The following is a 56,569-nucleotide window of genomic DNA, read 5'->3' as shown; positions in this document are numbered from 1 at the left end:
TCGACCTCCGGCCCGCTGTAGGCGGCCACCCGGCCGCCGGGTCCCTCCGGATACGTCCCGTACTGCTCCAGGATGTCCGTCGACGGGTCGCGCGTGGTGGTGAACCTCGCGTCGATCTTGGCCTTGAGATCCGTCAGGAGCTGCTGGAACTGTGCGAAGGTGTCGTGGACGTCGATGACGGGCGAGGCGTCGAGCATCTCCTCGACGTGCTGGACGGTTTCCTCCACGCGTTCACTCTCCAAGTCGTGCCACCGCAATGGAAACAGTGTTTCGCCATGGGTAACAGATGTCAACGGGTCAGGGCGTCGACGAGCTGCCAGGGCCGGCCGTCGAGCAGGTCGGTGCCGCGCGACACGAGCTTGTTGCGGCTCTGCGCGGGCGCCAGCTCCGCGGTGGCGGCGGGCGTGCCGGCCGCGACGCCGGTGACGATCGGGTGGCTGATCCGGCCCGTGAACGGACCCTCCCACGCGGTCCACAGCGTGAAGTCGGGGCTCAACGCGTAGAAGGCGGACGGCATGCCCGCCGGCGCGGCGGCGACGATGTTGATCCGGTTCTCCGCGGCACGCTCCGGCAACCCGAGCGCCAGCTCCCAGTCCTCGGCCGGGGTGAACGGCACGGCGACCACGTCGGCACCGGCGATGGCGGCCAGCCGGAACACCTCGGGGTAGATGGCGTCGTCGCCGACCACCACCGCCAGGCGCCCCCACGGCAGGTCGAACGTGGCCAGGCCGTCGCCGTGCCGGCGCACGTCGGCGGCGAGCCGCGCGACCGGGTGCAGCTGCTCCTGCCGGCCGGCGATCCCGGCGCCGGACACCACCACGCCGGCGTGCGCGCCGTCCTGCAGGACGCTGGTCACCGCGACCGCCTCCGTGCCGGCCAGCAGCTCACGCATGGCGGGCACCACCCAGGGCTCCGCGAGCTCGGGCAGGACGAGCAGGGTCGCGCCGGCGGCCAGGACGTCGCGGGTGTGGCGCTGCAGCGCGTCGGGCGTCGTCGCCCGTACCACCGCCGCCCGCATCGACTCGGCGGCCTGCGGCCTGGCGGGGGGCTGCGGCGGCCGGCCGATCGCCGCGTAGAGCGGGCCGCGGCGGGCGGTGAAGCGGTCGGTGCCGTCGGGCCGGCGCTTGTCGAGCGCGGCGGCCGGGTCGATGTCGGCGACCACCACCGCCTCGCCGGTGCGCGGGCCCTTCGCCACGACGGTGCCGTCCGGCGCCACCACTTGGCTCTCCCCGGCGCCGTGCAGCCACTGCGGCGGCACCTTGAGCCCGGCGCTGATCGCCTCGAGCTTGTCGGCAGGCAGCAGCGGGCCGACCTTGTTGGCCGCCACCACCCAGACCCGGTTCTCCGCGGCCCGCACCGGGATGTGCAGGCTCGCCTCGTCGGTGGCGAACGAGTTGAGGCTGTTGAGCAGCACCTGCGCCCCGCGCAGCGCGAGACCGCGGGCCACCTCCGGCGCGACGCCCTCCATGCAGGCGTACATGCCGACGGTGCCGAACGCGGTGCGCACGACCGGGCCGTTCTCGGTGCCCCGGTGCAGGTGGTCGTTCTCGCTGCCCATCAGGGTCTGCTTGTCGCTCTGCCCGAGCAGCGCGCCGGACGGGCCGAAGAGCAGGTTGGTGCCGGTGGTCCGGCCGTCGTCGCGGGCGAGCGTGACGTTGATCTTGACGTGCACGCCGTGGCGCGCCGCGCGGTCCGCGACCGCGGTCAGGAACGCGTCGCCGAGTCGGCAGGCCATGCGCCGGGCGTGGTCGCGGTCGTCGTACCACGACAGGTGGTTGCAGAACTCCGGCAGGACCACCAGATCCGCGCCCTCGGCGGCGGCCTGGTCGATCATCCGCAGGCAGCTCGCGAGGTTCGCGGGCACGTCCTGACCGACGGCGAACTGGACAGCGGCAACCCTCACGAGGGCCTCCTGGTTCCTCTAGCGGAACAGTGTTTCCCGAACATACACTCGCCGCGCGTTCCCTGAAAGAGAGGCCAATGATGGTGCTCACCCATGTCGTCGTCATGAAATTCACGGATCCGGCCGACGCGCCGAAGGCCAAGGAGCTCCTGGAGGGCCTGGTGGGAGTGGTGCCGCAGATCCGCTCGCTGCTGGTCGGCCTGGACACGGTGCATAGCGACGTGTCCGGCGACCTGTGCCTCGTCACCACCCACGACGACGCGGACGGCCTGCTGGGCTACCAGTCGCACGAGGCGCACCTGGAAGTCGCCGGCTGGCTGCGCCCGCGCCTGGCGTCGCGGGCCGTGGTCGACTACCTCAGCGCCGGACACCCGCCCCGGCCGCAGGCATGAACCTGCGCCGGCTGGGCAATACGGCCGGCGATGCCGGCCGAGCTGTCCCCGACCCCGCCTGAGCGCCACCGATGAAGGGCCGGGCGCTCGCCGTCGCGCTCGTTGCGGCGTTCATGACGCTGCTGGACGTCAGCATCGTCAACGTCGCCATCCCGTCCATGCAGGCGGACCTGCACATGGGGGCCAGCGGGCTGCAGTGGGTGCTGTCCGGGTACGCGCTGACGTTCGGGCTGCTGCTGGTGCCCGCCGGCCGGTTCGGCGACGCCCGCGGGATCAGGCCCGTGTTCGTGGCCGGCCTGCTCGGCTTCACCGCCGCCAGCGCCGCGGCCGGGGCGGCGCAGAGCGAGGCGTGGCTGGTCATCGCGCGCCTCGTGCAGGGCGCGTTCGCCGGCGTGGTGAACCCCCAGGTGATCGGCCTCATCCAGCGGCTCTACCCGCCGCCGGAGCGGGCCCGGCCGTTCGGCCTGCTCGGCGCCGTCATCGGCATCGCCACCGCCGCCGGGCCGCTGCTGGGCGGGGTCATCATCCAGTTCGCCGGGCAGGACGACGGCTGGCGCTGGGTGTTCTACATCAACCTGCCGGTCGGTCTCGCCGCCGCCGTGCTCGGGTGGCGGCTCATCCCGCGGCGCCCCGCCGACCGCCGCCGCCGGGAGAGCCTCGACCCGGTCGGCGTGCTGCTGCTCGGCCTCGCCGTGGTGCAGATCCTGCTCCCGCTCATCGAGCAGGGGCACTGGTACCTGCTGGGCAGCGGCGTCCTGACGCTCGCCGGCTTCGTCTGGTGGGAGCTGCGCTACCCGGGGGTGCCGCTGGCGGACCTGCAGCTGTTCCGCCGGCGCTCCTACGCGCTCGGCACCGCGGTCGTGCTGGTGTACTTCGCCGGGTTCACCGCGAACTTCTTCATCCTCACCCTGTACCTGCAGCGCGGCCAGCACTTCACGGCCCTGCAGGCGGGCCTGGCCATCACCCCGTTCGCGCTCGGCTCGGCCCTGGCCGCGTTCGCGGGCGGCCGGGTCGTGGACCGGTTCGGCCGTCCCCTCGTCGCGGCCGGGCTGGTCACCGTCCTGGCCGGTCTGACCGGGGTCTTCGTCCTGCTGCACACCGCCGTCTCGCCGTGGGCCCTGACCGCGCCGCTGCTCGTCGCGGGCCTCGGCAGCGGCCTGGTCATCACCCCGAACCAGACCCTCACCCTCGCCGACGTCCCCGTCGACCGCTCCGGCAGCGCCGCCGGCGTCGTGCAGACCGCCCAGCGGGTCGGCGCGGCCTTCGGCATCGCCGCGATCGGCGCGGTGTTCTTCGCCCGCCTCGACGCCACCGACGGTGACTGGGCGGCCGCGTTCGAGATGGCGCTGATGGTCGCCATCGCCTTCCTCGCGCTCGCGCTGGCAGCCGCCCTCACCGACGTCTTCATCGCCCGCCGCCGCTCGTCGTCGCCCCCGGCATGAGTGGCTGTCGCGGCACCGTGCCGCGGCTACGTGGGATACGCGGTGGGGGACAGGCCGGCGCCGCCGGCGCGGAACGGGGCCGGGGCGTGCACGACGCAGGTCTGGACGTACTCGGCGAGGCCCTCCTGCGCGTACTCGCGGCCCCAGCCGGAGCGCTTCACGCCGCCGAAGGGGGCGCGCAGCGACATGCCGGTGCGGTTGTGGGTGTTGACGAAGGCGAAGCCCGCCTCCAGGCGGCGGGCGAACGCGAACGCCCGCTCCTCGTCGGCGCTCCACACCGACGCGCCGAGGCCGAGGTCGTCGTCGTTGGCCATGGCCAGCGCCTGGTCCTCGGAGTCGTAGCAGGCGACCGGCACGACCGGGGCGAACTGCTCCTCGCGCAGCAGCGCGGCGTCGTGCGGGGGGTCGACGACGAGCACCGGCGGCAGGAAGTAGCCCGCGGTCTCGTCGTAGCCGGCCGCCCGGCGGCCCAGCTCGATGCGCTCGGCGTCGCCCTGGCCGGCGGCGAGGGTCAGGTCGCGGGCCCGCCGCCGGGCGGCGTCGCTGACCATCGGGCCCATCGTGACCCCGGCGGCGAGGGGGTCGCCGACGACCAGGACGCGGGCGGCGGCGGCCACGTACGCCTCGACGAACTCGCCGGCGCGGGCGCGGGGCACGTACAGCCGCTTCGCCGCCATGCACACCTGGCCGGCGCTGGCGAAGCTCGCCATGACCAGGCGGTCCATGCTCGCGCCGTCCAGCGGCGCGTCGGGCAGGAACACGGCCGGGTCGTTGCCGCCGAGCTCCATCACCGTGGGGATGAGCCGGTCGGCGGCGGCCGCGGCGATCGCCCGGCCGGCGTCCTCACCGCCGGTGAACGCGACCTTCCGCACCAGGCGGTGCGTGACGAGCGCCGTGACCAGGTCGGCGTGGCCGTGCAGGACCTGCACGGCGGCGCGGGGCAGGTGCGCCTGGAACAGCCGCACGACCCGGTCCACGGTGAGCGGCCCGAGCGGCGACGGCTTGACGACGACCGTGTTGCCGGCGGCGAGCGCCGACGCCAGCTTCAGCATGGCGAGGACGACCGGCGCGTTCCACGGCGTGACCGCGACGACGACCCCGTACGGCTTGCGGATGCGCAGCAGCCGCCCCTGCGCGTCGTCGAGCTCCCGGTCGGCGTACGCGGCGGGCGCCTGCTCGATCACCCACCGCAGGTGCTGCACGGCGAAGCCGATCTCGCCCCGGCAGTCGGGCAGGGGCTTGCCGATCTCCCGCGCGAGCAGCACGGCGAGGCCCTCCAGGTCGCCGGCGATCGCGTCGGCGGCGGCGCGCAGCGCGGCGAGCCGCAGGGCGATGGGGATGCCGGACCATTCGCGGAACGCGGCGTGCGCGGCGCGGACGGCGCCGTCGACCCGGTTGGGGATGTCGCGGTCGACCGCCGCGACCCGCCCGACGACCTCGCTGACGCGCGCCGGGTTCTCCCGCACGATGCTCATGCGGACACCTCGCGCAGCGAGGCGATCATCGAGGAACGCAGCAGGTAGGCGCGGGCCGCGACCGGGTCGGCGGCGAGGGCCCGCAGCTCGCCGGCGTAGGCGGAGGCGCCGCCGGAGCGCAGCTTCTCCCAGTTGCCGTGGGTGGTCTTCTGCACGTAGTCGCGGGCGACGCGGCGCCGGGCCGCGGCGGTGGCCGTGACGGCGTCGTCGTCGCCGGCCGCGACGGCCCGGGCGAGCAGGACCGCGTCGTGGATGCCGGAGTTCATGCCCATACCGCCGAGCGGGTTGTTGATGTGCGCGGCGTCCCCGGCGAGCAGGACCCGGCCGACCCGGAAGGACTCGGCGACCCGCTGGTGCACCCGGTACAGGGTGGTGTGCGCGACCCGCCACGGCCGCCCGGGGTCGGCGACGCCGAGCAGCCGCTGCGGCAGCCGGGCCAGCTCCACCTCGTCGGGGGTGTCCGGCGGGGTCGGCAGCAGCACCCGCCAGTGGTCGGGGGTGCGCAGCACGACGAGCCACTCGACCGGGTCGAAGAGGTAGTTGACCTCGGCGATGCCGGGCAGCAGCGCGGCCAGGTCCTCGTCGGTGGAGCCGACCAGGAAGCGGTCCGGGTACGTCATGCCCTCGAACGCGTCGCCGAACAGCGACCGGCGCACGGCGGAGTTGGCGCCGTCGGCCCCGATCAACCAGTCGCCGCGGAACGTGTCGCGGGCCAGCACGGTGACCCCGCCGGCGTCCTGCTCGACCGCGCCGACGCGCTGCCCGAAGCGGACGGTGCCCGGCGGCAGCAGCGGCAGCAGGATGCGGGTGAGCTTGCTCTGCTCGCACTGCACCCGGAAGGGGTACGGGGTGTCGCCGGCCAGCAGCGACAGGTCGAGCTCGGCGATGACGCCGCCGCCGCGTTCCCGGTACTGGAAGCGGGGCGAGACGAGGCCCTGGGCGAGCAGCGCGTCCAGCACGCCGAGCTCGGCGAGCATCTCCAGCGACGGCGGGTGGAACGTCGAGGCCCGCGACTGCGTGGCGAGCTCGTCGCCGGCCTCCAGCACGGTGACGTCGGCGCCGAGGCGGTGCAGGGTGAGCGCGGCGGTGAGCCCGACCGGCCCCGCGCCGGCGACGATCACCTTCATGCGGGCACCTCCGAGTAACGGGCGTCCAGGGCGAGCGCCTCGGGCTGGCCGACGAGATCGGTGAACGCGTCCCACGGCAGCCTGCTCACCGTGGCGGCGCTGCCGTCGACGGCGATCGCCGCGTACGCGGCCCGCGCGGCGCAGAGCGCGGCGAGCAGCGGCGCGACCGGATGCAGCACGAACCGCACCCCGAGCCCGGCCAGGCGGGCGTCATCGAGGAAGGCGTCGGATCCCGATGCCTCGGACCGGTTCACGACGAGGGGGACGCCCGGCAGGGCCGCGTGCACGGCCGCCAGGTCGTCGGCGCCGGTGACCCCCTCGACGAAGACCGCGTCGGCGCCCGCGTCCACGTAGGCCCGGGAACGGGCGATCGCGTCGTCGAGACCGGTGACGGTGAACGCGTCGGTCCGCGCGACGAGGACCAGACCGGTGCCGGCCTCGGCGATCGCCCGTACCTTCGCCGCCGCCGGACCGGCGTCGAGCAGTTCCTTGCCGGCCAGGTGCCCGCAGCGTTTCGGGCTGACCTGGTCCTCCAGGTGCAGCCCGGCCACCCCCGCGGCCGCGTACCGGCGGGCCGTCCACACCGCGTGCAGCGGGTTGCCGTAGCCGGTGTCCGCGTCGGCCAGCAGCGGCACCCCGCCCAGCGCGGGCATCAGGGCCGCGGCCCGGTCCGCGATGTGGGTGCCGTGGACGTAGCCGAGGTCCGGCAACCCCAGGGCGAGCGCCGACACGGCCGCCCCCGACAGGTGCACGGCCGGGAACCCGGCCCGCACTGCGAGGGCGGCGGTGAGCGGGTCGTACACGCCCGGCAGGTGGGTGACGCCGGGCCCGGCCAGCAGCCGTCTCACAGGGCGAAGCCGTTCTCGACGCCGGTGACCCGGGAGTTGGTGAAGAAGCGCAGGGTCTCGGCGGTGCCCTCCTCGACGAGGCCGGAGACGCCCCACGCGGGGCGGGGCGTGAACAGGTGCAGGCTCATCACCGAGGAGCCGTTGACCTTCACCTCGCCGGCGCGGATGCGCCGGGCGACGGCGAGCGCGGCCGCCTCGTCGGTGCCGAACACGTACCCTTCCAGGCCGTACGCGGTGTCGTTGGCCAGGGCCACGGCCTCCTCGACGGTGCCGTAGCCGTGCACGGTGGCCACGGGCCCGAAGATCTCGTGCCGGGCCGGCTCCTCGGCGGCGCCGGTGACCAGGGCCGGCGCGAAGAAGTTGCCGTCGGCGGGCACGTCGGTGTAGGTGTGCGCCTTGCCACCGAGGTCGAGCAGGCGCGCCGCGACGAGCGCGCGGTGCCCGCTGTGGATGAGCGGGCCGAGCTCGGTGGCCGGGTCGGCGGGGTCGCCGACGCGCAGCTTGGCGAGGCGCTCGCCGATCGCGGCGAGCAGCCCCGGGAGCAGGTCGTGCGGGGCGATGAGCCGGCCGAGCGCCCGGCACCACTGGCCGTTGAGGGTGGTGAGCAGGTCGACGGCGGCGCGGGCGGCGGCGTCGACGTCGGCGTCGGGCAGCACCACGAGGGGGTTGTTGCCGCCCAGCTCGAGCTGGACGGGTTTCAGCCCGGACGCGCACTGCCCGGCGACGGCCCGCCCGCCGGGGACGCCGCCGGTGAACGACACGGCCCGCAACCGCGGGTCGCCGACGAGCGCGGCGCCGACCTCCGGCCCGCCGTGCAGCAGCTGTAGCACGCCCGGCGGCAGCAGCCCGGCGATCGTCTCGGCCAGCAGCTGGGTGCCGGCGGGCGCGTACTCGCTGGGCTTGACGATGGTGGGGCAACCTGCGGCGAGGGCGTTGGCGGCCTTGTGCGCGGCCATCGGCGCCGGGGCGTTCCACGGCACCAGGCACAGCGCCGGCCCCCACGGCAGCAGCTCGACGGTCACCGGGCGGCCGTCGTCGCGGGTGAGGGTGCGGGTGAGCCACCCCTCGCGCAGCTGCGCGGCGGCGAGGCGGAACGATCCGGTGACGATGAACCCGAGGGGGGTCGCCTGCCGGATCGGTACGCCGGTGCTCGCGCTCTCCACGGCGACGATCCGGCCGACGGCCGCCTCGAGGGCGTCGGCGCAGGCGTCGAGGAGGTCGGCGCGCTCGGCGGGCGGCACGGAGGCCCAGGACGCGGCGGCGCGGTCGGCGGCGGCGAGCGCGGCCTCGACCTCGGCGCGGGTGCTGCCGAGCTGCGGGCCGAGGACCGAGCCGGTCGCCGGGTCCTCCAGGGTGCCGCTGAGCGCCCGGGTGGCCGGTGCCCAGGCACCGTTGACGAGGGACCTGGCCGGCGGCATGTCAGCGCTCCTTCGCGACGTTGGCGAACAGCGCGTTCTCGGCGCCGGTGGTGATGAGGTTGGCGGCCTCGAGCCGGCCGCGTTCGGCGGGGAACGTCATGACCAACGACATCGCGAGGTCCCGGACGGCACGGGCGATGACGCCGGTGTTGGCGGTGCCGGACGTGCCGGTGCACTTGAGCGCGCCGACGGCGACGTCGAAGCAGGCCTCGGTGATGGAGCCCTTCGCCAGCCGCCACTGGCGGAACACCTCGTCCTTGCCGCGCAGCGGCGGCTCGGAGGTCTCCAGCTCCAGCTGGCGGCGGATCCACAGGTACGCGGTCTCCAGGCGTTCGGTCATGTCGCCGAAGAGCACCTGGTGCATGGGGCTGCTGGCGATGGGCCGGCCGGTGTCGGCGAACGTCTTGCCGGTGGTCGCGGCGAGCGCGGCGTCGTACGCCGACTGCGCGGCGCCCAGGTAGACCGCGGAGATGGCGAGCTGGTTGCCGACGAACGAGCCGCGGCTGACCTGCAGCATCCGCACGAACGCGCCGGGCACGGTGAGCGCCTCGTCGCCGGCGATGAACACGTCCTTGAGGGTGATGCCCTGGTTGGCGGTGGCCCGCATGCCGAGCGCGTCCCAGGTGGGGCGCTCGCCGACGCCGGCGGCGTCGCGGGGCACGAAGAACGTGGCGAGCCCGGCGGCGGTGTCGGTGCCGTCGAGGCGGGCGGTGGTGAGGTAGTAGTCGGCGACGCCGGTGGCGCAGCCGAAGGACTTCTCGCCGTTGAGCAGCCACCCGCCGTCGACCTTGGTGGCGGTGGTGCTGATGGAGATGTTGGCGCCGGCGGTCTTCACCGACTCGCTGGCGAAGTTGGCGAGCCAGACGCCGCCGGCCATGCGGGTGAGGACCTTCTCGGCGAACGCCTGCACCGCCGGGATCTCCTCCGGCTCGAACAGCCCGGCCTTGATCGCCTCCAGCGGCAGCAGCCCGCGGGAGGCGCTGGTGTTGTGGAAGAAGTAGGCCAGGGCCGTCGAGCCGCAGGCGGTGCCCATGGCGAAGGTGGCGGCGGCGAGGTCGCGCAGGGTGCCGCCGAGCCCGCCGTACTGCTCCGGCACGACCAGGCCGAGCAGCCCCGCGTCGCGCAGGCGGGCCACGTGCTCGACCGGGAAGCGGCCCTCGGTGTCGGCGGTGGCCGCGGCGTCGCGCAGCGCGGGCAGGACGGATTCGACCCGTTCGGCCCGGCCGTGCTCGACGTCGGACAGGCCGTCCAGCAGGCGGTCGGCGGTGAGCTGTGCCATGACAGCGGGTCCCTTCAGGAGATCGGTACGCGGTACGTGCGGCCGGGCAGCGCGCCGCCCAGGTGTCGTTCGAGGTCGGCGGCGGCCGCGACGAGGGCGGCGCGGGGGCTGTCGCAGGCCACGCCGAGCCGATCGGCGAGGAACTGTACGTCCTCGCAGGCCAGGGCGCCGTCGATGCCGCCCAGGGTGGTGTCGAAGTGCCGCACCCCGCTCTTCATCGCGGTCAGCGCGTTGACCAGGCCGAGGCCGTGCCGGTCACGCAGGCGCACCCGCAGCGGCACGGGCCGCGCGCTGGTCGAGGCGCGCACGGTCGCGTCCTGCAGCAGCGCCCGGACCTGCCGGGGCGAGGCGGCCTCGGCGCCCTCGTCGAGGCCGATCTCGTCGCAGCCGAGCGCGGCGAGCATGTCGACGGCGTCCAGGACCTCACCGGCGCGGGCGGGGGCGAACGCGTCCGGCAGCCAGCAGGTCGCCGTCATGTCGTAGCGGCGCGCCTCGTCCAGGATGTGCCTGGTGCCGGCGGGGTCGCCGGCGGGCAGCTCCAGCACGCCGGCGCCGCCGAGCGCCGCGCCGGCGACCTCGTCGGCGGTGGCGACGAGCGCGGTGGCGGTGCGCCGGTCGCCGGTGGAGTCCAGGCCGCCGTGCGGGTCGCGGACCCGGACCCGGACCCCGGCGGCGCGCAGCGCGGTGGCGAGGGTGCCCACGGCGCCGGCCGGCACGGCGTGGTGGCGCAGCGCGGACAGCAGGCCGCTGTCGGCGACGTCGACCGCGTCGGGCAGCACGTCGGCGAGCTGCCCCCAGGCCCGGGAGTGGAACAGCAGCGGCGCGACGATCCGCTCGGTCGCCGCACCGAGCACCGCGCCGACGAAGATGGTGTGGTCGCCGCCGGCGTACGCGTGCACGACCCGGCAGTCGAGCCAGCCGACGGCGTCGGTCAGCACCGGCGCGCCGGTCACCCGGGTCTGCCAGGCGCCGCCGGCGAACCGGTCGGCGACGCCCTCCTGCCCGGCGAAGCGGCGCCCGACTACCGTCTGGTCCTTGGCCAGGACGCTGACGGCGAAGACGCCGCTGGCCTCGATGAGCGCGTGCGTGGTGATGCGCCGGTTGAGGCAGACGAGGATCAGTGGCGGGTCGATGCTCACACTGGAGAACGAGCTCGCGGTCATGCCGTGCCAGCCGTCGCCCGCGACGGTGGTCACGACGCTGACGCCGCTGGGCCACTGTGCGAGCACCGAGCGGAACGTGTCAGGGTCGATCGTCACCCGCTCCACCTTATGTTCCACTTAGCGAAACGCTGTCACCATCACGGTAACGACGGCGGTGAAGTGATGTCAACGATGCGCGACGCCGTTTCCCCTAGGGAAATCTGCGAGTAGACTTCTGGAGTGTCGACCACCACTACGACGGCCACCGCCGACAGCTCCGCCAGCCGTTCCATCGCGGCGGTCGAGCGGGCCATGGACGTCCTGCTGCTCTTCGGCCGGGTCGGGCGCCCCGACCTCGGCGTCACCGAGATCGCCGCCGAGCTGGGCCTCACCAAGGCGGCGGTGCACCGCATCCTCACCGCGCTGCGTAACCGCGACCTGGTGAGCGTCGACCCGACCACCCGGCGGTATGCGCTCGGCCACGCCGCGGTGGCGCTCGGGCGGGCCTACCTGGCCCGCACCGACCTGCGCGCGATCGCCGCGCCGGAGCTGCGGCGGCTGTCGGAGGAGACCGGCGAGACCGCCACCCTGTCCATCCGCCGCGGCGACATGCGCCTCTACGCCGACCAGGTGGTGCCCGAGCAGGAGCTGCGCCTGGAGGTCCAGCTCGGCACGCCCTACCCGCTGCACGCGGGCGCGTCGTCGAAGGCGTTCCTGGCCTTCCTCGGCGAGGACGAGATCGAGGTGTACCTGGCCAAGCACGCCCTCACCGCGCTGACGGAGAAGACGATCGTCGAGGACGCCGCGCTGCGCCTGGAGCTGGCCGCCATCCAGCGCCGCGGCTACGCCACGTCGCTGGGGGAGCGCCAGGTCGGTGCCGCCTCGGTCGCCGCGCCGGTCTTCGACCACGACGGGCACGTCATCGCGGTGCTGTCGGTGGCCGGGCCGCTGTCGCGCTTCAAGTCGCGCATGTCCGAGTGCGCCGACCGGCTCCTCGCCGCGACCGCCCGGGTCTCCGGTCACCTCGGGTACCGCCCGGACTGACGGTCCTGGCCGCGCGTCCCGGGCTGGTCCCGCCCGCGTGTCATGGGGCCGGCTCAGCCGCGCGTCCCGCGCTGGTCTCAGCCGTGCATCCATGGCTTGAGGATGCCGAACGCGGCGGCGGCCAGGACGGACAGCCAGATGCCCCACACGTAGGGCAGGCAGCCGTCCACCGCCCGCCGCAGCGCGCGCTCCACGTCCGGGGTCGAGCCGGTCGTCATCAGCGCGCCGTAGGGGGCGGCGAAGCCGCGCAGCGTGAGCCGGATGCCCAGGCCGCACGCGATCGCCGTGGCGTAGAGGGCGACCTTCGCGCCGAGCCACTTCGGGTTGCTCGACACGCCGAACGGCTCGTCCGCCACGATCGTGTACGCGGCCAGGGCGTACAGGACGGCGATCAACGCGATGCGGATGCCCCAGTCGGCCTGCCGCACCACGGGGTGTTTCCCCGGCGCGTGATGGTCCTTGATCGTCAGGAACAGCCACCCGAAGGCGAACAGCCACACCGGCAGCACGGTCCACCAGTGGAACAGCTCGAAGCCGCCCAGCGCCGCGCCGTGGGAGTCCAGGGCCATCAGGGTGACCCCGCTGGGCAGGAAGAGCACCAGGCAGATCTTCGGGCCCAGGTCCAGCCCGCCCATGATCTTCAGCGCGGTGTTGCGCGCCACCGGGGGCAGGTCCTCCCGCAGGACGAACCGGCTGGAGTAGAAGACGCCCAGGTCCCCACCCAGCCAGAACACGAACAGCACGACGTGCAGCAGGATCCACCAGCCCATTGCACAATGGAAACACTGATCCGCTGTGCGAAACAAGTCCTTGACTCCGGTGCGGCGCCCTGCCTAGCGTCACGGCATGACGCCGGGCGACTCCCACGGGAACTACTTCGAGGACTTCAGCGTCGGCGCCGTGTACCAGCACCCGCTGGGCCGCACCGTCAGCGAGGCCGACAACACCTGGTTCACGTTGCTGACCATGAACACGAACCAGAACCACTTCAACGCCCACTTCGCCGCCGGTGCGCCGTACGGGCGGCTCATCGTCAACTCGGGGCTCAGCGTCGCGATCGTGCTCGGGCTGTCGGTGTCCGACATGAGCCAGCACGCCATCATGAACCTCGGCTGGGAGGAGATCCGCCTCACCGCGCCGGTGTTCGTCGGTGACACCCTCTACGCCGAGTCGATCGTGCTGGCGGTCCGCCCGTCGGCGTCACGCCCGTACGCGGGCATCGTCACCTGCCGCACCCGCGGCCTCAACCAGGACGGCGCCGAGGTCATGTCCTGGCGGCGCAGCGTCATGGTGTACCGCCGCGACGCCCCGCACGACAAGTCGCACTTCCCCGTGGCGAAGACCGGACCGCTGACCGCATGAGCGGGCCGCAGCGCAGCGGAGGGCTGCGAATCAGCAGCTCAGGGTGGAGTTCAGGCTGGCGCCGGAGCGCAGCGGAGGTGACGGCATGAACTTTCCCGTGGTGCATTTTCAGCCCTGGGGCGAGACCCTCCAGGAGCAGCTCGCCGCGGCGGCCCGGGCAGAGGCGGCCGGCGCGGCCGTGGTCTGGGCGCCCGAGCTGCACCGCAGCGCCCCCGTCACCGCCGCCGCGCTCGCCTGCCGCACCGGCACGGTCGGCATCGGCACCGGCATCGCGCTGGCGTTCGCCCGCAGCCCGTTTCTCACCGCGCTGTCCGCCCTCGACCTCGACGAGCTGTCCGGCGGCCGGCTGCGCCTCGGCCTCGGCACCGGCGTGCAGCGGCTCAACGAGGACTGGCACGGCGTCACCTGGGACCGGCCGGTGCGCCGGCTGCGGGAGACCGTCGCCGCGGTGCGCCTCCTCGTCGCCAAGGCCCACGCCGGGGACCCGATCGACCTCGACGGGGAGACGGTGCGGCTGCGGGTGCGCGGCTACCGGCGCCCGTACCGGCCGGTCCGCGACCGGATCCCGATCCACCTCGCCGGGGTCGGACCCGCGATGACCGCCCTCGCCGGGGAGATCGGCGACGGCTGGATCTCCCACGAGCTGTGCTCCCCGGCGTATCTGGCCGGGCACATCCTGCCCCGCCTGCAGCCGCCGCCCGGCTTCGAGGTCGTCGTGTCGGCCTGCTGCGCGATCGACGACGACCCGGCGCGGGCCCGCGCCGCCGCCGCCGGGGTCGTCGGCTTCTACGCCTCCGTGCGCACCTACGCCGACCTGTTCGCCTTCCACGACCTCGCCGGCGAGCAGCAGCGGGTGGTCGAGGCGTTCCGCGGCGGGCTGCCCGCCGACGGGCTCGCCGGCGCCGTCGCCCCGGCCATGGTCGACCGGCTCTGCCTCGCCGGCACCGCCGACCAGGTCGCCGGGCGGATCGCGGGGTACGCGGGCCTCGCCGGCGCGGTCAAGCTCAGCCCGCCCACGTACGGGCTGCCACCCGAACGGATCCGTGAGCTGCAGGACGCGATCCTGCGCCTGATCGAGGAGCTGCACCGGTGAGACCCCTCGCTGACATCCGCATCGTCTCCCTGGAGCAGTACGGCGCCGGACCCTTCGGCTCCGTCCACCTCGCCGACCTCGGCGCCGAGGTGATCAAGATCGAGGACCCGCGGACCGGCGGCGACGTCGGCCGGTACGTGCCGCCGTTCGCCGACGGCGAGGACTCGCTGTTCTTCGAGACGTTCAACCGCAACAAGCGCTCCATCTCCCTCGACGTCACCGGGCCCGCCGGCCGGCTCGTCCTGGAGGACCTGGTGCGGACCAGCCACGCCGTCTACTCCAACCTGCGCGGCGACGTGCCCGCCAAGCTCGGCATCCGCTACGAGGACCTCGCCGGGGTCAACCCCGCCATCGTCTGCTGCTCCCTGACCGGCTTCGGCATGACCGGCCCGCGCGCCGCCCAGCCCGGCTACGACTACGTCCTGCAGGGCCTCGCCGGCTGGATGGACCTCACCGGCGAGCCCGACGGGCCGCCGACGAAGAGCGGGCTGTCCCTCGTGGACTACAGCGGCGGCCTCGTCGCCGCGATCGCGCTGCTGGCCGGGGTCCACGCGGCCCGCCGCGACGGCGTCGGCATGGACTGCGACCTGAGCCTGTACGACACCGCCGTCGGCATGCTCACCTACCCGGCCGTGTGGCACCTCAACGGCGGCTTCGAACCGGCCCGCACCCACCACTCGGCGCACCCGTCGCTGGTGCCGTTCCAGGTGTTCCGGGCCGCCGACGGGTGGCTCGTCGTCGGCTGCGCGAAGGAGAAGTTCTGGCAGCGCCTCGCCGCGCTGCTGGACCGGCTCGCCGGCACGTCGCTCGCGGCGGACCCGCGGTTCGCGACCTTCGGCGACCGGCACCGGCACTCGGCGGCGCTGCTCGGCCTGCTCGAGGCCGCGTTCGCGACGCGGACGGTCGCGGCGTGGCTCGCCGAGCTGGAGCCGGCCGGCATCCCGTGCGGGCCCGTCAACGACGTCGCCGCCGCCCTCGCCGACCCGCACACCGCCGCCCGCGGCATGCTCGTGGAGACCGAGCACCCGCGCTTCGGCACGATCCGCCAGCCGGCCTCGCCGGTGCGGGTCGGCGGCGAGCCGGTCGAGCACCGCCGGGCCCCGCGCCGCAACGAGGACGCCGCGTACGTCCTGCACGACGTCCTCGGCTACGACGACACCCGCGTCGCCGCCCTGACCGCCGCCGGCGCCTTCGGACCACCCGCATGACGACCGACCGCCCGGCAACCGCCGGCCCGGCGACCGGCCGCACGACGATCGCCGAAGGGCTCGCCGGGTGGGGGCTGTCGGTCACCCTCGACTCGCTGCCGCCCGATGCCGTCGCGGCGGCGCTGCGGCACCTGCTCGACGGGTGCGGCACCGCCGTCGCCGCCCTGCGCGCCGGGGCCGCCGAGCCGGCGCTCGCCGTCGCCCGCGGGCTCGGCGGGCCGCCGGAGGCCCGCATCCCCGGCACCGCCACCCGCCTCGGCGCGCCGGCGGCCGCGCTCGCCGGCGGGGTCCTCGTGCACGCCCTCGACTTCGACGACACCCACGCCGGCGGCCTGGTGCACGCGACCGCGCCCGTCCTGCCGGTCGTCCTGGCCGTCGGCGAGCAGCTGCGGGTCACCGGCGCCGAGGCCGTCGCCGCCGCGGCCGTGGGCCTGGAGACCGTCTGCCGGCTCGGCGCCGCCGCACCGCACGCGTTCCACGCCCGCGGCCTGCACGCCACGGCCGCCTGCGGGGTCATCGCCGCCGCGCTCACCGCCGCCCGGCTGCACCGCCTCACCCACGCGCAGACGGTCGACGCGCTCGGCATCGCCGCCAGCCAGGCCGGCGGGCTGCTGGAGTTCCTGCACACCGGGGCGTCGACGAAGCAGCTGCACACCGGCTTCGCCGCGCACCACGGCATCCTCGCCGCCCGGCTCGCCGCCGCCGGCGCGAGCGGCCCGGCGAGCGCGATCGAGGGCCCGTCGGGGTTCTACGCCGCGCTCACCGGGCGGGCGGTCGAGCCCGGCGCGGTCCTGGACGGTCTCGGCGAGCGCTTCGAGCTGACCCGGATCACCGTGAAGCCGTACCCGGCGTGCCAGTTGCTGCACGCCCCGCTCGACGCCGCCGCGACCCTGCGCCTCACCGCCGCCGAGATCGCGGCCGAGATCGGGGCCGAGATCGGGGCCGAGATCGCCGCCGTCGTCGTGGACGTGCACCCCGACGCGGTCGCCATCGTGTGCGGGCCCGACCAGGCCGCGCCGCGCACCGGGTACCAGGCGAAGTTCGCGCTCGCCTGGTGCGTCGCGGCGATGCTGCTCGACGGCGCGGTCACCGTCGACACGTTCACCGCCGTCGACCGGCCCGACGTGCTGGCCCTCGCTGCCCTGGTACGGCACCGCGTCGCCGCCGCCGAGGGGCCCGCCGCCGACCAGCCCGGGCGGCTCACGGTGACGCTGCGCGACGGCCGGACGGTGACCGCGCAGGTGCCGCGGAGCGGCGGCGGGCCCGGTGCGCCCGGCCTCGACGCGACCGTGCGGGCCAAGGCCCTCGCCAACCTCGGCCCGGGCGGCCCGGCGGTGCTCGCCGCCGTGGACGCGCTGCCGGCCGCCACGGACCTCGACGACCTTCTCGACGCGCTGGGAGCGACCGGATGACCACCTACCTGCCGGCGACCGCCGGCACCGACCCGGGCACCGTCTACGCCGAGGTTGCCCGCCGGCTCGCCGGCGCCGGGTCCGGGCCCGGCGACGTCGTGCACGTCACCGAGTACCGCACCGGCGTCCCGGGCGCCGCCGACCGGGAGCGGTTCCTCGACGGGCACCGGGCGCCACTGTCGGTCGTCCCGGTCGCCGGGTTCCCCGACCCCGCGCACACCTTCGCCGTCGACCTGGTGCTGCATCCCGGCGGCGGGACCGTCGTGGACGCCGGCGACGGCGGTGTGCTGCGCGCCGCCGGGGACCTCGTGCACCTGCCGAGCGTGCACACCGCCGAGGGCGCCTTCCGCGACCAGTACACCTGGTGCCTGCGACGCATCGGCGAGCTGCTGGACGCCGCCGGGCTCGGCCTGGACGCGCTGGTGCGCACGACCGATTTCACCGCCACCGCGACCCGCGCCGACTACCCGCGCTGCGGGCGGCCCCGCCGGGAGCTGCTCGGCCCGGTCTTCCCCGGCGCCGCCGGCATCCTCGTCGACACGCCGGTCGCGCCCGGCGCCGCGGTGTCCCTCGACGCCCTGGCCGCCCGCGGCCCGCTGCGCGCGGTGAACCCCGGCTGGGCCCGCTACGACACGCTCACCTACCAGCCGGGCGTCGTGGCCGGGGACACCGTCGTCATGTCCGGCTTCGGCGCCCTCGACCCGGCCACCCAGCTCGCCGTGCACGACGGGGACCTCCTGGCGCAGGCCGCGTACGTCTACGACAACATCGACCTGGTCGCCGCCGGCGCCACCGTCACCCGGCTCGTCGAGTACGTCACCCCGGCGGGCCTGGCCGATCATCCGAGGCTCGCCGCGCTGCGGGCCGAGCGGTACCCGGGCGCCGCGGTCACCTCCGTGGTCTGCTCCGCGCTGCTGCGCCCCGAGTTCCTCATCGAGGTCGTGCCGACGGCGGTGCTCGCATGATGACCGACGCGATCCGGGCGCTCGTCGGCCGGGAGGTCACCTACACCGCGCCGGAGCCCTTCGGCCGGGCCGCGATCCGCTACTTCGCGCTCGCCGTCGGCGACCACAACCCCGTCTACACCGACGACGCGGCCGCCCGTGCCGCCGGCCACGACGGGGTCGTCGCGCCGCCGACGCTCATCTGCGAGACCAACCAGTACGCCGGGCTGCCCGCGGACGCCGAGGGCTACGCCGGGCACAGCTGGGGCATCGACCTGCCCGGTACCCGCCAGGTCCGCGGCGGCAACGCCTACGAGTTCCACCGGGCGGTGCGCCCCGACGACGTGGTCACCGCCGTGTGGCGGCTGGTGGACATCGCCGAGCGGAGCACGGGTGCCGGGCAGCCCATGCTGGTGTTCACGTCCCGGGCCACGTACACCAACCAGGACGGCGACCTGCTCGCCACCAACGAGGAGACCATCATCTACCTGGGGGTGGCGCCGTGAGGCCCGGCCTGCAGCTGCCGCCGCTCGAACGGCGCATCACACTGCCCGACATGATCGCCTACGCGGGCGCCACCTGGGACTGGCACCGGCTGCACTACGACCCCGAGTATCTGGCCGAGCGGGGGCTGGACCGGCCCGTGGTGGACGGCCAGGTGTTCGGCGCGCTGCTCGCCGAGCAGGTCCAGGACTGGATCGGGGCCGCCGGGGTGCTGCGCACGCTCCGGTTCCGTTTCAAGCAGCTGGTGTACGCGGGGGAGACCGTCCGCTGCGTCGGCACCGTCACCGCGGTCGATGGACGCCTGGTCACGGTCGAGCATCAGGTGCTCGCCGGCGACCGGGTGGCGGTCGCGCCTGCGGCGTCCACTGTGGAGCTGCGGTGAGCGGGCCGGAGCGGAGCGGAGGTGACGGCGTGAGCGGGCCGGAGCGGAGCGGAGGGGCCGCGAACCATGGGCGCAGTTCTGGCTCGCGGCGGCGCCGGAGCGCAGGGGAGGGGACGACGTGAGCACGGGGGTGTGCGTCGTCGGGGCCGCCGAGTCCGACCTCGGCGTCACCGGCAAGACGGTGCTGCACCTGCAGGCCCAGGCCGTCACCCGCGCGCTCGCCGACGCCGGGCTGCGCCTCGCCGACGTCGACGGCCTGGCCACCAACGGCGTGTCCCGCTTCTCCGCCACCCAGGTCGCCGAGCATCTCGGCATCCGTCCACAGTGGACCGACTCGACGTTCGCCGGCGGCTCCGCGCCCGAGCTGTACGTCGGCCACGCCGTCCAGGCGATCCGGGCCGGGCAGGCGTCGGTCGTCGTCGTCTCGTACGCCTCCAACCAGCGCTCCGCCCGCAGCCGCAGCTTCGACCCGTACGAGGCGCACACCCCGGAGGCGCAGTTCGAGCAGCCGTACCGGCCGCTGTACCCGGTGTCGGCGTACGCCTTGGCGGCGCAGCTGTACCTGCACACGTACGGCGCCGCACGGGGGCGGGCCGGGATGACGCAGGTCGCCGTCGCCGCCCGCGAGTGGGCCCTGCGCAACCCGCGCGCCTTCCGCCACGGCGCCGGGCCGCTGACCGCCGCGGATGTGGAGGACAGCCCGTTGCTGAGCGACCCGCTGCGGGTCGCGGACTGCTGCCTGGTCACCGACGGCGGTGGCGCCGTCGTGCTGTGCGCCGCCGACCGGGCCCGGGACCTGCCCGCCGTGCCGGTCGAGGTGCTCGGCTACGGCGAGGCGACCACGGGCACGTCGATCGTCGGCGCCGGCGACCTGCTGCGCACCGGCGCCACCGGGTCCGGGCGGCGCGCGTTCGCCATGGCCGGGCTCACCCCCGCCGACGTCGACAGCGCCCAGATCTACGACTCGTTCACCATCACCGTGCTGCTGTCGCTGGAGGCCCTCGGGTTCTGCGGCTTCGGCGAGGCGCCCGACCTCGTCGCCGCGCGGACCCTGCCGATGAACACGTCCGGCGGTGGCCTGTCGTACTGCCACCCCGGGCAGCTCGGCGTGCTGCTGCTGGTCGAGGCGGTGCGCCGGCTGCGCGGCACCGACGACCGGGTCGCGCTGGTCCACGGTACCGGCGGCATCCTGTCCACGCACGGCACCGTCCTGCTGGGACGGCCGTCGTGACGCCACCGCAGGACGAGACGACCGCCGCCTGGTGGGACGCGACCCGGCAGCGCCGGCTCACCGTGCAGCGGTGCGCCGCGTGCGGGCACCACCAGCACTACCCGCGGCCGCTGTGCCTGCGCTGCGGCGGCCCCGAGCCACCGCTGGTGGACGCCGCGGGCACGGGTGTCATCGAGACCTTCACCGTCGTGCGGCGCGCCGCCGAGCCGTACGCGGTCGCGATCGTCGCGCTGACCGAGGGGCCCCGGCTGGTGTCCAACGTCGAGCCGTGGCAGGACGCCGCGATCGGCGCCGCCGTCCGCGTGCACTGGCGGCCGCTGGACGACGGCCGCAACCTTCCCGTCTTCGTCCTGGAGTGACCACAGTGGACTTCGAGCTTACCGATGAGCAGCACCAGTTCCGCGACGCGCTGCGCGCCTTCGTCGACCGGGAGATCCGCCCCGTGGCCCGGGAGTGGGAGGCGACCGGCCGCTACCCGGCCGAGATCGTCGCGACCATGCGGCAGATGGGGCTGTTCGGGCTCACCGTCCCCGAGGAGTACGGCGGCCTCGGCGCCGACATGGTGTCCTTCGCCCTCGTCTTCGAGGAGATCGCCAAGGGCTGGATGGGCATCGCCGGCATCCTCGGCAGCCACTCCCTGTCCTGCTGGCTGATCGCCCGGCACGGCACCGACGAGCAGCGCCGCCGGTACCTGCCGGACCTCGCCACGGGCGCCCGCCGCACCGGCATCGCGCTCACCGAACCCGACGCCGGCACCGACCTGCAGGGCATCCGCACCGTCGCCCGCCGCGACGGCGACCACTACGTGATCACCGGCCGCAAGACGTGGATCACCAACGCCCGCCACGCCGACCCGCTGCCGGTGCTCGTCAAGACCGACCCGGCCGCCGCCCCCGCGCACCGCGGCATGTCGGTGCTGCTGGTCGAGGCCGGCACCCCCGGCTTCGAGGTGCTCCGGGACCTGCCGAAGCTCGGGTACCGGGGCACCGAGTCCTGCGAGGTCCTCTTCGACGACTGCCGGGTGCCCGCCGAGGCGCTGCTGGGCGGCGTCGAGGGCCGCGGCATGCAGCAGGTCCTGTCCGGCCTGGAGACCGGCCGGATCAACGTCGCCGCCCGCGCCCTCGGCATCGCCCAGGCCGCCTACGACGAGGCGCTGCGCTACGCCGGCCAGCGCCGGGCGTTCGGCGCCACCATCGACACGTTCCAGGCGGTGCAGCTGCGCATCGCCGACATGGCGATGCAGGTCCAGTCGGCGCGGCTCATGGTGTACTGGGCGGCGTCGCGCGCCGACGCCGGCCGCCGCGTCGACCTGGAGGCCGGCATGGCGAAGGCGTTCGCATCCGAGGCGGCCGCCGCGTGCGCCCTGTCGGCGATGCAGATCCACGGCGGCTACGGCTACTCCAAGGAGTTCGACGTCGAACGCCTGTACCGCGACGCCCCGCTCATGATGATCGGTGAGGGCACCAACGACATCCAGCGCATCGTCATCGCCAAGGCGCTCACCAGCGGGAAGGGCAGCATCGGATGAGGTCGTACCTCTACGTCCCCGGCGACGCGCCGCAGAAGCTCGACAAGGCCCTGCACCGCGGCGCCGACGCGCTCATCGTCGACCTCGAGGACGCCGTGCCCGCCGCCGGCAAGGACCGCGCCCGCGCGCTCGTCGCGCGGTGGCTCGCCGCGCTGCCCGCCACCGGCCGCCCCGCGGTCTGGGTGCGGGTCAACCCCGGCCCGGCCGGCGCGGCCGACGCACTCGCCGTCACCGGCCCCAACCTCGCCGGGGTGTGCCTGGCGAAGGCCGGCAGCGCGGCGGACGTCGCCACGCTCGGCGTCACCCTCGCCACCGCCGAGGAGGCGTGCGGCCTGCCGGTCGGCACCGTCGCGGTCGTGCCCCTGCTGGAGTCCGCCGCCGCCGTCCTCGCCGCGCCCGCCATCGCCCGCGCGCCCCGGGTCGCCCGGCTGCAGATCGGCGAGGCGGACCTGCGCGCCGAACTCGGCGTCACCCTCGGCCCCGACGAGCGCGAGCTGCTCTTCGTGCGCTCCCAGGTCGTCCTGGCCGCCGCCGCCGCGGGCATCGCTCCGCCGGTCGCGTCGGTCAGCACCGACTACCGCGACCTCACCGCGCTGCGCGCCTCGACCGTCGCCTTCCGGCGGCTGGGGTTCCTCGGCCGGGCCTGCATCCATCCGGCCCAGGTCGAGGTCGTCAACGAGGTGTTCACCCCGACCCCCGAGGAGCTCGCCGAGGCGGCCGACCTGGTCCGCCGCTTCGACGCCGCGGCCGGCTCCGGCACCGGCGTGCTCGTCGACGTCGACGGCCGCATGGTCGACGCCGCCGTCGTCCGTGCCGCCCGCCGGCTGCTCACCCTGGCCCCCTGACCCGCCCGCGGTGTGCCGGCGGGGAGGCACGGCGTGGTCGCCCGGCTGCCGCGACGAGTTTGTCGTGACGGGTTCTGTGGGCGCCTGGCTGGTGCCGTGACGGGCGGCCGGCGCCGGCGGGTGGGACACTGCGGCGGTGGAGGCAGACGAGCGGCGCCGGCGGGTCCGCGCGGTCCGTGCACGGCTCGGCCGCGGCGGCCCGCCCCGCACCCGGGGCCCGGACCTCGAGCGGGTCACCCTGCCCGCCCGCGACTGCGACCTGCTGCGCGACCTGCTCGTCGGCGAGGGCGTCGAGACCGTCGTGGAGATCGGCCTCGCCTACGGCAGCTCCGCCCTCGCGATCGGCGAGGCCCTCGTCACCGTCGGCGCGCCACACCCCCGGCACATCGCGGTCGACCCGTTCCAGCGCACGTCGTTCGCCGACGCCGGCTGGCGGCTGCTGCGCGACGCCGGGCTGGACGGCATCTCGGAGCTCATCGCCCTGCCCTCGGCGCTGGCCCTGCCCCGGCTCGTCGCCGACGGCCTCGTCGCCGACGCGGCCTTCGTCGACGGCAGCCACCGCTTCCACGAGGTGTTCGTCGACCTGTACTTCCTGCGCCTGCTGGTCCGCCCGGGCGGCCTGATCGTCCTCGACGACGACTGGACGCCCTCGGTCCGGACCGCCCTGCGCTACTACGAGCACAACCTGGGCTGGACCCCGCTGCCGGCCGCGTTCGCCACCGGCACCCACCGCCACCCCGGCGACGCCCCCGCCGCACCCCCGGTGCCCCGCTGCCGGGCCGTGCGACTGCCCGACCCGCCGGTGGAGCCACCGTTCGAAGCGTTCCAGCCGTTCTGGGCCGGCCTCTGACCCGCCGCCCCGCGTCATGGCCGGCCCCGCACCACGGTCCGACCGTGTCAGCACTGCCGCAGGCCGAGACCGCCGCGCTGGCTGGGCTGGATCCAGACCTCGGAGATGTAGCCGATACGGCCGTCCAGCTGGACGCCGTAGTAGCGGGTCGAGGTGTACAGCCGCGGGTTGGTGTCGTCGGCCGGGTCGGAGTCGTTGCCGTTGGTGGTGCGGGGGCCCTGGGTCTGGCAGACGGCCGGGGCGTAGGTGCCGCCCGTCCGGCGGTCGGTGCCGGCGATGTTGCAGCCCTTCTTGCTGCACGACGTCTCTGGGTACGTGGTCAGGTACGCCGGGACCGGGTCCTCGCCCATGGCGCCGGCGCCCCGCGTGGCCAGGTTCTGGACGGTCAGGGTCACCTGGGCGGGCGGGGGCGGCGGGGGTGCCTGGGTGGTCGTCTGCTGCTTCGGGGGCTGGGTGGTCGGCAGCGGCTGCAGGGGCTGCTCGGTCAGGGTCGGCAGCGGGGCGACCGTTGCCGGCTTGGTGGTCGGGGCCGGGTTGGCGTTGGCCAGGGCCAGCGGGGCGCAGCCGACGATCAGGCCGAGGAGGGGGTCGGTCAGGCCGGCCGTGTTCAGGTAGTCCTGCAGGGACCAGCCGTTCTTGGCGTCGTCGATGACCGTGGCCAGATTGAGCGCGTCGTTGCCGAGGCCCGCGGTGAGGACGCTGAAGGCGCAGGAGGCAGCCTTGTCGCGGATCTCGGCGCCGGTGCACGGGTTGGTCAGGCCACCGTAGGAGCAGATGGTGCGGGACAGGTCCTTGCGGGCGACGGTGAAGTCACCGTCGTGCTTGGAGCCGGCCCTGCCGTTCTGGTCCCGGCACTCCAGGTGCCACTTGACCGTGGTCTTGTCGGACTTCGCCGGGATTATGACCCTGAACTCGTAGCCGGTGAAGTAGGGCGGGCGGTAGATCGAGCCGAACCGTGAGTTCTGCAGCTTGAACGGGTACGTCAGGGTCTTCGAGACGTTGCCCGCGGTCAGCTTGAGCGAGGCGGGGCTGCCGCCGTATCCGTCCGAGAGGCTGGTGACCGACGAGCAGGAGACCGAGCCGCTGACCTTGACGGTCTGCGGCTCCTTGTTGTTCGGCGAACTCCACGGCCAGCTGATGGCGAAGCTCGGCGCCGCCATCAGCATCACGACGGCCACCGCCCCGACGGCCGAGGCGGCGCCGATCAACAGACTCGGCCGGTGCAGTGCCACGTCGCCCTCCCCAACGAACGGACATCGGACGCCCATGGTGGCAGACCAGCGGGTCCGGCACCGGCGTTTTTCGTCGATGAGTACCTGACGGACAGCCGGCGTCGGTGGGGTCGGGCTCAGCCGCGCAGCAGGGTGTCCACGGCCGGCAGGTCGGCCAGGGCGGTGGTCCGGGCGGCGAGCGCCCCGGCCGCCTCCGGCGACAGCACCCGGGTGGCGTTGAAGGTGAACTTGCGGGCCAGGTCCGCCGGGGACAGGGGGGCCTCGGCGCTGCCGCGGGACGCGTCCACCCGGTGCTCGAGCACGGTGCCGGCGGTGTGGACCCGCAGGACGGCGGCGAACGCGTGCGGGAAGATGGCCGTCGCGCGCTCGTCCGGGACGCAGCGGACCTTCGCGGCCAGGGCGAGCCGGTCCGGGTCCAGCGGGCCGGTGAAGTCGTCCAGGCCGACGCCGAGTCCGCCGCCGCCGAGCAGGGCCGTGGCGACGGTGTACGGGCCGGAGAACTTGCCGTGGTACGTGCTGCGGGGCCGGACCTTCTCCGCGACCGGCTCGGCGATGGTGCGCAGCGTCGGCGCCGGCACGCCGAGCTCGATCAGGTCCACAGCGGACGGGTCCAGGCCGGCGGCGCGCAGGGCCAGGGCGCAGTCGATGCCGGGGTGGGTGAAGTGGTTGGACGGATACGGTTTGAACGCGGTGCGCAGCAGCTCCCACCGCTCGCCCAGGTCGCCGAGCAGCGCGCCGTCGTCGCAGCGGCCGCCGGTGTACGCGGCGAAGAAGCCGAACCTGCCCTCCAGCACGGTCGGCGGGCCGGTGAGCCCGTCGGCGGCCAGGTAGGCGGCGCTCACGCCGGCGTGCGCGGCCCAGCCGCAGTGCACCTTCTTGACGGTGCCGCCGGTGCGGTTGGCCTCGATGAGCCCGGCGCCCATGCTGGCCGCGACGCCCATCGCGGAGGCGACCCCGGCCGCGTCGAGGCCGAGCAGCAGCGCGGCCGCGGCCGCCGAGCCGATCGCGCCGCAGATCGAGGTGGCGTGCAGGCCGCGGTCGAAGAAGACGGAGTTGGCGATCGACGGGTCGTACGCGGCCATGCCGAGCCGGTCGGTGAGCTCGACGCCGGCGGCGACGGCGGCCAGCACGGCGGTCCCGGACGCGCCGGTGGCCTCGGCGGTGGCGAGGGCGGCGGGGACGACGGACGCCGACGGGTGCAGCACCGACGGCAGGTGGGTGTCGTCGAAGTCCAGGGAGTGCGCGAGGGTGCCGTTGACCAGCGCGGCCGCCGGGGCGGGGAGCCGGTCACCGGCGCCGATGACGGTCGCCTCGGCGGTGCCGCCCCAGCGGCGCACCGAGCGCAGGACGGCTGGCGCGGCGTCGGCGTCCGGGTCGCCGTGGGCGGCGAGGGCCAGGCCGAGGATGTCCAGGACGCGGGCGGGCACGTCGGCGACGACCGCGGCCGGCAGCGCGTCCTCCCGGCAGGCGACCGCGAACTCGGCGAGCCGCTGGACGGCCGTCACGCCGTCGCGCTGGGCGGCCGTCACGGCGTGCCGCCGGCGGGCAGGATGGCGAGGGGCCGGACCGGGGCGCCGGTGGCGCCGACGATCGGCAGCGGGTTGAGCACCAGCAGGCACTCGGTGACGCCGGTGTCCAGCAGCGGGTGCAGCCGCATCGTCTCCACGATGTGCACGCCGCGCTCCACCAGCAGTATCCGGTGCACGGGCAGCACCGCGTGCCCGCGGCCCGGCGGGATGCACTCGAACGCGATCGTCTCGCCCCCGACGACCCGCGCGCCGCGGGAGGCGAGCCACCCGGCGGCGGCGACGCCCGGGCCGGGGGTGCCGTCACGCTGCCCGACGAAGACGTCGGGCTCGTCCCAGCGGCGCGACCAGCCGGTGCCGATGAGGACGGCGTCGCCGGGGTGCACGGCGACGCCGCAGGCGTCGAGGTCCTCGGCGGTGATCTCGTACCCGGCGGGCAGGACGGGCACGCCGTGCACCCGGGCGACGTCGAGGACCGCGGCCCGGCCGACGTACACCTCGAAGGACTCGATGCCGTGGGAGGTGAAGCCGAGGTGGCTCTGCACTGACGCGGCGGGCACCCCGCCGTGCAGCACGCCGTCCTGCGACACGTGCGCGAGCGCGTCGACGTGGGTGCCGACGTGGCCGCCGGTGACGATGATCTCGTTCGCGGCCGAGCCGCCGTCGGGGCGGACCAGGTCGCCGTGGCGGCGTTCGAGGGCCATCCGGAACGGGGGGTGGTTCGGCGACTGGGGCATGCCGCGGCGCATCGGCTGCGCCAGGTCCAGGACCGTCGCGCCGGCCAGGAAGTCGGGCATCACAGCACCCCGTCGGCGCGCAGCTTCGCGATGTGGTCGTCGGCGAGGCCCAGCCGGTCGCGGTAGATCTCGTCGTTGTGGGCGCCGAGCGCCGGGCCGGTCCAGCGGATGTCGCCCGGGGTGGCGGACAGCCGGTACAGCACGTTCTGCATGCGCACCGGCCCGAGCACCGGGTCGTCGACGGCCCGCAGGGTGCCCAGCGCCGCGTACTGCGGGTCGGTGAACACGCCGGCGATGTCGTGGATCGGCGCGACCGCGGCCTCGGCGGCCTCGAACGCGGCGATCACGTCGGCGGCGTCGCGGGCCGCGATCCAGTCCCCGACGTAGCCGTCGAGCAGGTCGGCGTGCTGCGCGCGGGTCGCGCCGGCGGCGAACCACGGCTCGTCGACCACCTCGGGATGCCCGACGAGCCGCAGCACCCGCTCCGCGACGGCCTGGGCGGAGGTCGACACGGCGAGCCATTTGCCGTCGCGGCTGCGGTACGTGTTGCGGGGCGCGTTGTTCACGCTCCGGTTGCCCGTGCGTCCCTGGATCACGCCGAGCTGGTCGTACACCATCGGCTGCATCCCGAGCAGGGTCAGGATGGGCTCGATGATGGCCAGGTCGACCACCTGTCCGGTGCCCGTGGTGTGCCGGGCGAGCAGGGCGGTGGTCACGGCCTGCGCGGTGGTGATGGCGGCGATGCCGTCGGCGAGGCCGAACGGGGGCAGGGTCGGCGGGCCGTCGGGTTCGCCGGTGATGGCCGCGAAGCCGCTCATCGCCTCGGCGAGGGTGCCGAAGCCGGGCCGCGACGCGTACGGGCCGAACTGGCCGAACGCGGTGACCCGGGCGACCACGAGCCGCGGGTTGACCTCGGCCAGGACGTCGGGGCCGAGGCCCCAGCGCTCCAGGGTGCCGGGGCGGAAGTTCTCGATCAGCACGTCGGCCCCGGTCAGGAGGCGTTTGAGCAGGTCAGCACCGGCGGGCCGGGACAGGTCGAGGGTGACGCAGCGCTTGTTGCGGCCGAGCAGCGTCCACCACAGCGGCACGCCGTCCTTGGCGGGGCCGTGGCCGCGGGCCGGATCACCCTTGGCCGGATGCTCGATCTTGATGACGTCGGCGCCGAAGTCTCCGAGGATGGTGGCGGCGAGGGGGCCGGCGAACAGGGTGGACACGTCCACGACGGTTATCCCTGCCAGGGCGGGCTGCGGTTCCACCAGCCGAGCCTAGCGGCACTACCGTCAAAAAGGAAACCCCGTTACATTGAGCGAAACGGCGAAGGAGTTGAGGTCGCGTGTCGCGGTACGACCTGCTGGTGAAGAACGGCACGCTGGTCCTGCCCTACGTGGGCTCGGTGCGGGCGGACCTCGCGACCCGGCAGGGGCGCATCGCGGCGATCGGGGAGGACATCCCGCCCGCCGACGCCGAGGAGGTCCTGGACGCCACCGGCCGGCTGGTCTTCCCCGGCGGCGTAGACGCGCACTACCACCTGGGCATCTACCGGCCCCTGAAGGTGGACGCGGCGCAGGAGACCCGCTCGTCGCTGGTCGGCGGCGCCACCAGCGTGCTGTCCTACTTCCGCACCGGCCAGCACTACCTGAACCGGACCGGGCCCTACGAGGAGATCCTGCCCGAGGTCGTCGCCGCGGTGTCCGGACACTCCTGGACCGACTTCGGCTTCCACCTCGCGCCGATGGACACCCGCCAGGTCGGCGAGGTGCCCGCACTGGTGGACCGGCACGGGGTCAGCTCGTTCAAGTACTACATGTTCTACAAGGGCTTCAACCTGTCCGCCGACTCGCGCGACGCCAAGGCGTTCACGATGAGCGACGAGTACGACCTCGGCCACCTGTACCAGATCATGGAGGCCGTCGCCGCCGCCGGCCGCCGCGATGCGCCTCTCCAGGGCGGCCCGGACCGGCGGGTGTCGCTGTCGCTGCACTGCGAGCAGGCGGAGCTGATGCGGCTGTTCATCGACCGGGTCCGCGCCGCGGGCGACCCGCAGACGCTCAAGGCGTACTCCGACGCGCGCCCGCCGCTCACCGAGCGGGTCGCGATCGGCGAGGCGACCACCCTCGCCGCGGCGACCGCCTGCCCGGTCAACCTGCTGCACCTGTCCAGCGGCGAGGCCCTCGCCGCCGCGACCGAGGCCCGGCTGGCCCACCCCGACCTGGACCTGCGCACCGAGGTCACGCTGCACCACCTGTGCCTCAACCACGACGAGCTGCCCGGCCTCGGCGGCAAGGTGAACCCGCCGATCCGTAGCGCCGCCGACACCGAGGCGCTCTGGGCCGGGGTTCTGTCCGGCAAGGTCGACTGGGTCGCCTCCGACCATGCGTGCTGCCTGGAGGAGCACAAGGGCGACGAGCTGTGGCCGGCGCTGCCCGGCTTCGGCGGCACCGGCCTGCTCTACCCGATCCTGCTCAGCGAGGGCATGCACCGGCGCGGCCTGGCCCCGCACCGGGTCGCGGAGCTGGTCTCGGCCAACCCGGCCCGGGCGTACGGGCTGTGGCCGCGCAAGGGCTCCCTGCTCGTCGGTCACGACGCCGACCTCACCGTCGTCGACCCGGACCTGGAGCAGGAGGTGAGCACCGACCTGCTGCTGTCCGGCCAGGACCACTGCCCGTTCGCCGGCCGCAAGGTCCGCGGCTGGCCGGTCGCCACGGTGCTGCGCGGGCGGATCGCGTACCGCGACGGCGCCGTGGTGGGCGACCCGCGCGGCACGTTCCTGTCCCGCTGACCGCGTCTCGACGGCGCGCTGCCCGGAAAAGGTGGCGGAATCGGGGCTGGCCCACCGATTTCGCCACCTTTTGTGCAAGCCGGCGTGGCCGCCCGCCGTGCGGGTGGCGGCCACGCCACTGCGCGGGTCACATGCCGTCGCCGGACCAGGGGCCTCTGGAGCGGGAGCGGACCGGCATCGTGGAGATGACCGGGGCCTCGTGGGTGTGGTAGTTCTCGGCGGTGCCGCCCCACTTGATCCATTCCTCGGTCGTGTACCAGTTGATCAGCTCGCCGTCGGAGCGGATGATCCAGTCGATCTCCGTCTCGGCGACGAAGTGGCCGTGCTTCACGCCGGCCGGGCGGAAGCAGTAGGTGCCCTCGTCGATGTCGCCGAAGTTGTACGCCATCCGGCCGCCGAGCGTGTAGAACTCCTCGTAGCACGGGTGGTGGGCGAGGCGGTGGTCGGTCCAGCCCTTCGGGGCGCGGATCAGCCGGGTGTAGAAGCCGGTCTTCGGGTCGCGGTGCAGCAGCTTGATGTAGAGCGGGGTGAGCGGCCCGACGGTCGGCGCGGCGACCCACTCCAGGGCGTTGGCGTCGACGATCGACGCGTCGCCGTCGGCGCGGCGGGGGCCGTCGGGGTCGAAGCCGGCGTCGCCGTACTCGCGCCAGTGCAGCACGTGGCTGCCCTCCCGGATCTTGATCCAGTCCATCGGCACGCCCTTGGGGACCTGGACGTAGCCGCCCGGCCCGACCTCGGTGCCGCCGTACACCAGCGAACCGGACACGACGTAGAACTCGGTGTCGGCGTGCGGCACGCCGGGGCCACGGCCCCAATCGGCCGGGAACTGCAGCGACAGCGACGACGAGCCGTCCTCCTCGTCGGTGGACAGCCGCCGCTCGACGGCCCGCCCCTCGCCGAACGGGAGCTCCGCCGCGTGCCAGATGTAGTCGTCCTCGTGGATCAGTTCGACGTGCGCCCTCACTGATAGCTCCTCAACTCGTGTCTCGGGTCGGTGCAAGACGCTGCCCTCAACCCGTGCTCCTCAGCTCTCGTTTCAGCACCTTGCCGGCCGCGTTGCGGGGTAGCGCCGCGATCGGCCGGATCTCCTTGGGCACCTTGTGCCCGGCGAGCCGGGCGCGCAGGTGCTCGCGCAGTGCGTCGGGGCTGCAGTGTTCGCCCTGGCGGGTCACGACGTACGCGACGACCCGCTCGCCCCACCGCTCGTCGGGCTCGCCGACGACCGCGGCCTCCACCACGGACGGGTGGGCGGCCAGGGCCTCCTCGACGTCGCGGGGGTAGACGTTCACCCCGCCGGTGATGATCAGGTCCTTCTTGCGGTCGACGATGGTGATGTACCCCTCGTCGTCGACCACCACGACGTCGCCGCTGGTCAGGAAGCCGTCGGTGGTGACACACTCGGCGGTGGCGGCGGGGTTGGCGAGGTAGCCGTTCATCAGGAACGGTGAGCGGCTGAACAGCTCGCCGGGGGTGCCGGGCGGCACCGGGACGCCGTCGTCGTCGACGACCCGGATCTCGGTCATGAACCAGGGGTGGCCGACGGAGCCGGCCTTGCGGCGGGCGTCGGCGGGCCGCAGGTTGCTGATGACGCCGGCCTCGGTGGAGCCGTAGAGCTCGTGCACGCCGGCGTCCGGGAAGGACTCCAGGACCCATTCCTTGAGCGCGACGGGCAGCGCGGCGGCGTTGAAGTACAGGGTGTCGAGGCTGCTCAGGTCGTGCCCGGCCAGGCCGAGCTCGCGCAGCCCCACGGCGTGCGTCGGCACCAGGAACACCGACTGCAGCCGGTCGCGCGCCACCATGGCCAGCAGCGCGCCGGGGTCCCAGGCGCGCAGCATCGACACGGTGCCGCCGGTGAAGACGGACGCGTAGGCGAACGCGAACCCGGCGCCGTGGTACATCGGCGCGACCGCGACCGTGCGCCGCCCCGGTCCGAGGCCCCACTCCAGGGCGGTGCAGTAGAACGTCAGGCAGCGGGACCGGTGGCTGATGAGCACGCCCTTGGGCACGCCCGTGGTGCCGGACGTGTACGCGATGCAGAACGGGTCCCACTCGCCCACCGGCACCCGCGGGTCGCCGGCGGCGGCGCCCGCGAGCGCGGCCTCGTAGCCGGGGCCGAGCCGCAGCGTGACGCCGAGGTCCACGGCGCGGTCCTCGAGCAGCGGGTCCAGGATCATCGCCCGCGCGCGGGAGTGCCCGGCGATGTACTCGGTGTCGGCCGCGGTCTGGCGCGGGTTCAGCGGCACCATCGGCAGCCCGGCCTTGGCCAGCCCGGCCGCGATCTCGCAGTACTCCAGGCGGTTGCCCGACAGCACCGCCACCGGGTCGCCCGGCCGCAGCCCGGCGCCGAGCAGCACGTTGGCCAGGCGGCTGGCCCGCTCGTCGAGGGCCGCGTAGGTCAGCCGCCGGTCGCCGTCGATCACAGCGGTCGTGTCAGGGGTGGCGCGGGCGAACTCCCGCACGCCGTTGGCGATGTTCAGCTGAGCGCCGGTCACGGCGTAATGGAAACACCGTTTCCATTCTGAATCAACGGGTGGCCGGTGGAAAAGTGGCCGTGCGGCCCAGCAGCGCCGGCGTGGCGATGCCGAGCCGCTCGCCGATCCAGGTGCCGGTGCCGGCGAGTGCGGGTAGGTCCAGGCCGGTCGGCACGCCCATGCCGTGCAGCAGGTACGTGAGGTCCTCGGTGGCGATGTTGCCGGTCGCCTGCGGCGCGAACGGGCATCCGCCGATCCCGCCGGTGCTCGCGTCGAGGGTCCGCACGCCGGCCTCCAGGGCCGCGACGGCGTTGGCGTAGCCGGTGTTGCGGGTGTTGTGGAAGTGCGCCCGCAGCGGCACGTCCGCGTCCACCTCGCGGATCGCCGCCACCAGGGCGCGCACCTGGGTCGGCACGCCGACGCCGATCGTGTCGGCGATCGCGATCTCCCGCGGGCCGCTGGGCAGCGCGGCCGCCGCGATCGCCCGCACCCGGTCGACGGGGACCTCGCCGGTGAACGGGCAGCCGAACGCCGCCGCGATCGTCAGCGACGCGCCGATCCCGGCCGCCGCGGCGCCGCCGGCCACGTCGTGCCACACGTCGAGGGCCTCCTGCACGCCGGTGCCCTGGTTGCGGCGGGAGAACTCGTCGGAGGCGACCACGACCACGTTGACCTCGTCGACCCCGGCGGCGAGGGCCCGGTCCAGGCCGCGCCGGTTGAGCACCAGGCCGATGTACGTGACGCCCTCGCGGCGCGGTACCGCCGCCATCACCGCCTCCGCGTCGGCCATCTGCGGCACCCGCCCGGGGTGCACGAACGCGGTCGCCTCCAACCGGCGGATGCCGGCGTCCAGGGCGCGCGTGATGTAGTCGACCTTCACCTCGGTCGGCAGCAGGACCCGCTCGTTCTGCAGCCCGTCGCGGGGGCCGACCTCGACGATCTCCACCCCGGCCATCGCTCACCTCCGGTTCCTCTAGCGAAACAACGTTTCCAAACCGTACACTGCTGAACCATGGCTGGTCCTCTGTCCGACATCCGCGTCCTGGAGACCGGGACACTGCTCGCCGGCCCCTTCGCCGGGCAGCTGCTCGGCGACTTCGGCGCCGAGGTCATCAAGCTCGAAGACCCGGGCAAGGGCGACCCGATGCGCGAGTGGGGGCGCGAGAAGCCGCACGGGCAGTCGCTGTGGTGGCCGGTCGTGGCGCGCAACAAGAAGTCCGTCACCTGCAACCTGCGCACCCCCGCCGGCCAGGACCTGGTGCGGCGGCTGGTCGCGGAGTCCGACGTCCTCGTGGAGAACTTCCGCCCCGGCACCCTGGAGCGCTGGGGGCTCGGATACCCGGAGCTGTCGGCGATCAACCCGCGGCTCGTGCTCGTGCGGGTCACCGGGTACGGGCAGACCGGCCCGTACGCGCCGCGCGCCGGCTTCGGCTCGATCGGCGAGGCGATGGGCGGCATCCGGCACGTCACCGGCGAGCCCGACCGCCCGTCCAGCCGCGTCGGGGTCTCCCTCGGCGACGCGCTCGCCGGCACCATGGCCGCCTACGGCGCGGTGATGGCCGTGCACGCCCGCGAGCGGACCGGCCGCGGCCAGGTCGTCGACTCCGCCATCTACGAGGCGGTCCTCACGTACATGGAGTCGCTGCTGCCGGAGTGGGTCGTCGCCGGGTACCAGCGGGAACGCACCGGCGCGATCCTGCCCAACGTCGCGCCGAGCAACGCCTACCCGACTGCCGACGGCGTCGACATCCTCATCGCCGGCAACCGCGACACCGTCTTCGCGCGCCTGTGCGAGGTGATGGGCCGCCCGTCGCTGGCCACGGACCCCCGCTACGCCACCCACGGGGCCCGCGGGGCCAACCAGGAGGAGCTCGACGAGCTCATCGGCGCCTGGACCGCCACCCTGCCCGCGGACGAGACCCTGGCGTTGCTGCACGCCGCGGGGGTACCGGCCGGCAAGATCTACCGCCCCGCCGACATGCTCGCCGACCCGCACTTCGCCGCCCGTCAGTCCATTGTGGACGTACCGCATCCGGACTTCGGGAAGCTGCCCATGCAGGCACCCGCACCGCGCCTGTCGGACACCCCCGGCGAGATCCGCTGGGCCGGACCCGCGCTCGGCGAGCACAACGCCGAGGTGTACGGCGGCCTGCTCGGCCTGACCGGCGACGACCTCGACAAGCTGCGCGTGGACGGCGTCGTCTGATGTCCGGCTCCATGTCCGGGCTGGACGACGACTACGCCGGTGCCGGCTTCTCCGGCCGGCTCGGCTGGGGCGAACGCCCCGCGCTGCTGCTCGTCGACCCGGTCCTTGCCTACCTGCGGCCGGACTCGCCGCTGTTCTGCACCACGGCGCCCGCGGCGCTGGACGCGATGGCGTCGCTGCTGGCCGCCGCCAGGTCCGCGGGCCGGCCGGTCGCGTTCACCGCCGTCGGGTACGCCGACGACACCTGCGGCGAGGCCCCGCTGTTCGCCGCCAAGGTCCCCGGCCTGCGGGTCTTCGCCGACGGCTCGCCGCTGGCCGCGCTCCCGCCGGCGCTGACCCCGGTGCCCGGCGAGCTGGTCGTGCGCAAGCACTACGCGAGCGCGTTCGCCGGGACCGCCCTCGCCGCCTGGCTGGCCGCCGCCCGCGCCGACACCGTCGTCGTCGGCGGGTACTCGACCTCCGGCTGCGTGCGCGCCAGCGCCGTCGACGCGCTGCAGCACGGCTTCCGGCCGATGGTCGTGCGCGAGGCGTGCGCCGACCGGGCCCCCGGGCCGCACGCGGCGAACCTGTTCGATCTCGACGCCAAGTACGCCGACGTCGTCGATTTGAGCGAGGCCCTGCACCACTTGGAGTGAGAGTCCATGTGAGGTTGCCTCGGACCGCCCGTGCACGTCCGCGCGGACCGTTAGACAACGGGAGTGGACCGTGACAGCCGCCTTCCGTCGCTCACCGGACTGCGCTGGGCGGCCGCGCTCATCGTGTTCGGCCAGCATATGCTGGAGCAGTACTACAATCCGCAGCTCGTCGCGGCGAAACCCGTGCGCTCGGCGCTCTGGGCCGTCTTCACGCACAGCGGCGGCCTCGGCGTGTCGTTCTTCTTCGTCCTCTCCGGCTTCGTGCTCACCTGGTCGGCCCGGCCCGGCGACCGCGTCGGCGCCTTCTATTGGCGCCGCTTCAGCAAGGTGTACCCGCCCACGCTCGTCACCACCCTCGCCGCGGTCCTCATCATCGGCAGCGCCGGACCGCTGCAACTGGGCACCCACCTGACCCTGACGCAGAGCTGGCTGCCCCGGCCCGAGGTGTACACCGGGCTCAACCTGGTCAGCTGGTCGCTGTCCTGCGAGGTGTTCTTCTACCTGTGCTTCCCGCTGCTCCTGGCCGGCATGCGCCGCCTCGGCTCCGCCGGGCTGTGGGCGATCGCGGTCATGATGGTCGAGTGCGTGGCGCTGCTCGCGGTGATCCTCGTGCGCACCCCGCCCGCGACCGCCGCCTGGGTCGGCTACGTCCTGCCCCCGGTCCGCATGGCCGAGTTCACCCTGGGCATCGCCGTGGCCCTGCTGGTGCGCCGCGGCGCGTGGCGCGGCCCCGGCCTGCGCTGGTCCCTGGCGCTGCTGCCACCGGCGTCGGTCGCGGGGCTGTTCACCCCGTACCCGGTCAACGAGCACGCCGTCACGCTCATCCCGGTCACGCTGATCGTCGCCGCCGCCGCCCAGGCCGACCTGCGCGGCACTCGTACCCTGTGGTCCCGCCCGCTGACCGTGTACCTGGGCCAGCTGTCCTTCGCCTTCTACCTGGTGCACTTCCTCGTCATCGCCGCCTTCGACCGGTACGGCCTCCTGCCGCACCGCGCCGGCGTCCTGCAGGCCCTCGTGGCGACGGTCTCGGTGTTCTGGTTCAGCGTGATCGCCGCGATGACCGTCTACCACGGCGTCGAAGTCCCCGCCCTCCGCTTCCTCCGCCGGAGCGCTCCGGCCCCGGCGGCGCCGGCGGGCCGGCACAGGCTGGCCCTGACGGCCGCCCCGGCGCCACGGTTCGTCGGCGCCGTCCGGATGCCCCGCCATTCGTCGCTGTTCGACCTGCCGACGCTGCTGTTGCCGCTGCTCGGGGCCCCCGGAGCTTCCGGCGCTCAGCCCACCGTCACCGTCCCCACCCAGCCGCGCCACACATCCGCCCCGCAGCACGACGTTCCCAGCCTGCTCGACGACGGTTACGCCCCCCTGCCCGGCGCTGATTCGTTGAACGGCGCTGGTGCTCTTGACGGCGCTGATGCTCTTGACGGCGCTGGTTCCTTTGACCGCGCCGGTTTCCTCGACGGCGTTGGTTCCCTTAGCAGCGCTGCGTCCCTGGACGGCGCTGGTTCCCTGGACGGCGCTGGTTCCCTGGACGGCGCTGGTTCCCTGGACGGCGCTGGTTCCCTGGACGGCGCCGGCTTCCTTGACGGCGTTGGTTCCGTTAGCAGCGCTGCGTTCCTGGACGGCGCCGGTTCCCTGGACGGCGCCGGTCTTTTGGGTGGCGCCGGTCCGCTCAGCGACTTCGATTTCGACTTCGACCCGCTTCCCCCTGTGCCCACCCCACGTCATGCCGCCGAGGCCCCTCCCGCGCCGGCCGATGCCGCTGCCACACCCGTAGCCCAGGACGCCGATGCGGCCCATCCGGCTCCGGTGCCCGCCCACCCCATCCCTGCGCCACGCCACGTCGCTCCCGCGCCGCCGCGCGCCGCTCCGGAACCGACCCACGCGGCTGCGGAACCGCCGCCGGTGGTGCCCGCTCCTCGTCACGCCGCTCCTGCCACGGCTCACGCCGTCCCCGAATCAGCCCACCCAGCCCCGGAGCTGCCCCCCATGATGCCCACTCCTCGTCACGCAGCTCCCGCAACAGCACACGCTGCTCCTGTCCCGGCACACGCTGCTCCCGAACCGGCCCACGCAGCTGTCGAAGAACCGGCCCACGCGGCTGCCGATCCGGCCTACGCCGCCGCGGAGCCGCCGCCGGTGGTGCCCACTCCTCGTCACGCCGCCCCGCTCCACGCCGCCCGGCCGCCGGTTCACGCTGATCCTGCCCCGCTTTACGCCGCCCGGCCGCCGGCCCACGCCGCGTTGCCCGACCCGTTGTCCGACCCAGCCCTCGGCGTGCCCGCTCCTCGGCACGCCGCCCCGGCCCACGCCGCGCCCGCACCGGTCGACGACATCTTCACATCGACCGGCACCGCCCTCGGCCCCGCCGACACCCCACCGACGTCGACCCACAGCGTCGCCTTCCCACGCCACGCCGCCCCGCGCCACGCCATCCCACCATCGGCCCACACCGACCACACCAGGCTCCACCGGCCAACCGTGCCGTCCCCCGGCGTCCCAGCCCCACGCCACGCCGCTCCAGCCCACGCATCGACCGACGACACCCCCACCTGGACCGACGACGCCCTCACCTGGACCGACGTCCTCACATGGACCGACGACGCCCCCGCGCCGGCCGACGACACTCCTGCGCCGTTCCGCACGACCCCGCCGCCGGTGGGAACGCCGACCCAAGACGTTCCGCTGCCCCGGTCAACGGCGCCCCGGCACAAGCGGTGGTCAGCACCCGGCAACGCCCCCTACGCCCCATAGGCAACTCACACCCGAGGAACGCTGCGCCCTCGCCTGCCAGCGCTATCAGGCTGTCTCGCGGTCATCTGGACGGGGATGAGCTCCATCGCCAGTACGGCCGGGTGCCAGAGATGGCGCAGGCCGCGGTGGCACACGCGGCCGCCACCGCCACCGTCAGCCCGCCCTGGGCGCCACGGCTGTCGACCGCAACGCCCGCGATCGTGGCCGCCAGGGCGGAGCCCGCGGCGCTGGCCGAGCCGAGCCAGGCGAACGCCTCAGTCAGGACGCCGCGGGTGACGACCGTTTCGGCGAGGACCGAGGCGAGGACGAGGACGACCGGCACGGCGACCGCGGTCAGCAGGACGCCGGCGGTGACGGCGGGGAGGGAGGCTGCGGCGAGCAGGGGCAGGCTGCCCAGGCCGAGCACCGTGCCCGCGGCGGCGAGCTGGCGGCGGGGGTGCGGGCGCCAGGGGCGCAGGCCGTACAGGAGGACGCTGAGCAGGCCGGTGCCGTTGGAGGCGGCGAACAGCACCGCGGCCAGGCCGGGGCGGTGGCGCTCGACGGCGAAGGCGGTCACGGCGATCGCCATCGTGCCGAAGAAGGCGCCGATGCTGGTGTTGACGCCGACGAGGAGCAGGAAGCCGGGGCGCAGCAGGGCACGGCGGTGGTGCGGGCGGTGGTCGTCGCGCGCGGCGACCGCCGGTGCGGTGCGCCGTTGCAGGGCGAGGACCCCGCCGCCGGCGACGGTGAGCGTGGCGGCGCCGAGGGTGCCCAGGACCGGCCGGCCGGCTGCCGCGATGGTGCTCACCAGGGCCGGGCCGATGAGGTACGCGACGCTGTTGCTCAGCGATTCCAGGGCGTACGCGGCGGGCAGCGCGGGACGGCGGGGACCGTCCAGCAGCGCCGACCAGCGGGCCAGGGCGACCGCGCTGAGCTGCGGGAGAGTGGCGCCGACCAGCGCACCGGCGACGGCCAGCAGCCAGCCCGGCGCGTCGTGTACGGCGCTCAGCACGAGGGTGGCCACGGCGGCGGCGTGCGCGAGGACGGCGGGCGGCAGGACGCGGTTCTGGCCGTACCGGTCGATGAGGCGCCCGGCCTGCGGGCCGGCGAGGGCGTCGGCGACGGCGAACGCCCCGGTGACGAGGCCGGCGGTGGCGTAGGAGCCGGTCGCGGAGCGGACCAGCCACACGATGCTGAGGCTGGTCATGGCGATCCCGACCCGGGCGGCGGCGGCCGGTCCGAAGAACGCCGCCGCGCCGGGCGTGCGCAGCAGCGTGCGGTAGCTGGTCGCGTTCTTCAGCGGTACGCCTGCCAGCCGAGGTGCACGGCGAGGCCGAGGCCCAGGGCGGCGATGACGCCGCGCAGCGCGGCCGGCGGGCTGCGGCGGATGACGACGGGGCCGAGCCGGCCGCCGGCGAACAGGCCCACGCCCAGCGGCAGCACGGCCAGCCAGTGCACCGGCCCGAACAGTGCGAACGCGCACGCGGCGACCGCGTTGGCGACGCCGAGCAGGACGTTCTTCGCGGCGCTGCCCTGGGCGAACGTGTCCGGGGTCATCGCCAGCAGCAGCGCGAGCAGCACGATGCCGGCCGCGGCGCCGAAGTAGCCGCCGTACACGCCGACGAGCGCGACCCCGCCCGCGAGGAGCCACCCGTGGTGGCGGTGCCGTTCGGCGTCCGCGGGGCGCCGCGGCAGCAGGATCGCCAGGGACGCGCCGGCGATCAGCCACGGGACCACGACCTCGAACGTCTCGGCCGGTGAGAGCAGCAGCAGCGCGCTGCCGGTGGCGCCGCCGGCGACCGCGGCGAGCGCCAGCCAGCGCAGCCGCGGGCCCTGCCCGGTCAGCTCCGGGCGGGACCCGGCGACCGCCCCGGCGCTGCTGAACACCAGCGACACGCTGTTGGTGACGTTCGCGGTCACGGGCGGCAGCCCCAGCGCCAGCAGCACCGGGTAGCTGATGAGCGACGCCAGCCCGGCGACGCTGCCGATCAGTCCGGCGCCGAGCCCGGCGAGGGGCAGCACCACGTACATCCACCACGTCACGACGCCGAGTCTCCTTGCGGCCACGGTGCACCCCGGCGCCGGGGCCGCCGCGGCACGGATTCGTCACATCGACCGCCAGGACCCCGGCGGGTGGTCGGGGACGGCGAGGTCGGCGACGACGCCGAAGTGGTCGCTGGGCCACACCCCGCCCACCGGCGCGTCGAACGCGAGCTCGCAGCCGGCGACGTCCAGGGTCGGGCCGTGCACGCCGCAGCGCACCATCACGTGGTCGATGCGGCGGCCCAGCTCAAGGGACATCTCCCCGGCCCGCACGAGCGGGTTCGCCGGCGTGAACGTGTGGCCGGGCTCGCCGGGGTGCGCGGCCGCCCACGCGTCGCGGTACGCGACACTCGTGCCGTGCAGGGACTGCAGCCCGGTCCAGAACCGCACGCTCGCGGAGTCCGGCTGGTCGTCGAGGTCCCCGGCGAGCACGACGTGCAGGTCCCGGCCGTCGAGCAGGTCCTCGACGAAGCGGGCGCAGCGCACCGCCTGCAGCTCCCGTTCGAGGGCGTGGCCGATCTCGTACGTGGGCTTGTGGTGCACGAACAGCATCGGCCCGACCGGCGGCGGCGCGGCGACCTCGGCGACGACGGCCGCCGCCCACGGCAGCGTGACCCGGGCCGTGACGTGCAGGTCGACCTCGCGGACGGTGCCGAGCGGCCAGCGGCTGGCCAGGACCGCGCCGACGCCGTCGGCGGAGCGCCCGGAGTGCCGGGCGACGTGGTACCCGTCGCCGAGCAGGTCCGCGGCCTGGTCGTAGCCGTCGCCCCAGACGGTCTCCTGCAGGGCGACGAGGTCGGGGCGCAGCCGGGCGAACCCGTCGCGCAGCACCGGCCGGCGCCGCCGCCAGTCCGCGTGCTCCGGCGAGAGCAGGTTGACCGTCATGACACGCAGGTGCCCGCGCCGCTCGATGGGGTCCATGCCCAGCCCACTGCTCCGGCAGCGACGCCGGTAAACGTGCCGCTGCCTGGTAGCGTGTCCGCCTCCGACGCAGGGGGTGCGGGATGGTGCTGCGGCACATCGGCTACTGGGACGGCCCCCTCGCGGCGTCCGGGCTGCCCGACGACGTGCTGACGGTCGCCGCCTGCGGCCCGGCGCCCGCCGTCGCCTCTCCCGACCTGTACACGACCATGATTGACATGTCGTGGTGGCTCGCCCGGGCGGTCGCGCCGGCCGTACACCTGCTCGGCTGCCGCCATCACGGCCGGACCGCGCCGTGGGACCTGCCGTCGACCGGCGACGTCTGGGTCGACCGGATCCCTCCGGACGCCGTGGCGACGCTGGCCCGGATCCGGACCCTGCTCGGCACCGCGTGGCCGATGTCCGACCTGCGCCGCCTGCTCGGCACCCAACCCTTCCTGGCCGCTGCGGCCGCCGACCCGGCGGCGCTGTGCCGCACGCTGAGGGAGTCCGCTGCGCTGCGGCCGTACCTGTTCCACGCCACCGCGGGCGGGCTGGAACGCATCTGGCCGCACGAGGACTGAGATGGACGGTCCGGTGCCCGGCTCGCGTGCAGGCGGGCCGGGCACCGGGGGTGTCGACGTCAGCGCCACGCCTGGTGGGTGGTCACGTTGCCGGGGTTGCAGTCGTACTGGACGAGCTTGGCGAGGGCGAGGATGCTGCCGTCGCGGACCGTCAGGCACTTCCAGCTGTTGCGGTTGACGAAGTGGTAGTAGCCGGGGACCGTGAGGATCTCGATCTTGAACCACCACTGGTTGGTGTCGCCATGGCAGGTGTACTGCTGGACGGCGGCGTTGTTGGACTTGCTGCGATCGCGGACGTCGAGGCACTTGCCGCTGTTGTAGTTGCGGATCAGGTAGAAGCCCTCGTTGCCGACCGGTTCGAGGTTGAACAGCTGCGCGGTGGAGCCGTTGCACGGCGACTGCTGCAGCTGCAGCTTGTTGTTGGTGCCCCAGTTCGGTACGTCCATGCACTGGCCGCTGTGTGCCACGTCCCAGGAGCTCCACACCGGCGGCTCGGCGGCGTGTGCGGCGGCGACCGGGGCGACGGCCAGGCCGGCGCCGAGGACCAGCGCGACCAGGGCGCGGCGGACGAATGCGATCAACGTGAAAACCACCTTCAACTGACGGCGCCGCCGATCTGGCGGTGCACCGAGGACCGTGCGGGCCGTCGCTGGAACGCCGCTGAAGCGCCGCTGAAACGCGGCGGAGCCAAGCGGAAACCAGGCCGGAACAGTCGGAGGTCCGACGCAGAGGTCCCGCCCGGCACCCCGGCCTGGATACCGTGCAGCGGGTGCGGGTGAGGATGCTCGGGCCGGTCGACGTGGCCGACGGCGACGCCGTCCGGCCGGTGTCGGGGCTGCGGCGCAAGGCGGTCCTCGCCGTGCTCGGGCTGTCCGCCGGCCGGGTGGTGAGCGTCGAGCACCTCGTCGACGTGGTCTGGGCCGGCCGGCCGCCGGCGACCGCGGCGAACACCTTGCAGAGTCACGTCTCGCACCTGCGGGGCGTGCTCGGCCGCAGGGACGCGATCGTCGCGCGGCCGCCCGGGTACGCCCTCGACGGCACCGAAACCGACGTCCAGCTCGCCGAACGGCTGATCCGCGACGCCCGCACCGCCGGCGGCGGACCGGCGGGGGCGGCCGGCGCGCGGCAGGCCGCCGGTGCGCTGCGGGCCGCCCTCGCGCTGTGGCGGGGGCAGCCGCTCGCTGACGTGGCCGAGCTGCCGTGGCTGGAGCGGCAGGCGGAGCGGCTCACGATGCTGCGGGCCGAGGCGGCGCACGCCCTGGTCGAGGCGCGGCTCGCGCTCGGCGAGCACGCCCACCTCGTCGCGGAGCTGGCGGAGCAGGGGCGGCGGCAGCCGTTCGACGAGCAGGTGCACGGGCAGCACATGCTCGCCCTGTACCGCAGCGGGCGCCAGGCGGACGCGCTCGAGGCGTACCAGCGGCTGCGGCAGCGGCTCGGCGAGGAGCTCGGCATCGAGCCTGGGCCCGCCGTGCGGGACCTGCACGCCCGGATCCTGCGGCAGGAGCCGGCGCTGGACCCTCCGCTGCAGGCGGTCGAGGTGCGGGCGGCGGCGCCGGTACCGCGGGAGCTGCCACCGGCGGTGCCCGCCTTCACCGGGCGGTCCGCGGAGCTGGCCGCGCTGGGCGCCGTGCTGACCCCGCGGGACGCGCCGGCCACGCTGCCCGTCGCCGTGCTGTGCGGCACCGGCGGGGTCGGCAAGACGTCGCTGGCGCTGCAGTGGGCGCACCAGGCGGCGGAGCTGTTCCCCGACGGGCAGCTGCACGTCGACCTGCGCGGCGCGCACCGCGACGAGCCCCTCGCCCCCGAGGCGGCGCTCGGCGCGATGCTCCGCTCGCTCGGCGTCGCCCCCGCCGACCTGCCCCCGGACCTGCCGGGCCGCTCCACGCGGTGGCGCAGCCTGACCGCCGGGCGGCGGATCCTGGTGGTCCTCGACAACGCTCTCAGCGCCGCCCAGGTCAGGCCGCTGCTGCCCGGTACCGCCGGCTGCGCCGTATTGGTGACCAGCCGCGACGCGCTGGCCGGCCTGGTGGCCCGCGACGGCGCGCAGCGCATCCGGCTGGACGTGCTGCCGCCCGAGGACGCGGTGACGCTGCTGACCCGGCTCGCCGGGGAGCGGGCCGGCCTGGAGCCGGACGCCGCGGCCACCCTCGCCGAGCAGTGCGCCCGGCTGCCCCTCGCCGTCCGGATCGCCGCCGAGCTCGCCGCCGGGCGGCCCGGCACGCCGCTGGCCGAGCTGTCCGCCGAGCTCGCAGGCGTGCGCGGCCGCCTCGACCTGCTCGACACCGGCGAGGACGACAGCGCGGTCCGGGCCGTGTTCTCCTGGTCGGAGCGGCACCTGCCGGCCGCCGCGGCCCGGCTGTTCTGGCTGCTCGGCCTGCACCCGGGCCGGGAGATCGGCGCCGAGGCCGCCGCGGCCCTCGCCGCGCCGCGCGAGGGGGCCGGCGCTGCGCCGCGCGAGGGGGCCGGCGCTGCGCCGCGCGAGGGGGCCGGCGCTGCGGCGCGCGAGAGGGCCGGCACTGCGTCGCGCGAGGGGGCCGGCGCCGCGGCGTGCCATGGGACGCGCGCCGTGCCGCGCCACGAGACCGGCGCCGCGCCGTGCCATGAGACCGGCGCCGCGGTGCGGTTGATGGAGGTCCTCGAACGCGCCCACCTCGTCGACCGCGTCGCCGGTGGCCGGTGGACGATGCACGACCTGCTGCGCGACTACGCCCGCGAACGCGCCGCCGCGGACCTGGCGGCGGGGGAGCGCGACGCGGCGCTCGCCGAGCTGTACACCCACTACCTGACGGGGACCGTGGCTGCGTCGTCGGCCGTGTTCGGCGCGGGCCCTGCCGACCCGGCCGCCGTGTCGAAGGCCAGGGCGTGGCTGGACCTGGAGCGGCCGAACCTCGTCGCTGCCGTGCTCGCCGCCACCGGCGCCACGGTGGGCACCGCCGTCGCGCTCGGCCGGGCCGTGCAGCGGTTCCTGCGGGTCGGGTACCACGTCGCGGACAGCCTCGCCGTGAACCGGCACCTACTCGACCTCGCCACCGCCCGCGACGACCTCGCCGCGCAGGCCACCGCGCTGTTCGAGCTGGGCACCGCCCGGGGCCGCGACGAGCGCTACCAGGAGTCGATCACCGACCTGCAGCGGGCGATGCGGCTGTACGAGCGGCTCGGCGACCCCGTCGGCGCGGCGAAGGCGCTCGGCTGCATCGGCTCCAACGAGTTCCAGCTCGGCCGGTACGACGCCGCGCTCGCCCACAAACGCGAGGCGCTGCGCGCGTTGCGGGCCGCCGGGCACCGCACCGGCGAGGCCCGCGAGCTGAGCAACATCGGCCGCATCCACTGGCTGCGCGGGCGGCCCCGGCTCGCCGTGCGCTGCTACGAGCTGGCCGGCGCGATGTACGCCGACCTCGGCGACCGGGTCGGGCAGGGCCGCAACCTGCTCGACCTCGCCGAGGTGCACCAGCGGCACCGGCGGCACGAGCAGGCCCGCGACTGCCACGAGCGGGCCCGGCGCATCCTGCACGACGTCGGCGACGTCACCGCCGAGGCGGTCGCGATCGCCGGGCTCGGCCGCACCGACGCCGAGTGCGGCCAGGACCGCGCCGCGGTGGCGCGGCTGCGGCGGGCGCTGCGGATGTTCGAGGGCGTCGCCGACCGGCTCGGCGAGGCCGAGGCCCGCATCGCGCTCGGCGACGCGCACCTGCTCGCCGGCCGGGCCGCCGACGCGCTGCGGGAGCACCGGCGGGCGCTCGCCATCGCCGCCGACATCAGCGAGCGGCGCCTGGAGGCCGAGGCGCTCAACGGCATCGGCCGGGCGCTGCGCCCCGACCGGCCCGCCGAGGCCGCCGCCGCGCACCGGCGGGCCCTGCTCGTCGCCCGCGAGCTCGGCGAGCCGGACCGCGCCGCGCAGGCCCTCGACGGGCTCGGCGCCGCGCACGCCGCGCTCGGCGACGCGGTCAGCGCCGCCCGGTGCCGGCGGGAGGCCCTGGACGGCTACCGCGCGCTCGGCCTGCCCCCACCGGACCAGCCGGAGCCCGCGCTCGACGGTGCCGCCCGCCACTCCCGCGCGTCCTGACCCGCCGCTCCCGCGTCCTGACCCGGCGCTCCCGCGTCCTGGCCCGCCGCTCCCGCGTCCTGGCCCGCCGGCGCCCCGGGCCGTTCGGACGTGAACGGTCGGTGACGGCGGCTGCATCCCTTGCGTCGTAGGACGTCCACGGGATGTTCACGCCGTGACCATCGCGCATGACACTGGTGATCGTCGATATTGTCGGCGGCGGTCCCGGTACCGGTGCCGCATCGGACGTCTGATCGGAGCGGCAATGACCCGACCGTCTCGTTTGCTCGCCGCGCTGCTGGCGGGTGTGCTCGCCGCGCTCGTGCTCGGCGCCCCCGCGCCGGCCACCCCGCCCGGGATCCCCTCGAAGGCGACGGCGCAGAGCTGGCTCACCGCGCTGACCGTGGCCACCGAGGGCTCCACCAGCGGGTACTCCCGCGACCTGTTCCCGCACTGGATCACCATCAGCGGCGCCTGCAACACCCGCGAGACCGTCCTCAAGCGCGACGGCACGTCGGTGGTCACCAACTCCTCGTGCGCCGCCACCTCGGGCCGCTGGTACTCCCCGTACGACGGTGCCACCTGGACCGCGGCCGCCGACGTGGACATCGACCACGTGGTGCCGCTCGCCGAGGCGTGGCGCTCCGGGGCCAGCTCGTGGACGACCGCCAAGCGGCAGAGCTTCGCCAACGACCTGACCCGCCCGCAGCTGATCGCCGTCACCGACAACGTCAACCAGTCCAAGGGCGACCAGGACCCGTCGACGTGGCAGCCTTCGCTGTCATCGTACCGGTGCACGTACGCCAAGATGTGGATCGCCGTGAAGCACTACTGGGCGCTGAAGCTGCAGTCGGCGGAGAAGTCGGCGCTGCAGACGATGCTCAACACCTGCGCGTCCTGACCGCAGGCCCGGGCGGCGGCACCGTGGCAGGACGCCGCCGCCGGGGCGCGGACCGCGACCCGGTCGCGGGTCGTTCGGGAGCGTACGACACACTGTGGCATGCACCTCCAGCATGGTCTGCTCGCAATCGCCGCAGTCCTCACCATCGTCGCGGTCTCCAAGGTGGCGCCCCGGGTCGGCGTCGCCGTGCCCATCGCACTGGTCGTCGTCGGGGTCGGGGCCAGCTATGTGCCCTTCATCCCGAACCTGCACGTCGACCCGCACCTGATCCTCACGGTGGTCCTGCCGCCGATCCTGTACTCGGCCGCGGTCAACGTGCACGCCACCGACTTCCGGCGCAACGTGAAGGCGATCGGCGGCCTGTCGGTGCTGCTCGTCATCATCTCGGCGCTGGCCGTCGGGTTCCTGCTGCACTGGCTGATCCCGGACCTCGGGCTGGCCGCGGCGATCGCGCTCGGCGCGGTGGTGAGCCCGCCGGACGCGGTCGCGGCGATCTCGATCGGCAAGCGGCTCGGGCTGCCGCCGCGGCTGGTGATCGTGCTGGAGGGCGAAGGGCTCATCAACGACGCCACCGCCCTGGTCATGCTGCGCTCGGCGGTCGCCGCGACGGCCGGCGTGGTGTCGCTGTGGGACGTGGTCGGCGACTTCGCGTTCGCGGTCGTCGCGGGGCTCGTCATCGGCCTCGCCGCCGGGCTGCTCACCGTGTGGATCCGGGCGAAGCTCAACGAGCCCGTGCTGACCACGGCGATCTCATTCGTGGTGCCGTTCCTGGCGTTCGTGCCGGCCGAGGAGATCCACGCCTCCGGGGTGCTCGCCGTCGTCGTGGCCGGCCTGGTCACGGGGCATCAGAGCGCGCGGCACTTCACCGCGCAGGACCGCATCAGCGAGCGCACCAACTGGCGCACCATCCAGCTGCTGCTGGACAACGGGGTGTTCCTGCTCATGGGGTACCAGATCGTCACGATCGTCAATGACGTGCATGCCGGCGAGGACTCCGTCAGCCGCACCGTGCTCATCGGGCTGATGGTGACCGCCGCGCTGGTGCTGCTGCGGGTGCTCTTCATCGTGCCGCTCATCGCCCTGGTACGCCGTGACCAGCGGCGCGCCCTCGAACGCCGGGACCGGCTGCAGGGCATGCTCGCGCGGCTGGCCGAGCGGCAGCACGAGTCGCCGGGGTCGGCGGCGCGGGCGAGCTGGCTGGCCTCACTGGTGCGCCGGCGCCAGGCCGACGACGCGTACCTGACCACGGAGGGCCTCGGCTGGCGCGGCGGCGCTGCGCTCGCCTGGGCCGGGATGCGCGGCGTGGTCACGCTGGCCGCGGCCCAGTCGCTGCCGCAGAGCGTCCCGCACCGAGCGCAGCTGATCCTCATCGCGTTCACTGTGGCGATCGTCACGCTGCTCGGGCAGGGCGCGACGCTGCCGGTGCTGATCCGCCGGCTGCGCATCGCCGGCACCGACGCCGAGGCCGACCGGCGCGAGCTGGCCCGGCTGATCGGCGAGATCACCACCGAGGGCGAGGACATGCTGGACAACCCGGACCTGCGGCAGTCCAACGGGCTGCCGTTCGACCCGGAGGTCCTCGAGGCCGCCCGCCGGGAGAACGCCGCGCTCGGCGAGGCCCTCACGCAGCCGCACGACCCCGCCGAGTCCAGCGTCGCGCACCAGCGGCGTGAGCTGCACCGGCTGCTGCTCGAGTCGGCGCATGCCGCGCTGCTGGACGCGCGGGAGTCCGGCACGTACACCTCGCGCGCCCTCGGCCACGTCCAGCACCTGCTCGACAACGAGGTCTCCAGCCTCGACCCCGCCGAGGTGCACTGAGGGGGGCCGGTGACGGCACGGCGGCCGCCCCCGGGCATCCGGGAGCGGCCGTCGCGTTGAACCGTCAGTTGGAGGCCACACCGAGCCCGGAGTTGCCGCCCTCGACCTCGCCGGGGCCGCCGCCCGAGCCGCCGCCCGTGACCGCCTCGGTGACCGAGGTGAACGCGGACTCGATCCGCTCCTGCAGCGCGTCGAGCGTGGAGACCTCGGCCTGGTGCGAGGACTCGCTGCCCTCGGCGGCGAAGACGTGGTCCGTCTCGACGGCCGAGTGGTCGTACGACGTGAAGTTCGACTCCTCGTAGTGCGAGCCGTCCGCGCCGGTGAACTCGACGTGGCGGCCCTGGTCGAACGAGGTGGACTCGGCCGCGGCGTGGTCCTGCTCGTAGACGTTGAACTGGTTGTCGTAGTCGGACTCGCTGGCGTTGACCTGGTGCAGCTGGTCGAGGGACTGGTGCTCCTGACCCGTCTCGTACTGGCCGTACTCGGCGCCGCCGCCACCGTACGTGTCGGGCTGCTCGTCGCCGGTGTAGCCGGGGTCGAGCTCGCCGCCGTCGTACTCGCTCATGGTTCTCCGCCCTCAGGGAAGTCGTGGTGTACCGCTGAGAAGAACGTTAGGCACGCCGGTGATCGGTCGAATCCCCGGATCGTGCCAGCGCCGCCGCCCGTCCGGTCAGCCCGCCGGTGGTGGGGTGTGCTTCCACTGTGCGGAGCCGGCGTCCCACTCGGTGTAGGTGTACGGGTTGTCGAGCACCTTCGTGGCGGGGATGTCGGGGTTCATGCCCTTGCGCCACGCGTCCTCGCCCATCGTGGCGATCAGGTACTCGACGGTGCGCTCGACGTCGGCGCGGGCCTTGGCGAGGTCGGCGCCGACGAGCCGGTGGTCGCGCTTGACGATGCGGCCGTTCACCAGCACGGTGTGCACGTCGCCGCGCTGCGCCTGGAACGCGACGTGGCCGTACGGGTTGAGGATCGGGAACATCACCGGCGAGTCGTCGTTCTTCAGCAGCACCACGTCGGCCTTGCGGCCGGGCTGGAGGCTGCCGACCACGCCGTCGAGGCCGAGGGCCCGGCTGCCGCCGCGGGTCGCCCAGTCCACCACCTGCTCGGCGCGCAGGTGCACGTGGGTGACGGTCTCGGCCCGTTCGTGCGCCTGCAGGTGCTCGCGGGAGCGGTCGGCGCCGAGGGTGGCGCGCATCGCGGAGAACAGGTCGCCGCTCCACCAGACGCTGGTGTCCATCGACAGCGACACCGGGATGCCGTGGTCGCGCAGTTGCCAGGTGGGCGGGTAGCCCTGCCCCGCGCTCTGCTCGCTCTCCGTGGACACCGACACGGAGCCCCCGGTCGCGGCGATGCGGTGGTACGAGTCGTGCGTCAGCGTCGCGGCGTGCACGTAAATGGTCGACGGGGTCATGAACCCGTGCTCGTGCATGAGGCGGATGCCGTCGTCGTTGGTGGCGCCCCAGACCCCGGCGTGCGTGGTGACGGCCACGCCCAGCTCGCGGGCCACCTCGAACGCGGCGCGCTCCGGGAACGTGGGATCGCCGGTGACGTCGAACGCCATCTGGAAGCCCAGCAGGTCGCTGCCCGTGATGCGGCGGCGCACGAAGTCACGGAACCCGGGGCTGGTCGCCCACTCCCACGGGCCCTGCTGGATGTTGCCGTAGGCCAGGACGAACCGGCCGGGCACGGACTCCAGGGCGTCGACCGCGGCGTCGGCGTGCTGCGGGGTCTGCAGGCCGTGCGACCAGTCGACGGTGGTGGTGACGCCGGCGTCGAGCGCCTCCAGGGCGCCCAGCACGTTGCCGGCGTAGATGTCCTCGGGGCGGAAGTGCCGGCCGGACTCCAGGTAGTACCAGACGAAGTACTGGGTGAGGGTCCAGTCGGCACCGTAGCCGCGCATCGCGGTCTGCCACAGGTGCCGGTGCGTGTCGATCATGCCGGGCATGACGATGCCGCCCGTGGCGTCGATCTCGACGGCGCCCGGCGGGGCGGTGAGGCCGACGCCGACCTCGGCGATGCGCTCGCCGACGATGAGGACGTCGGCGCCCGGCAGCACCGTGTGCGCGTCGTCCATCGTGAGCACCAGTCCGTTGCGCAACAGCACCGGCTGTGCGTCCATCGCTGTCAACTCCTGTCGAGTACGGATCGCCTCCGGACACTCGTCCGTCCAGCGGTCACAGGAACGAGTGGCGAAAGTGTGAGCCGCCTCACGAGCCATGTCAAGGCATCCTTGTCCCATTGCACGAGGTTTACCGGCGGGAAGCGTGCCGGGTCCGTGGGTGGTTGACACCGGGGCGGGCGAGTTTGAGACTGATGCGACGGACAACTGTCCGCTGCGCGGACGGCATGCAAGGAGGATGTCATGGCACCACCGGACCGGTCGCGGGGTCCGCTCAGCGGTCTGCTGATCGCAGACTTCTCCCGGATCCTCGCCGGGCCCTATGCCACGATGCTCCTCGCGGACCTCGGCGCCGAGGTGATCAAGGTCGAGGGGCCGGCCGGCGACGACACCCGCACCTGGATGCCACCGACCCGCGACGGCGTGTCCACCTACTACCTGGGCATCAACCGCAACAAGCGCTCGATCGCGCTGGACCTGCGCGACGCCGAGGACCTCGCCGCGGCGCAGACCCTCGCCGCCCGCGCCGACGTCATGATCGAGAACTTCCGCCCCGGCGGCCTGCGCCGCTTCGGTCTCGACTACACCTCGGTCGCGGCCGTCAACCCGGCCGTCGTCTACGCCTCGATCAGCGGCTTCGGCGCAGGCGCCGGGGCGGACCTGCCCGGCTACGACCTGATGGTGCAGGCGATCTCCGGGCTGATGAGCCTCACCGGCGACCCGGACGGCCCGCCGTTCCGGGCCGGCATCTCGGTGTTCGACGTGATGGCCGGCATGCACGCGAGCATCGGCATCCTCGCCGCGCTGCACCACCGCACCGCGACCGGCGCCGGCCAGCACGTCGAGGTCAACCTGCTGTCCTCCGCCCTGTCCGGCCTGGTCAACCACAGCAGCGGCTACGTCGCCGGCGGGACCGTGCCGTTCCGCATGGGCAACGCGCATCCGAGCCTGTTCCCGTACGAGCCGCTGCCCACCGCCGACGGTGACCTCATCGTCATCGCCGGCAACGACGGGCAGTTCCGCAAGCTGTGCGCGGTCCTGGGCTGCGAGGAGCTCCTCGACGACCCCCGCTTCCAGCGCAACCAGGACCGCACCGCGCACCGGGAGGCGCTGCGCCCGCTGCTGGTCGACCGGCTGCGGGCCAAGGGCAAGGACGAGTGGTTCGCCGAGCTGCTCGCCGCCGGCGTGCCGTGCGCGCCGATCAACACCATCGACGGCGGCGTCGCCATGGCCGAGTCGCTCGGCCTCGACCCGGTCGTGCACGCCGGCGCCGTCCCCGGCATCCGCAACCCGATCACCTTCTCGGCGACCCCGCCGCGATACGAGCTGCCGCCGCCCGGCCTGGACGAGCACGGCGAGGAGATCCGGCAATGGCTGAAGAACTGAGCTTCCCCACCTCCGTCGGCACCTCCGACGCCGAGCACATCACGCTGCTCGGCCAGGACCTCGCCGAGGACCTCATGGGCCGGGTCGGCTTCGGCGAGCTCGCCTACTGGCTCGTCGCGGGCCGCCGCCCGACGCCGGGGGAGACCAGGGTGTTCGAGGCGGTCCTGGTCGCCCTCGCCGACCACGGCTTCACCCCCACCGCGATCGCGGCCCGGCTCACCTACGCCAGCGCCCCCGAGGCGCTGCAGGGCGCCCTCGCCGCCGGGCTGCTCGGCGGCGGCTCCCGGTTCCTCGGCGTCACCGAGGACTGCGGCGTGTTCCTGCACGAGGTCCTCGCCGGCCTGACCGAGCTGCCCGCCGACGACGCCGGCTGGGACGCGGTCGCCGCCGCCGCGATCACCGCCCGCCGCGCCGCCGGCCGGTTGCTGCCCGGCCTCGGCCACCCCGTGCACAAGGTCCAGGACCCGCGCACCCCGGTGCTGATCCGCATCGCCGAGGAGGAGGGCCTGCGCGGGCCGCACCTGCGGCTGTTCGAGGCGATCGGCCGCGCCCATCCCGCGATCCTGGGCCGTACGCTGCCGCTCAACGGCGCCGGGGTCTGCGGGGCCGCCCTGGCCGACCTCGGCCTGCCGGTGGAGCTGCTGCGCGGCTTCGCCCTGCTGGCCCGCGCCGCCGGCCTGCTGGGCCACCTCGCCGAGGAGCGCCGCACCGGCCTCGGCCTGGAGATCTACCGCACCGTGGACCGCAACGCCCGCTACGTCACCCCCACCGAGTGAAAGGACCCGCGTCATGGCTCAGGTCGTCGCGGTCGTCGCCTCGACGCATCATCCGTTCTACTACAAGGCCAGCACCGCCACCGGCGAGGACCGCCCGCCGTTCGCCGACGAGTGGGTGCGCAAGGTCACCGCGTTCCGCGAGACGCTGACCCGCGCCCGGCCCGACGTGCTGGTCATGGTCGGCTCCGACCACTTCCACCAGCTGTGGCTGGACAACATGCCGCAGTTCCTCGTCGGCAAGGCGCCTTTCTACGACGCCAACTGGTACAACGAGGAGCGCGAGTTCGGCCTGCCGCGCATGACCCTGCGCGGCCAGGAGGACCTGTCGGCGCACGTGCTGCGCGAGGGTCTCGACGCCGGCTTCGACCTGGCCTTCAGCAACGAGCTGCGGATCGACCACAGCATCACCTGCCCGATCATCACGCTGCGCCCCGAGGCGGACCTGCCGATCGTGCCGATCTACACCAACATCTTCGCCCCGCCGCTGCCGCAGCCGAAACGCTTCGTGCAGCTGGGCCGCACCATCCGGCAGCTGGTCGAGTCGTGGCCGAGCGACCTGCGCGTCGCCGTCGTCGGCACCGGGCACCTGTCGCTGGAGCTCGGCGGGCCCCGGCAGTTCGGCCCGCACGGCCCCGACCCGGAGTTCGACCGCCGGGCCGTGCAGTGGATCGCCGACGGCGACCTCGACGGCTGCCTGGCCGAGGTGACCCTGGACAGCCTGCACGCGCCGGGCAACGCCACCCACGGGTTCATGGACTTCATGCTCATGATGGGCGTCGCCGGGGACGGCCGGAAGGCCGACTACGTCGACACCTACGACCTGTTCCACACGATGGAGGCCTACTTCACCTGGTACCCCCAAGGAGCGCCGGCATGAGCGGCCCGCAGCGGAGCGGACGGCTGCGAATCAGCGGCTCAGGGTGGAGCTCAGGCTGGCGCCGGAGCGCAGCGGAGGAGACGGCATGAGCAAATATCTGCTGGACAAGTTTCTGTACACGGTGGACCGCGACCCGGAGCTGGTCGAGCGCTACCGCGAGGATCCCGCCGGCACCGTACGGTGGTGGGAGGCGAACCTCGCCAACGCGCTGCTCAACTGCCACAGCGGCGAGGCGGGCACCTGGCAGCGCTTCACCGACGAGGAGCGGGCCGCCCTCGCCGGGCACGACCACGTCGCGCTGTTCGCCCTCGGCGCGCACCCGTTCCTCACGCTGACGCTGTTCATCGCGATGTTCGAGCGCGACCACGACGAGCCCCTCGCGTACCAGAAGCAGTACGGTGCCCGGCTCGCCCACTTCGACCTGCCGTACCCGGACATCGCGACCTGATGCGCGCCGCCACGATCATTACGTGCGGGCAGCCGCCGGTCGTCGTGCAGCGACCGGCGCCGCCGCCCGGGGACGGCACCGTCACGGTCACGGTGACCGCCGCGCCCATCACCCCGCTGGACGTGCTGTGCGCGTCCGGCACGTCGTACTTCGGCGCGCCCGCCGTGCCGTACGTCCCCGGCGTGCAGGGCGTCGGCACCCTGCCCGACGGCACGGCCGTGTGGTTCCCGACCGACGCCGGCATGCGCGCCGGCGACGGCAGCATGGCCGAGCTGGCCACCGTGCCCGCGGACACGGTGGTCCGGCTGCCCGCCGGCGCCGACCACCGGCTCGTCGCGGCCCTCGGGCTGTCCGCCGTCGCCGCCTGGCAGGCTCTGACCTGGCGCGGCGAGCTGCTGCCCGGCGAGCAGGTCCTGATCCTCGGCGGCGGCGGTGTGGTCGGGCAGGCGGCGATCCAGCTGGCCCGCATCGCCGGCGCCCGGCGGGTCGTCGCCGCCTGCCGGTCTGCCGCGGCCCGGGAACGCGCCACCCGGCTCGGCGCCGACGCCGTCGTCGCGCTGCACGACACCGACGACGTGCCGGCGCTCGCCCGGCGGCTGCAGGAGGCCACCGACGGGCCCGTGGACCTGGTGCTCGACCCGCTGTTCGGGATCCCGGCCGCGGCCGCGCTGCGCACCCTGCGCGGCGGCGGCCGCCTGGTCAACCTCGGCAGCGCCGCCGGCGAGGTCGCGCCCCTGGACTCCGCGACGCTGCGCAGCGGCTCACTGCGGGTGCTCGGCTACACCAACGTCGAGCTCAGCACCGAGGAGCGGGCCGCCACCATGCAGTATCTGGCCGGCCACGCGAGCGCCGGCCGGCTCGTCGTCGACCACGAGCCGGTGCCCCTGGACGACGTCGGCGCCGCCTGGGCGGCCCAGGCGGCCGGCCGTGCGCCCACGCGCATGGTGGTCGTCCCATGACCGGCCGGTGTGCGTCCCAAGGGCACGGTGGTCGTCCCATGACCGGTCGCCGCGCGGGCTAGGCTCGCGGGGCGGAGCAACCACGACAGTTGAGGCGGCGATGGCACAGCGCGGAGAAGGACCGGACTTCATCGAGGCCCTGGCCCGCGGGCTGGACGTGATCCGGGCGTTTCACGCCGACCGCCCGCGCATGACCCTCGCGGAGGTCGCCGCCGCCACCGGCCTGGCCCGCCCCACGGCCCGGCGGATCCTGCTCACCCTGGAGGAGCTCGGCTACGTGCGGACCGCCTCCGGCGGGCACGAGCTCACCCCGCGCGTGCTGGAGCTGGGCATGGCATACGTCGGCGCGCTGTCGCTGTGGGACATGGCCCGCCCGCACATGGAGCAGCTCGTCGCGGCGACCGGCGAGTCGTCGTCGATCACCCAGCTGGACGGCTCGGACGTGGTCTACCTGGCCCGGGTCGCCGTACCGAAGATTATCGCGCTGCGGGTGCAGATCGGCACCCGGTTCCCGGCCACGGTCACCTCCCAGGGCAAGGTCCTGCTCGCCGCGCTGCCGCCGGAGGAGCTCGACGCGGTCCTCGCCACGCCCAGCCGCTCGGGCATCGAGCCGTGGGTGCGGCACAGCCGGGCGACGATCGACGCGATGCTGCGGGAGGTGAACGCCCGCGGCTGGGCCCTCGCCGACAACGAGCTCGCGCCCGGCATCCGGTCCGTGGCCGTGCCGATCCGCGACGGCCGCGGCGAGGTCCGCGCCGCCATGAACGTCACTGTCAACTCCGCGGAGACCAGCACGAAGACCCTCGTCGACCGGCACCTGCCGCACCTGCAGCGCGCCGCGGGCGCGATCAGCTCCGACTGGGCCCTGTGGCAGTCCCGCCCCCAGGCCGACGCCCCAGCGGCCGCCGCCCGCCGCTGACCCAGCCTGCGAGCGGCGCCCCGGCGAGCGATGCGCTCCGGTGAGCGGCGAGCGGTGCCTGCCGCCTGCTGCACACGCCCGCCGCCCGCCGCGCCGCTGCGCGGCGCGGTCAGCGCACGGCGACCCGGCGCAGGCAGGCGACGAAGCCCTGGTCCATGCTGACCAGCTCCCAGCCGCGGGTCTCCAGCAGCTCGACCGCGGACAGCACCTCGTCGAACATCGTGTTCTCCCCGGCGGCGCGGTTGAACGCGGCGCCCACCATCTTCGAGACCGACACCGCGGGGCCCAGGACGATGTAGCGGAACGGGTAGCCGTCCAGGTTGACGCGGCCGGTCAGAATGTCGTCGGCGCGGCAGACCCGCGAAGGGCGTGGCGGCGGTGGGTGGTTCGCGGCCCGCCCGGCGGCGGAGGAAGTACGGTGCAACGATGGCGCGCGGACAACTGCGGGTCTACCTCGGCGCCGCACCGGGCGTCGGCAAGACCTACCGGATGCTGGAAGAAGCGCACCGGCGGCGGCACCGCGGCACCGACGTCGTCGTCGGCGTCGTGGAGACCTACGGGCGGCCGCTCACCGAGGCGATGCTGTCCGGCCTCGAGGTGCTGCCCCGCGCCACCCTGCGGCACCGGGGTGCCGAGTTCACCGAGATGGACCTCGACGCGGTCCTGGCCCGCCGGCCCGAGGTCGTCGTCGTGGACGAGCTCGCCCACACCAACGTCCCCGGCTCCCGCCACACCAAACGCTGGCAGGACGTCGAGGCGCTGCTCGACGCCGGCATCACCGTGCTCACCACCGTCAACATCCAGCACCTCGAGTCGCTCAACGACGTCGTGGAGCAGATCACCGGCGTGCCGCAACGCGAGACCGTCCCCGACGCCGAGGTGCGCCGCGCCGAGCAGATCGAGCTCGTCGACATGACCCCCGAAGCCCTGCGCCGGCGGATGGCGCACGGCAACGTGTACCGGCCGGAGAAGGTCGACGCGGCGCTCGGCAACTACTTCCGGGTCGGCAACCTCACCGCCCTGCGCGAACTGGCCCTGCTCTGGCTCGCCGA

At 74.5% G+C, this 56,569-nt stretch carries 52 protein-coding genes and 1 pseudogene (1 of these 53 cut by a window edge); 30 read left to right on the top strand and 23 right to left on the bottom strand.

The features are described from left to right. Together AB0H83_RS39390 and AB0H83_RS39385 are read right to left on the bottom strand one after the other, a co-directional pair. Positions 1-227, bottom strand: the start of a protein-coding gene (locus tag AB0H83_RS39390; RefSeq protein ID WP_360104600.1) for an oxidoreductase. The gene continues 574 nt to the left of window position 1, outside the view; the window shows 227 of its 801 coding nt (coding positions 1-227); its start codon is at positions 225-227; the stop codon falls past the left edge of the window. 62 nt (positions 228-289) lie between these two features. After that, positions 290-1,903: a nitrilase-related carbon-nitrogen hydrolase gene (locus AB0H83_RS39385; RefSeq protein ID WP_360104597.1), complete on the bottom strand. Its 1,614-nt coding sequence runs from the start codon at positions 1,901-1,903 to the stop codon at positions 290-292. A gap of 77 nt (positions 1,904-1,980) precedes the next feature. Here AB0H83_RS39385 and AB0H83_RS39380 point away from each other — a divergent pair, with 77 nt between their 5' ends. Both AB0H83_RS39380 and AB0H83_RS39375 read left to right on the top strand, forming a co-directional pair. Continuing rightward, positions 1,981-2,295, top strand: a complete 315-nt coding sequence (locus tag AB0H83_RS39380; RefSeq protein WP_360104594.1) for a Dabb family protein — start codon at positions 1,981-1,983, stop codon at positions 2,293-2,295. A gap of 71 nt (positions 2,296-2,366) precedes the next feature. Next, on the top strand, positions 2,367-3,737 hold the full coding sequence (locus tag AB0H83_RS39375) for an MFS transporter (protein WP_360104591.1): 1,371 nt from the start codon (positions 2,367-2,369) through the stop codon (positions 3,735-3,737). Between the two features lie 26 nt (positions 3,738-3,763). Here the strand turns inward: AB0H83_RS39375 and AB0H83_RS39370 are convergent, their stop codons facing one another. Genes AB0H83_RS39370 through AB0H83_RS39345 form a run of 6 tightly spaced genes read right to left on the bottom strand, consistent with a single transcriptional unit; the run spans position 3,764 to position 11,143 of the window. Continuing rightward, a complete protein-coding gene (locus AB0H83_RS39370; protein ID WP_360104588.1) occupies positions 3,764-5,212 on the bottom strand; it encodes an aldehyde dehydrogenase family protein in 1,449 nt (482 codons plus the stop codon). Next, positions 5,209-6,339 carry an NAD(P)/FAD-dependent oxidoreductase gene (locus AB0H83_RS39365; protein WP_360104585.1) on the bottom strand — a complete coding sequence of 377 codons (1,131 nt, stop codon included), beginning with the start codon at positions 6,337-6,339 and terminating at the stop codon, positions 5,209-5,211. Before AB0H83_RS39365 ends, AB0H83_RS39370 begins: the two co-directional genes overlap by 4 nt. Further along, a complete protein-coding gene (locus AB0H83_RS39360; protein WP_360104582.1) occupies positions 6,336-7,187 on the bottom strand; it encodes an isocitrate lyase/PEP mutase family protein in 852 nt (283 codons plus the stop codon). The genes AB0H83_RS39365 and AB0H83_RS39360 overlap by 4 nt, the downstream gene beginning before the upstream one ends. Continuing rightward, a complete protein-coding gene (locus AB0H83_RS39355) occupies positions 7,184-8,605 on the bottom strand; it encodes an aldehyde dehydrogenase (RefSeq protein ID WP_360104579.1) in 1,422 nt (473 codons plus the stop codon). Before AB0H83_RS39355 ends, AB0H83_RS39360 begins: the two co-directional genes overlap by 4 nt. A 1-nt stretch (position 8,606) precedes the next feature. Next, positions 8,607-9,884, bottom strand: coding sequence for an acyl-CoA dehydrogenase family protein (locus AB0H83_RS39350; protein WP_360104576.1), 1,278 nt, complete (start codon positions 9,882-9,884; stop codon positions 8,607-8,609). Between the two features lie 14 nt (positions 9,885-9,898). After that, the gene (locus AB0H83_RS39345; RefSeq protein WP_360104572.1) at positions 9,899-11,143 is read right to left on the bottom strand and encodes a flavin reductase; all 1,245 of its coding nucleotides are present in this window, start codon (positions 11,141-11,143) and stop codon (positions 9,899-9,901) included. 123 nt (positions 11,144-11,266) lie between these two features. Here AB0H83_RS39345 and AB0H83_RS39340 point away from each other — a divergent pair, with 123 nt between their 5' ends. Continuing rightward, positions 11,267-12,070, top strand: a complete 804-nt coding sequence (locus AB0H83_RS39340; protein WP_360104569.1) for an IclR family transcriptional regulator — start codon at positions 11,267-11,269, stop codon at positions 12,068-12,070. Between the two features lie 77 nt (positions 12,071-12,147). On the opposite strand, the gene AB0H83_RS39335 is transcribed toward AB0H83_RS39340, so the two are convergent. Beyond that, positions 12,148-12,840 carry a hypothetical protein gene (locus AB0H83_RS39335; RefSeq protein ID WP_360104566.1) on the bottom strand — a complete coding sequence of 231 codons (693 nt, stop codon included), beginning with the start codon at positions 12,838-12,840 and terminating at the stop codon, positions 12,148-12,150. Positions 12,841-12,916: 76 nt separating this feature from the next. On the opposite strand from AB0H83_RS39335, the gene AB0H83_RS39330 reads away from it, so the two are divergent. The 12 genes from AB0H83_RS39330 (at position 12,917) to AB0H83_RS39275 (ending at position 23,429) form a co-directional block, all read left to right on the top strand. Next, positions 12,917-13,432: a MaoC family dehydratase gene (locus AB0H83_RS39330; protein WP_360104563.1), complete on the top strand. Its 516-nt coding sequence runs from the start codon at positions 12,917-12,919 to the stop codon at positions 13,430-13,432. Between the two features lie 85 nt (positions 13,433-13,517). After that, positions 13,518-14,525: an LLM class flavin-dependent oxidoreductase gene (locus AB0H83_RS39325; protein WP_360104560.1), complete on the top strand. Its 1,008-nt coding sequence runs from the start codon at positions 13,518-13,520 to the stop codon at positions 14,523-14,525. Next, positions 14,522-15,733: a CoA transferase gene (locus tag AB0H83_RS39320; protein WP_360104557.1), complete on the top strand. Its 1,212-nt coding sequence runs from the start codon at positions 14,522-14,524 to the stop codon at positions 15,731-15,733. The genes AB0H83_RS39325 and AB0H83_RS39320 overlap by 4 nt, the downstream gene beginning before the upstream one ends. Then, positions 15,730-17,145, top strand: coding sequence for an MmgE/PrpD family protein (locus tag AB0H83_RS39315; RefSeq protein WP_360104554.1), 1,416 nt, complete (start codon positions 15,730-15,732; stop codon positions 17,143-17,145). Before AB0H83_RS39320 ends, AB0H83_RS39315 begins: the two co-directional genes overlap by 4 nt. Further along, the gene (locus AB0H83_RS39310) at positions 17,142-18,110 is read left to right on the top strand and encodes a RidA family protein (RefSeq protein WP_360104551.1); all 969 of its coding nucleotides are present in this window, start codon (positions 17,142-17,144) and stop codon (positions 18,108-18,110) included. Before AB0H83_RS39315 ends, AB0H83_RS39310 begins: the two co-directional genes overlap by 4 nt. After that, positions 18,107-18,595, top strand: a complete 489-nt coding sequence (locus tag AB0H83_RS39305; RefSeq protein ID WP_360104548.1) for a MaoC family dehydratase N-terminal domain-containing protein — start codon at positions 18,107-18,109, stop codon at positions 18,593-18,595. The genes AB0H83_RS39310 and AB0H83_RS39305 overlap by 4 nt, the downstream gene beginning before the upstream one ends. Further along, a complete protein-coding gene (locus tag AB0H83_RS39300; RefSeq protein WP_360104545.1) occupies positions 18,592-18,975 on the top strand; it encodes a MaoC/PaaZ C-terminal domain-containing protein in 384 nt (127 codons plus the stop codon). The genes AB0H83_RS39305 and AB0H83_RS39300 overlap by 4 nt, the downstream gene beginning before the upstream one ends. A gap of 118 nt (positions 18,976-19,093) precedes the next feature. Next, positions 19,094-20,206, top strand: a complete 1,113-nt coding sequence (locus AB0H83_RS39295; RefSeq protein WP_360104542.1) for a thiolase — start codon at positions 19,094-19,096, stop codon at positions 20,204-20,206. Then, entirely contained in the window at positions 20,203-20,565 is a 363-nt protein-coding gene (locus AB0H83_RS39290; protein WP_360104539.1) for an OB-fold domain-containing protein, read from the top strand. Before AB0H83_RS39295 ends, AB0H83_RS39290 begins: the two co-directional genes overlap by 4 nt. Before the next feature lie 5 nt (positions 20,566-20,570). Further along, the gene (locus AB0H83_RS39285) at positions 20,571-21,734 is read left to right on the top strand and encodes an acyl-CoA dehydrogenase family protein (RefSeq protein ID WP_360104536.1); all 1,164 of its coding nucleotides are present in this window, start codon (positions 20,571-20,573) and stop codon (positions 21,732-21,734) included. Next, positions 21,731-22,579 carry a CoA ester lyase gene (locus tag AB0H83_RS39280; protein ID WP_360104533.1) on the top strand — a complete coding sequence of 283 codons (849 nt, stop codon included), beginning with the start codon at positions 21,731-21,733 and terminating at the stop codon, positions 22,577-22,579. The genes AB0H83_RS39285 and AB0H83_RS39280 overlap by 4 nt, the downstream gene beginning before the upstream one ends. A gap of 136 nt (positions 22,580-22,715) precedes the next feature. Then, positions 22,716-23,429, top strand: coding sequence for a class I SAM-dependent methyltransferase (locus AB0H83_RS39275; RefSeq protein ID WP_360104530.1), 714 nt, complete (start codon positions 22,716-22,718; stop codon positions 23,427-23,429). A gap of 47 nt (positions 23,430-23,476) precedes the next feature. On the opposite strand, the gene AB0H83_RS39270 is transcribed toward AB0H83_RS39275, so the two are convergent. The 4 genes from AB0H83_RS39270 to AB0H83_RS39255 form a co-directional block, all read right to left on the bottom strand. After that, the gene (locus AB0H83_RS39270; RefSeq protein ID WP_360104527.1) at positions 23,477-24,661 is read right to left on the bottom strand and encodes a hypothetical protein; all 1,185 of its coding nucleotides are present in this window, start codon (positions 24,659-24,661) and stop codon (positions 23,477-23,479) included. A 116-nt stretch (positions 24,662-24,777) separates the two neighbouring features. Then, positions 24,778-26,166 carry an MmgE/PrpD family protein gene (locus tag AB0H83_RS39265; RefSeq protein ID WP_360104524.1) on the bottom strand — a complete coding sequence of 463 codons (1,389 nt, stop codon included), beginning with the start codon at positions 26,164-26,166 and terminating at the stop codon, positions 24,778-24,780. A gap of 20 nt (positions 26,167-26,186) precedes the next feature. Further along, a complete protein-coding gene (locus tag AB0H83_RS39260; RefSeq protein WP_360104521.1) occupies positions 26,187-26,984 on the bottom strand; it encodes a cyclase family protein in 798 nt (265 codons plus the stop codon). Next, a complete protein-coding gene (locus AB0H83_RS39255; RefSeq protein ID WP_360104518.1) occupies positions 26,984-28,180 on the bottom strand; it encodes a CoA transferase in 1,197 nt (398 codons plus the stop codon). The genes AB0H83_RS39260 and AB0H83_RS39255 overlap by 1 nt, the downstream gene beginning before the upstream one ends. A gap of 77 nt (positions 28,181-28,257) precedes the next feature. Here AB0H83_RS39255 and AB0H83_RS39250 point away from each other — a divergent pair, with 77 nt between their 5' ends. Then, positions 28,258-29,703 (top strand): dihydroorotase family protein, encoded by a 1,446-nt coding sequence (locus tag AB0H83_RS39250; protein ID WP_360104515.1) that lies wholly within the window; start codon positions 28,258-28,260, stop codon positions 29,701-29,703. Between the two features lie 127 nt (positions 29,704-29,830). Here the strand turns inward: AB0H83_RS39250 and AB0H83_RS39245 are convergent, their stop codons facing one another. Genes AB0H83_RS39245 through AB0H83_RS39235 form a run of 3 tightly spaced genes read right to left on the bottom strand, consistent with a single transcriptional unit; the run spans position 29,831 to position 33,129 of the window. Next, positions 29,831-30,667: a DUF4437 domain-containing protein gene (locus tag AB0H83_RS39245; RefSeq protein ID WP_360104512.1), complete on the bottom strand. Its 837-nt coding sequence runs from the start codon at positions 30,665-30,667 to the stop codon at positions 29,831-29,833. Between the two features lie 46 nt (positions 30,668-30,713). Beyond that, positions 30,714-32,195, bottom strand: a complete 1,482-nt coding sequence (locus tag AB0H83_RS39240) for an AMP-binding protein (RefSeq protein WP_360104509.1) — start codon at positions 32,193-32,195, stop codon at positions 30,714-30,716. A gap of 31 nt (positions 32,196-32,226) precedes the next feature. Continuing rightward, positions 32,227-33,129 carry a hydroxymethylglutaryl-CoA lyase gene (locus AB0H83_RS39235; RefSeq protein WP_360104506.1) on the bottom strand — a complete coding sequence of 301 codons (903 nt, stop codon included), beginning with the start codon at positions 33,127-33,129 and terminating at the stop codon, positions 32,227-32,229. A gap of 57 nt (positions 33,130-33,186) precedes the next feature. On the opposite strand from AB0H83_RS39235, the gene AB0H83_RS39230 reads away from it, so the two are divergent. The 3 genes from AB0H83_RS39230 (at position 33,187) to AB0H83_RS39220 (ending at position 37,766) form a co-directional block, all read left to right on the top strand. Beyond that, on the top strand, positions 33,187-34,380 hold the full coding sequence (locus tag AB0H83_RS39230; RefSeq protein ID WP_360104503.1) for a CoA transferase: 1,194 nt from the start codon (positions 33,187-33,189) through the stop codon (positions 34,378-34,380). Beyond that, a complete protein-coding gene (locus AB0H83_RS39225; RefSeq protein WP_360104500.1) occupies positions 34,380-35,015 on the top strand; it encodes an isochorismatase family protein in 636 nt (211 codons plus the stop codon). The genes AB0H83_RS39230 and AB0H83_RS39225 overlap by 1 nt, the downstream gene beginning before the upstream one ends. Before the next feature lie 63 nt (positions 35,016-35,078). Beyond that, positions 35,079-37,766 carry an acyltransferase family protein gene (locus AB0H83_RS39220; protein ID WP_360104497.1) on the top strand — a complete coding sequence of 896 codons (2,688 nt, stop codon included), beginning with the start codon at positions 35,079-35,081 and terminating at the stop codon, positions 37,764-37,766. A gap of 61 nt (positions 37,767-37,827) precedes the next feature. On the opposite strand, the gene AB0H83_RS39215 is transcribed toward AB0H83_RS39220, so the two are convergent. The 3 genes from AB0H83_RS39215 to AB0H83_RS39205 form a co-directional block, all read right to left on the bottom strand. Further along, positions 37,828-38,958: an MFS transporter gene (locus AB0H83_RS39215; protein ID WP_360104640.1), complete on the bottom strand. Its 1,131-nt coding sequence runs from the start codon at positions 38,956-38,958 to the stop codon at positions 37,828-37,830. Positions 38,959-39,041: 83 nt separating this feature from the next. Next, complete coding sequence (locus AB0H83_RS39210) at positions 39,042-39,788, bottom strand: sulfite exporter TauE/SafE family protein (RefSeq protein WP_360104494.1); 747 nt, start codon at positions 39,786-39,788, stop codon at positions 39,042-39,044. A 63-nt stretch (positions 39,789-39,851) separates the two neighbouring features. Next, a complete protein-coding gene (locus tag AB0H83_RS39205; RefSeq protein WP_360104491.1) occupies positions 39,852-40,709 on the bottom strand; it encodes an endonuclease/exonuclease/phosphatase family protein in 858 nt (285 codons plus the stop codon). An 83-nt stretch (positions 40,710-40,792) separates the two neighbouring features. Here AB0H83_RS39205 and AB0H83_RS39200 point away from each other — a divergent pair, with 83 nt between their 5' ends. After that, positions 40,793-41,272 carry a hypothetical protein gene (locus tag AB0H83_RS39200; protein ID WP_360104488.1) on the top strand — a complete coding sequence of 160 codons (480 nt, stop codon included), beginning with the start codon at positions 40,793-40,795 and terminating at the stop codon, positions 41,270-41,272. Between the two features lie 59 nt (positions 41,273-41,331). On the opposite strand, the gene AB0H83_RS39195 is transcribed toward AB0H83_RS39200, so the two are convergent. Next, positions 41,332-41,853 (bottom strand): RICIN domain-containing protein, encoded by a 522-nt coding sequence (locus AB0H83_RS39195; protein WP_360104485.1) that lies wholly within the window; start codon positions 41,851-41,853, stop codon positions 41,332-41,334. A 188-nt stretch (positions 41,854-42,041) separates the two neighbouring features. Here AB0H83_RS39195 and AB0H83_RS39190 point away from each other — a divergent pair, with 188 nt between their 5' ends. The 3 genes from AB0H83_RS39190 to AB0H83_RS39180 all read left to right on the top strand — a co-directional run bounded on the left by AB0H83_RS39190 (position 42,042) and on the right by AB0H83_RS39180 (position 48,033). Beyond that, entirely contained in the window at positions 42,042-45,335 is a 3,294-nt protein-coding gene (locus AB0H83_RS39190) for a BTAD domain-containing putative transcriptional regulator (protein WP_360104482.1), read from the top strand. Between the two features lie 244 nt (positions 45,336-45,579). Continuing rightward, positions 45,580-46,215 carry an HNH endonuclease family protein gene (locus AB0H83_RS39185; protein WP_360104479.1) on the top strand — a complete coding sequence of 212 codons (636 nt, stop codon included), beginning with the start codon at positions 45,580-45,582 and terminating at the stop codon, positions 46,213-46,215. Positions 46,216-46,314: 99 nt separating this feature from the next. Beyond that, positions 46,315-48,033 (top strand): sodium:proton antiporter, encoded by a 1,719-nt coding sequence (locus AB0H83_RS39180; protein WP_360104477.1) that lies wholly within the window; start codon positions 46,315-46,317, stop codon positions 48,031-48,033. Between the two features lie 64 nt (positions 48,034-48,097). Here the strand turns inward: AB0H83_RS39180 and AB0H83_RS39175 are convergent, their stop codons facing one another. Together AB0H83_RS39175 and AB0H83_RS39170 are read right to left on the bottom strand one after the other, a co-directional pair. Continuing rightward, positions 48,098-48,598 (bottom strand): hypothetical protein, encoded by a 501-nt coding sequence (locus tag AB0H83_RS39175; protein ID WP_360104474.1) that lies wholly within the window; start codon positions 48,596-48,598, stop codon positions 48,098-48,100. Between the two features lie 105 nt (positions 48,599-48,703). Next, positions 48,704-50,152, bottom strand: coding sequence for an amidohydrolase family protein (locus tag AB0H83_RS39170; RefSeq protein WP_360104471.1), 1,449 nt, complete (start codon positions 50,150-50,152; stop codon positions 48,704-48,706). Between the two features lie 243 nt (positions 50,153-50,395). Here AB0H83_RS39170 and AB0H83_RS39165 point away from each other — a divergent pair, with 243 nt between their 5' ends. From AB0H83_RS39165 to AB0H83_RS39140, 6 genes are all read left to right on the top strand, one after another. Then, a complete protein-coding gene (locus AB0H83_RS39165; protein WP_360104468.1) occupies positions 50,396-51,538 on the top strand; it encodes a CoA transferase in 1,143 nt (380 codons plus the stop codon). Further along, a complete protein-coding gene (locus AB0H83_RS39160; protein WP_360104465.1) occupies positions 51,523-52,314 on the top strand; it encodes a citryl-CoA lyase in 792 nt (263 codons plus the stop codon). The genes AB0H83_RS39165 and AB0H83_RS39160 overlap by 16 nt, the downstream gene beginning before the upstream one ends. Positions 52,315-52,327: 13 nt before the next feature. Continuing rightward, positions 52,328-53,191 (top strand): extradiol ring-cleavage dioxygenase, encoded by an 864-nt coding sequence (locus tag AB0H83_RS39155; RefSeq protein WP_360104462.1) that lies wholly within the window; start codon positions 52,328-52,330, stop codon positions 53,189-53,191. Positions 53,192-53,276: 85 nt separating this feature from the next. Then, positions 53,277-53,639: a hypothetical protein gene (locus tag AB0H83_RS39150; protein ID WP_360104459.1), complete on the top strand. Its 363-nt coding sequence runs from the start codon at positions 53,277-53,279 to the stop codon at positions 53,637-53,639. After that, the gene (locus AB0H83_RS39145; RefSeq protein WP_360104456.1) at positions 53,639-54,598 is read left to right on the top strand and encodes a zinc-binding alcohol dehydrogenase family protein; all 960 of its coding nucleotides are present in this window, start codon (positions 53,639-53,641) and stop codon (positions 54,596-54,598) included. The genes AB0H83_RS39150 and AB0H83_RS39145 overlap by 1 nt, the downstream gene beginning before the upstream one ends. Before the next feature lie 100 nt (positions 54,599-54,698). Next, entirely contained in the window at positions 54,699-55,517 is an 819-nt protein-coding gene (locus AB0H83_RS39140; RefSeq protein WP_360104453.1) for an IclR family transcriptional regulator C-terminal domain-containing protein, read from the top strand. A gap of 109 nt (positions 55,518-55,626) precedes the next feature. Here the strand turns inward: AB0H83_RS39140 and AB0H83_RS39135 are convergent, their stop codons facing one another. Next, entirely contained in the window at positions 55,627-55,941 is a 315-nt protein-coding gene (locus tag AB0H83_RS39135; protein WP_360104450.1) for a hypothetical protein, read from the bottom strand. 2 nt (positions 55,942-55,943) lie between these two features. Between AB0H83_RS39135 and AB0H83_RS39130 the strand changes: the two are divergent. After that, positions 55,944-56,569: pseudogene (locus AB0H83_RS39130) on the top strand (histidine kinase); the annotation flags it as partial.

The organism is Dactylosporangium sp. NPDC050688, from assembly GCF_040654515.1.
GTDB lineage: Bacteria > Actinomycetota > Actinomycetes > Mycobacteriales > Micromonosporaceae > Dactylosporangium.
This window is presented reverse-complemented; position numbering and strand designations above follow the sequence as displayed.

Excerpts from the sequence above, each read along its gene's own strand:
- AB0H83_RS39380 (WP_360104594.1), top strand. The coding sequence starts at position 1,981 with ATGATGGTGCTCACCCATGTCGTCGTCATGAAATTCACGGATCCGGCC.
- AB0H83_RS39375 (WP_360104591.1), top strand. The coding sequence starts at position 2,367 with ATGAAGGGCCGGGCGCTCGCCGTCGCGCTCGTTGCGGCGTTCATGACG.
- AB0H83_RS39370 (WP_360104588.1), bottom strand. The coding sequence starts at position 5,212 with ATGAGCATCGTGCGGGAGAACCCGGCGCGCGTCAGCGAGGTCGTCGGG.
- AB0H83_RS39365 (WP_360104585.1), bottom strand. The coding sequence starts at position 6,339 with ATGAAGGTGATCGTCGCCGGCGCGGGGCCGGTCGGGCTCACCGCCGCG.
- AB0H83_RS39355 (WP_360104579.1), bottom strand. The coding sequence starts at position 8,605 with ATGCCGCCGGCCAGGTCCCTCGTCAACGGTGCCTGGGCACCGGCCACC.
- AB0H83_RS39350 (WP_360104576.1), bottom strand. The coding sequence starts at position 9,884 with ATGGCACAGCTCACCGCCGACCGCCTGCTGGACGGCCTGTCCGACGTC.
- AB0H83_RS39335 (WP_360104566.1), bottom strand. The coding sequence starts at position 12,840 with ATGGGCTGGTGGATCCTGCTGCACGTCGTGCTGTTCGTGTTCTGGCTG.
- AB0H83_RS39330 (WP_360104563.1), top strand. The coding sequence starts at position 12,917 with ATGACGCCGGGCGACTCCCACGGGAACTACTTCGAGGACTTCAGCGTC.
- AB0H83_RS39325 (WP_360104560.1), top strand. The coding sequence starts at position 13,518 with ATGAACTTTCCCGTGGTGCATTTTCAGCCCTGGGGCGAGACCCTCCAG.
- AB0H83_RS39315 (WP_360104554.1), top strand. The coding sequence starts at position 15,730 with ATGACGACCGACCGCCCGGCAACCGCCGGCCCGGCGACCGGCCGCACG.
- AB0H83_RS39310 (WP_360104551.1), top strand. The coding sequence starts at position 17,142 with ATGACCACCTACCTGCCGGCGACCGCCGGCACCGACCCGGGCACCGTC.
- AB0H83_RS39305 (WP_360104548.1), top strand. The coding sequence starts at position 18,107 with ATGATGACCGACGCGATCCGGGCGCTCGTCGGCCGGGAGGTCACCTAC.
- AB0H83_RS39280 (WP_360104533.1), top strand. The coding sequence starts at position 21,731 with ATGAGGTCGTACCTCTACGTCCCCGGCGACGCGCCGCAGAAGCTCGAC.
- AB0H83_RS39260 (WP_360104521.1), bottom strand. The coding sequence starts at position 26,984 with ATGCCCGACTTCCTGGCCGGCGCGACGGTCCTGGACCTGGCGCAGCCG.
- AB0H83_RS39235 (WP_360104506.1), bottom strand. The coding sequence starts at position 33,129 with ATGGCCGGGGTGGAGATCGTCGAGGTCGGCCCCCGCGACGGGCTGCAG.
- AB0H83_RS39230 (WP_360104503.1), top strand. The coding sequence starts at position 33,187 with ATGGCTGGTCCTCTGTCCGACATCCGCGTCCTGGAGACCGGGACACTG.
- AB0H83_RS39225 (WP_360104500.1), top strand. The coding sequence starts at position 34,380 with ATGTCCGGCTCCATGTCCGGGCTGGACGACGACTACGCCGGTGCCGGC.
- AB0H83_RS39205 (WP_360104491.1), bottom strand. The coding sequence starts at position 40,709 with ATGGACCCCATCGAGCGGCGCGGGCACCTGCGTGTCATGACGGTCAAC.
- AB0H83_RS39200 (WP_360104488.1), top strand. The coding sequence starts at position 40,793 with ATGGTGCTGCGGCACATCGGCTACTGGGACGGCCCCCTCGCGGCGTCC.
- AB0H83_RS39185 (WP_360104479.1), top strand. The coding sequence starts at position 45,580 with ATGACCCGACCGTCTCGTTTGCTCGCCGCGCTGCTGGCGGGTGTGCTC.
- AB0H83_RS39180 (WP_360104477.1), top strand. The coding sequence starts at position 46,315 with ATGCACCTCCAGCATGGTCTGCTCGCAATCGCCGCAGTCCTCACCATC.
- AB0H83_RS39175 (WP_360104474.1), bottom strand. The coding sequence starts at position 48,598 with ATGAGCGAGTACGACGGCGGCGAGCTCGACCCCGGCTACACCGGCGAC.
- AB0H83_RS39170 (WP_360104471.1), bottom strand. The coding sequence starts at position 50,152 with ATGGACGCACAGCCGGTGCTGTTGCGCAACGGACTGGTGCTCACGATG.
- AB0H83_RS39165 (WP_360104468.1), top strand. The coding sequence starts at position 50,396 with ATGGCACCACCGGACCGGTCGCGGGGTCCGCTCAGCGGTCTGCTGATC.
- AB0H83_RS39160 (WP_360104465.1), top strand. The coding sequence starts at position 51,523 with ATGGCTGAAGAACTGAGCTTCCCCACCTCCGTCGGCACCTCCGACGCC.
- AB0H83_RS39155 (WP_360104462.1), top strand. The coding sequence starts at position 52,328 with ATGGCTCAGGTCGTCGCGGTCGTCGCCTCGACGCATCATCCGTTCTAC.
- AB0H83_RS39150 (WP_360104459.1), top strand. The coding sequence starts at position 53,277 with ATGAGCAAATATCTGCTGGACAAGTTTCTGTACACGGTGGACCGCGAC.
- AB0H83_RS39145 (WP_360104456.1), top strand. The coding sequence starts at position 53,639 with ATGCGCGCCGCCACGATCATTACGTGCGGGCAGCCGCCGGTCGTCGTG.
- AB0H83_RS39140 (WP_360104453.1), top strand. The coding sequence starts at position 54,699 with ATGGCACAGCGCGGAGAAGGACCGGACTTCATCGAGGCCCTGGCCCGC.